Annotated in this window: 53 protein-coding genes (1 of these 53 running past the window's edge); 31 read left to right on the forward strand and 22 right to left on the reverse strand. The window is 70.7% G+C overall.

Translation table 11 applies throughout. The annotated features are described in order from the left end of the window. Positions 1-138: 138 nt before the first annotated feature. Positions 139-1,056: an ABC transporter substrate-binding protein gene (locus AC3RXY_RS06840; RefSeq protein ID WP_491510153.1), complete on the forward strand. Its 918-nt coding sequence runs from the start codon at positions 139-141 to the stop codon at positions 1,054-1,056. Between the two features lie 11 nt (positions 1,057-1,067). Here the strand turns inward: AC3RXY_RS06840 and AC3RXY_RS06845 are convergent, their stop codons facing one another. The 6 genes from AC3RXY_RS06845 to sdhC all read right to left on the reverse strand — a co-directional run bounded on the left by AC3RXY_RS06845 (position 1,068) and on the right by sdhC (position 7,393). After that, positions 1,068-2,384 carry an LLM class flavin-dependent oxidoreductase gene (locus AC3RXY_RS06845; protein ID WP_491510154.1) on the reverse strand — a complete coding sequence of 439 codons (1,317 nt, stop codon included), beginning with the start codon at positions 2,382-2,384 and terminating at the stop codon, positions 1,068-1,070. Further along, on the reverse strand, positions 2,381-3,670 hold the full coding sequence (locus AC3RXY_RS06850; protein ID WP_491510155.1) for an O-acetylhomoserine aminocarboxypropyltransferase/cysteine synthase family protein: 1,290 nt from the start codon (positions 3,668-3,670) through the stop codon (positions 2,381-2,383). The genes AC3RXY_RS06845 and AC3RXY_RS06850 overlap by 4 nt, the downstream gene beginning before the upstream one ends. A 196-nt stretch (positions 3,671-3,866) precedes the next feature. Then, positions 3,867-4,640 (reverse strand): succinate dehydrogenase iron-sulfur subunit, encoded by a 774-nt coding sequence (locus tag AC3RXY_RS06855; protein ID WP_491510156.1) that lies wholly within the window; start codon positions 4,638-4,640, stop codon positions 3,867-3,869. Next, positions 4,640-6,466, reverse strand: a complete 1,827-nt coding sequence (gene sdhA / locus AC3RXY_RS06860; RefSeq protein WP_491510157.1) for a succinate dehydrogenase flavoprotein subunit — start codon at positions 6,464-6,466, stop codon at positions 4,640-4,642. Before sdhA ends, AC3RXY_RS06855 begins: the two co-directional genes overlap by 1 nt. Positions 6,467-6,518: 52 nt before the next feature. After that, positions 6,519-6,974, reverse strand: a complete 456-nt coding sequence (locus AC3RXY_RS06865; RefSeq protein ID WP_491510158.1) for a succinate dehydrogenase hydrophobic membrane anchor subunit — start codon at positions 6,972-6,974, stop codon at positions 6,519-6,521. Further along, a complete protein-coding gene (gene sdhC, locus AC3RXY_RS06870) occupies positions 6,974-7,393 on the reverse strand; it encodes a succinate dehydrogenase, cytochrome b556 subunit (protein ID WP_491510159.1) in 420 nt (139 codons plus the stop codon). Before sdhC ends, AC3RXY_RS06865 begins: the two co-directional genes overlap by 1 nt. 193 nt (positions 7,394-7,586) lie before the next feature. Here sdhC and AC3RXY_RS06875 point away from each other — a divergent pair, with 193 nt between their 5' ends. The 8 genes from AC3RXY_RS06875 to AC3RXY_RS06910 all read left to right on the forward strand — a co-directional run bounded on the left by AC3RXY_RS06875 (position 7,587) and on the right by AC3RXY_RS06910 (position 17,130). Beyond that, positions 7,587-8,702: a mannose-1-phosphate guanylyltransferase gene (locus tag AC3RXY_RS06875; protein WP_491510160.1), complete on the forward strand. Its 1,116-nt coding sequence runs from the start codon at positions 7,587-7,589 to the stop codon at positions 8,700-8,702. 158 nt (positions 8,703-8,860) lie between these two features. After that, positions 8,861-9,994: a BMP family lipoprotein gene (locus AC3RXY_RS06880; protein ID WP_491510161.1), complete on the forward strand. Its 1,134-nt coding sequence runs from the start codon at positions 8,861-8,863 to the stop codon at positions 9,992-9,994. Between the two features lie 111 nt (positions 9,995-10,105). Beyond that, on the forward strand, positions 10,106-11,620 hold the full coding sequence (locus tag AC3RXY_RS06885; RefSeq protein ID WP_491510162.1) for an ABC transporter ATP-binding protein: 1,515 nt from the start codon (positions 10,106-10,108) through the stop codon (positions 11,618-11,620). Continuing rightward, on the forward strand, positions 11,617-12,891 hold the full coding sequence (locus AC3RXY_RS06890; RefSeq protein WP_491510163.1) for an ABC transporter permease: 1,275 nt from the start codon (positions 11,617-11,619) through the stop codon (positions 12,889-12,891). Before AC3RXY_RS06885 ends, AC3RXY_RS06890 begins: the two co-directional genes overlap by 4 nt. Next, complete coding sequence (locus tag AC3RXY_RS06895; RefSeq protein WP_491510164.1) at positions 12,888-14,174, forward strand: ABC transporter permease; 1,287 nt, start codon at positions 12,888-12,890, stop codon at positions 14,172-14,174. The genes AC3RXY_RS06890 and AC3RXY_RS06895 overlap by 4 nt, the downstream gene beginning before the upstream one ends. Before the next feature lie 2 nt (positions 14,175-14,176). Further along, positions 14,177-14,596 carry a cytidine deaminase gene (locus AC3RXY_RS06900; protein ID WP_491510165.1) on the forward strand — a complete coding sequence of 140 codons (420 nt, stop codon included), beginning with the start codon at positions 14,177-14,179 and terminating at the stop codon, positions 14,594-14,596. Next, positions 14,593-15,900: a thymidine phosphorylase gene (locus tag AC3RXY_RS06905; RefSeq protein ID WP_491510166.1), complete on the forward strand. Its 1,308-nt coding sequence runs from the start codon at positions 14,593-14,595 to the stop codon at positions 15,898-15,900. Before AC3RXY_RS06900 ends, AC3RXY_RS06905 begins: the two co-directional genes overlap by 4 nt. 114 nt (positions 15,901-16,014) lie before the next feature. Continuing rightward, positions 16,015-17,130 (forward strand): adenosine deaminase, encoded by a 1,116-nt coding sequence (locus tag AC3RXY_RS06910; RefSeq protein WP_491510167.1) that lies wholly within the window; start codon positions 16,015-16,017, stop codon positions 17,128-17,130. A gap of 18 nt (positions 17,131-17,148) precedes the next feature. On the opposite strand, the gene AC3RXY_RS06915 is transcribed toward AC3RXY_RS06910, so the two are convergent. Then, a complete protein-coding gene (locus tag AC3RXY_RS06915; RefSeq protein ID WP_491510168.1) occupies positions 17,149-18,363 on the reverse strand; it encodes a globin domain-containing protein in 1,215 nt (404 codons plus the stop codon). Positions 18,364-18,484: 121 nt separating this feature from the next. Between AC3RXY_RS06915 and AC3RXY_RS06920 the strand changes: the two genes are divergently transcribed. Continuing rightward, the gene (locus AC3RXY_RS06920; protein ID WP_491510169.1) at positions 18,485-19,096 is read left to right on the forward strand and encodes a helix-turn-helix domain-containing protein; all 612 of its coding nucleotides are present in this window, start codon (positions 18,485-18,487) and stop codon (positions 19,094-19,096) included. A gap of 43 nt (positions 19,097-19,139) precedes the next feature. Here the strand turns inward: AC3RXY_RS06920 and AC3RXY_RS06925 are convergent, their stop codons facing one another. The 6 genes from AC3RXY_RS06925 to AC3RXY_RS06950 form a co-directional block, all read right to left on the reverse strand. Next, the gene (locus AC3RXY_RS06925) at positions 19,140-20,294 is read right to left on the reverse strand and encodes a mannitol-1-phosphate 5-dehydrogenase (RefSeq protein WP_491510170.1); all 1,155 of its coding nucleotides are present in this window, start codon (positions 20,292-20,294) and stop codon (positions 19,140-19,142) included. Further along, complete coding sequence (locus AC3RXY_RS06930) at positions 20,291-20,725, reverse strand: PTS mannitol transporter subunit IIA (RefSeq protein ID WP_491510171.1); 435 nt, start codon at positions 20,723-20,725, stop codon at positions 20,291-20,293. The genes AC3RXY_RS06925 and AC3RXY_RS06930 overlap by 4 nt, the downstream gene beginning before the upstream one ends. An 83-nt stretch (positions 20,726-20,808) precedes the next feature. Next, complete coding sequence (locus AC3RXY_RS06935; protein WP_491510172.1) at positions 20,809-22,344, reverse strand: PTS mannitol transporter subunit IIBC; 1,536 nt, start codon at positions 22,342-22,344, stop codon at positions 20,809-20,811. Beyond that, positions 22,341-24,023: a phosphoenolpyruvate--protein phosphotransferase gene (gene ptsP, locus AC3RXY_RS06940; protein ID WP_491510173.1), complete on the reverse strand. Its 1,683-nt coding sequence runs from the start codon at positions 24,021-24,023 to the stop codon at positions 22,341-22,343. The genes AC3RXY_RS06935 and ptsP overlap by 4 nt, the downstream gene beginning before the upstream one ends. Beyond that, positions 24,020-24,304 (reverse strand): HPr family phosphocarrier protein, encoded by a 285-nt coding sequence (locus AC3RXY_RS06945; protein WP_491510174.1) that lies wholly within the window; start codon positions 24,302-24,304, stop codon positions 24,020-24,022. The genes ptsP and AC3RXY_RS06945 overlap by 4 nt, the downstream gene beginning before the upstream one ends. Then, a complete protein-coding gene (locus tag AC3RXY_RS06950) occupies positions 24,301-24,603 on the reverse strand; it encodes a PTS sugar transporter subunit IIB (protein WP_491510175.1) in 303 nt (100 codons plus the stop codon). Before AC3RXY_RS06950 ends, AC3RXY_RS06945 begins: the two co-directional genes overlap by 4 nt. A gap of 169 nt (positions 24,604-24,772) precedes the next feature. Between AC3RXY_RS06950 and AC3RXY_RS06955 the strand changes: the two genes are divergently transcribed. Beyond that, positions 24,773-26,695 (forward strand): BglG family transcription antiterminator, encoded by a 1,923-nt coding sequence (locus AC3RXY_RS06955; protein ID WP_491510176.1) that lies wholly within the window; start codon positions 24,773-24,775, stop codon positions 26,693-26,695. A gap of 72 nt (positions 26,696-26,767) precedes the next feature. On the opposite strand, the gene AC3RXY_RS06960 is transcribed toward AC3RXY_RS06955, so the two are convergent. The 3 genes from AC3RXY_RS06960 to AC3RXY_RS06970 are packed head-to-tail and all read right to left on the reverse strand — an operon-like array spanning position 26,768 to position 29,576. Further along, on the reverse strand, positions 26,768-27,049 hold the full coding sequence (locus AC3RXY_RS06960; RefSeq protein ID WP_491510177.1) for an HPr family phosphocarrier protein: 282 nt from the start codon (positions 27,047-27,049) through the stop codon (positions 26,768-26,770). 2 nt (positions 27,050-27,051) lie between these two features. Continuing rightward, positions 27,052-28,758, reverse strand: coding sequence for a phospho-sugar mutase (locus tag AC3RXY_RS06965; protein ID WP_491510178.1), 1,707 nt, complete (start codon positions 28,756-28,758; stop codon positions 27,052-27,054). Further along, positions 28,755-29,576, reverse strand: a complete 822-nt coding sequence (locus AC3RXY_RS06970; RefSeq protein WP_491510179.1) for a purine-nucleoside phosphorylase — start codon at positions 29,574-29,576, stop codon at positions 28,755-28,757. Before AC3RXY_RS06970 ends, AC3RXY_RS06965 begins: the two co-directional genes overlap by 4 nt. 169 nt (positions 29,577-29,745) lie before the next feature. Here AC3RXY_RS06970 and AC3RXY_RS06975 point away from each other — a divergent pair, with 169 nt between their 5' ends. Then, a complete protein-coding gene (locus AC3RXY_RS06975; RefSeq protein WP_491510180.1) occupies positions 29,746-31,188 on the forward strand; it encodes an NAD(P)H-quinone dehydrogenase in 1,443 nt (480 codons plus the stop codon). Positions 31,189-31,276: 88 nt separating this feature from the next. On the opposite strand, the gene AC3RXY_RS06980 is transcribed toward AC3RXY_RS06975, so the two are convergent. The 3 genes from AC3RXY_RS06980 to AC3RXY_RS06990 form a co-directional block, all read right to left on the reverse strand. Further along, positions 31,277-31,756: a hypothetical protein gene (locus AC3RXY_RS06980; RefSeq protein ID WP_491510181.1), complete on the reverse strand. Its 480-nt coding sequence runs from the start codon at positions 31,754-31,756 to the stop codon at positions 31,277-31,279. Positions 31,757-31,760: 4 nt separating this feature from the next. Continuing rightward, positions 31,761-33,527, reverse strand: coding sequence for an acetyl/propionyl/methylcrotonyl-CoA carboxylase subunit alpha (locus tag AC3RXY_RS06985; protein ID WP_491510182.1), 1,767 nt, complete (start codon positions 33,525-33,527; stop codon positions 31,761-31,763). A gap of 148 nt (positions 33,528-33,675) precedes the next feature. Next, positions 33,676-34,320, reverse strand: coding sequence for a Maf family protein (locus AC3RXY_RS06990; RefSeq protein ID WP_491510183.1), 645 nt, complete (start codon positions 34,318-34,320; stop codon positions 33,676-33,678). 94 nt (positions 34,321-34,414) lie between these two features. Here AC3RXY_RS06990 and AC3RXY_RS06995 point away from each other — a divergent pair, with 94 nt between their 5' ends. The 4 genes from AC3RXY_RS06995 (at position 34,415) to AC3RXY_RS07010 (ending at position 38,657) form a co-directional block, all read left to right on the forward strand. Continuing rightward, positions 34,415-35,602, forward strand: coding sequence for a class I SAM-dependent RNA methyltransferase (locus AC3RXY_RS06995; protein WP_491510184.1), 1,188 nt, complete (start codon positions 34,415-34,417; stop codon positions 35,600-35,602). A gap of 133 nt (positions 35,603-35,735) precedes the next feature. Next, positions 35,736-36,437, forward strand: coding sequence for a response regulator (locus tag AC3RXY_RS07000; protein WP_491510185.1), 702 nt, complete (start codon positions 35,736-35,738; stop codon positions 36,435-36,437). Further along, a complete protein-coding gene (locus AC3RXY_RS07005) occupies positions 36,427-37,665 on the forward strand; it encodes a sensor histidine kinase (protein WP_491510186.1) in 1,239 nt (412 codons plus the stop codon). Before AC3RXY_RS07000 ends, AC3RXY_RS07005 begins: the two co-directional genes overlap by 11 nt. Then, positions 37,662-38,657, forward strand: coding sequence for a hypothetical protein (locus AC3RXY_RS07010; RefSeq protein ID WP_491510187.1), 996 nt, complete (start codon positions 37,662-37,664; stop codon positions 38,655-38,657). The genes AC3RXY_RS07005 and AC3RXY_RS07010 overlap by 4 nt, the downstream gene beginning before the upstream one ends. Positions 38,658-38,899: 242 nt before the next feature. Here the strand turns inward: AC3RXY_RS07010 and AC3RXY_RS07015 are convergent, their stop codons facing one another. Next, positions 38,900-39,124, reverse strand: coding sequence for an acyl-CoA carboxylase subunit epsilon (locus AC3RXY_RS07015; protein WP_491510188.1), 225 nt, complete (start codon positions 39,122-39,124; stop codon positions 38,900-38,902). A gap of 2 nt (positions 39,125-39,126) precedes the next feature. Next, complete coding sequence (locus AC3RXY_RS07020; protein WP_491510189.1) at positions 39,127-40,725, reverse strand: acyl-CoA carboxylase subunit beta; 1,599 nt, start codon at positions 40,723-40,725, stop codon at positions 39,127-39,129. A gap of 144 nt (positions 40,726-40,869) precedes the next feature. Between AC3RXY_RS07020 and AC3RXY_RS07025 the strand changes: the two genes are divergently transcribed. The 12 genes from AC3RXY_RS07025 to AC3RXY_RS07080 all read left to right on the forward strand — a co-directional run bounded on the left by AC3RXY_RS07025 (position 40,870) and on the right by AC3RXY_RS07080 (position 53,000). Further along, a complete protein-coding gene (locus AC3RXY_RS07025; RefSeq protein ID WP_491510190.1) occupies positions 40,870-41,634 on the forward strand; it encodes a biotin--[acetyl-CoA-carboxylase] ligase in 765 nt (254 codons plus the stop codon). Between the two features lie 128 nt (positions 41,635-41,762). Then, positions 41,763-42,281 (forward strand): PH domain-containing protein, encoded by a 519-nt coding sequence (locus AC3RXY_RS07030; RefSeq protein WP_491510419.1) that lies wholly within the window; start codon positions 41,763-41,765, stop codon positions 42,279-42,281. A 41-nt stretch (positions 42,282-42,322) separates the two neighbouring features. Next, on the forward strand, positions 42,323-43,492 hold the full coding sequence (locus tag AC3RXY_RS07035) for a 5-(carboxyamino)imidazole ribonucleotide synthase (RefSeq protein WP_491510191.1): 1,170 nt from the start codon (positions 42,323-42,325) through the stop codon (positions 43,490-43,492). 173 nt (positions 43,493-43,665) lie between these two features. Beyond that, positions 43,666-44,133, forward strand: a complete 468-nt coding sequence (gene purE, locus AC3RXY_RS07040) for a 5-(carboxyamino)imidazole ribonucleotide mutase (RefSeq protein WP_491510420.1) — start codon at positions 43,666-43,668, stop codon at positions 44,131-44,133. Next, complete coding sequence (locus AC3RXY_RS07045; protein ID WP_491510192.1) at positions 44,130-45,599, forward strand: LCP family protein; 1,470 nt, start codon at positions 44,130-44,132, stop codon at positions 45,597-45,599. The genes purE and AC3RXY_RS07045 overlap by 4 nt, the downstream gene beginning before the upstream one ends. 84 nt (positions 45,600-45,683) lie before the next feature. Then, entirely contained in the window at positions 45,684-46,760 is a 1,077-nt protein-coding gene (locus AC3RXY_RS07050; RefSeq protein WP_491510193.1) for a glycosyltransferase, read from the forward strand. 93 nt (positions 46,761-46,853) lie between these two features. After that, complete coding sequence (locus AC3RXY_RS07055) at positions 46,854-47,789, forward strand: ABC transporter permease (RefSeq protein ID WP_491510194.1); 936 nt, start codon at positions 46,854-46,856, stop codon at positions 47,787-47,789. After that, a complete protein-coding gene (locus tag AC3RXY_RS07060) occupies positions 47,786-48,538 on the forward strand; it encodes an ABC transporter ATP-binding protein (RefSeq protein ID WP_491510195.1) in 753 nt (250 codons plus the stop codon). Before AC3RXY_RS07055 ends, AC3RXY_RS07060 begins: the two co-directional genes overlap by 4 nt. Positions 48,539-48,549: 11 nt before the next feature. After that, positions 48,550-50,496, forward strand: a complete 1,947-nt coding sequence (locus AC3RXY_RS07065; RefSeq protein WP_491510196.1) for a DUF6541 family protein — start codon at positions 48,550-48,552, stop codon at positions 50,494-50,496. Positions 50,497-50,644: 148 nt separating this feature from the next. Continuing rightward, positions 50,645-51,397 carry a glycosyltransferase family 2 protein gene (locus AC3RXY_RS07070; protein ID WP_491510197.1) on the forward strand — a complete coding sequence of 251 codons (753 nt, stop codon included), beginning with the start codon at positions 50,645-50,647 and terminating at the stop codon, positions 51,395-51,397. Next, on the forward strand, positions 51,394-51,828 hold the full coding sequence (locus AC3RXY_RS07075) for a DUF2304 domain-containing protein (protein WP_491510198.1): 435 nt from the start codon (positions 51,394-51,396) through the stop codon (positions 51,826-51,828). Before AC3RXY_RS07070 ends, AC3RXY_RS07075 begins: the two co-directional genes overlap by 4 nt. 8 nt (positions 51,829-51,836) lie before the next feature. Further along, positions 51,837-53,000, forward strand: coding sequence for a glycosyltransferase family 4 protein (locus AC3RXY_RS07080; RefSeq protein ID WP_491510199.1), 1,164 nt, complete (start codon positions 51,837-51,839; stop codon positions 52,998-53,000). Positions 53,001-53,079: 79 nt separating this feature from the next. Here the strand turns inward: AC3RXY_RS07080 and AC3RXY_RS07085 are convergent, their stop codons facing one another. After that, on the reverse strand, positions 53,080-54,174 hold the full coding sequence (locus AC3RXY_RS07085; RefSeq protein WP_491510200.1) for a hypothetical protein: 1,095 nt from the start codon (positions 54,172-54,174) through the stop codon (positions 53,080-53,082). A 193-nt stretch (positions 54,175-54,367) separates the two neighbouring features. Here AC3RXY_RS07085 and AC3RXY_RS07090 point away from each other — a divergent pair, with 193 nt between their 5' ends. The 3 genes in view from AC3RXY_RS07090 to AC3RXY_RS07100 are tightly spaced (each overlapping or abutting the next) and all read left to right on the forward strand, a layout consistent with a single transcriptional unit that may run on beyond the window. Continuing rightward, entirely contained in the window at positions 54,368-55,003 is a 636-nt protein-coding gene (locus AC3RXY_RS07090) for an acyltransferase (RefSeq protein ID WP_491510201.1), read from the forward strand. Continuing rightward, positions 55,000-56,097, forward strand: a complete 1,098-nt coding sequence (locus tag AC3RXY_RS07095; RefSeq protein WP_491510202.1) for a DegT/DnrJ/EryC1/StrS family aminotransferase — start codon at positions 55,000-55,002, stop codon at positions 56,095-56,097. Before AC3RXY_RS07090 ends, AC3RXY_RS07095 begins: the two co-directional genes overlap by 4 nt. Then, positions 56,097-56,684 carry the 5' portion of a Gfo/Idh/MocA family oxidoreductase gene (locus AC3RXY_RS07100; protein WP_491510203.1) on the forward strand. Its footprint extends 408 nt past the window's final position, so only the first 588 of its 996 coding nucleotides appear in the window; its start codon is at positions 56,097-56,099; its stop codon lies beyond the right edge, outside the window. The genes AC3RXY_RS07095 and AC3RXY_RS07100 overlap by 1 nt, the downstream gene beginning before the upstream one ends.

Genomic DNA, 56,684 nt, shown 5'->3' on the forward strand with positions numbered 1-56,684 from the left:
ATCCGCTGCCTCAAACGACTCATCGCCCGCGAGATCTACTACGTCCTCACCCGACCTTGACATCCATAGGAGCATCCTTCCGCTCCGCATCACCGAGAAGATCACAGCACCAACACAGCCCACGGAAAGGCCCGCACCATGTCTCGCATCCGCACCCGTCTCACCGCCCTGGCCGGTATCGCCACGGTCGCCGCGCTCGCCCTCACCGGCTGCGCATCGAGCGACCCGCTCGCCGAGGGAGGAGGCACCCCGGCCCCCGCAGACGCGACGGGCGCCATCGTCGTCGGGTCCCAGGCCTACTACTCAAACGAGATCATCGCCGAGATCTACGCGCAGGCACTCGAAGACGCCGGATTCGCCGTCACGCGCCAGTTCAACATCGGCCAGCGTGACGTCTACATCCCCTCTCTCGAGAGCGGCGCGATTCAGGTGCTGCCGGAGTACACCGGCAACCTGCTGCAGTTCTTCGACGCCGAGACCACGGCGACGACCGCCGACGACGTCTACGCCGCCCTCCAGGATGCGCTGCCGGACGACCTCGTCGTGCTCGATGCGTCGGCCGCCACCGATCAGGACTCCTACAACGTCACCGCAGCGTTCGCCGCGGAGCACGGACTCACGGAGATCGGCGACCTCGCCGGCATCCCCGGGCTCGTGCTCGGCGGTGCACTCGAGCTCGAGCAGCGTCCCTACGGTCCGACCGGTCTGAAGGAGGTCTACGGCGTTGACGTCACCTTCGACGCCACCGCGGACACGACCGTCGACGAGCTCGTCGCCGGTCGCATTCAGGTGGCGAACGTGTACAGCGCTGAGCCCCGCATCCAGACCGAGAACCTGGTGACCCTTGCGGATCCGAAGGGACTGTTCCTCGCGTCGAACGTCGTTCCGCTCGTGAACGCCGACGTCGCCGACGAGGTGGCGGCCGTGCTCAACCCGGTCAGCGCCAAGCTCACGGCGGAGGGGCTCGTGGCCCTGAACGTCGAGTCGAAGACCGACAAGCGCTCCTCGGCGGACATCGCCGCCGACTGGCTCGCGGCCAACGGGCTGGCCGGCTGAGCGACCGCGGCTCAGAACGCGTGCAGGGCGGCGTGCAGGCCGCCCTGCACGCGCTCCCGCCGCAGGATGCCGCGGCGGCGCAGCACCGGGACGAGATCGTCCAGCATGCGGTGCACGGTCACCGGGTGCAGATCCCCCCACAGCAGCACGCCGTCGTTGCCCCAGGTGCCGAGCTCTTCGATGAGATCGGCGAACTCCTCGGCCGTGCCGACGAATCCAGTGCGATCCGCCAGGCGCCCCTGACGCGCGAGGGCAGCGAGGTGCTCCCGCAGGGGTGTCGTGGCGGCGTCACGGTCGCCCGTGAGACGCCGGATGCTGCCGTGCGAGACATGGTCGCCGAAGATCCCCGCCGGGAGGGGGCTGTCCAGGTCGAGGCTGCTCAGGTCGGTCTCCAGGTCGCTCGACTGGCGCCGCGCGACCAGCCGCAGTGTCTGCTCGTCGGGTTCCGCTGACGCGGCGACGATGCGATCCGCCTCCTCGGCGCTTGCGACGATGGTGGGCTGGATGGCGAAGAGGATCGTCACGTCGGCGGGGCTGCGGCCCTGGGCGAGAGCCCCGGCGTGGACCGTGGCGCGATACTCCCGCACGCTCCGCTCGTCGAGCGGAGCCAGCGCCAGCTGCACATCGGAGTTCGCCCCGGCGAACGCCAGCCCGCGGGCAGAGCCGCCGGGGGAGACGATGAGGGGTTCGCCGTGCTCGAAGGGAACGGCGTTGAGCGGGCCGTCGAAGGAAAAGTGGGTGCCGCGGTGGTGCACCGGGTCCAGGTGCGCCCCGTCGGCATAGATGCCGCTCGTGACGTCCTGCACCAGCGCTCCGTCGCCCCAGCTGCGCCACAGCGCGCGCAGGGCGCCCAGCCACTCCTCGGCGCGGTCGTAGGCGCCGTCGTGGTCGAGCGGGGGAGCGTCGCCGAAGTGGCGGGCGCTCGCGGTGTCTGTCACGACATTGAGGCCCAGCCGATGACCGCTGAGATGGTGCAGCGTCGCGTACTGCCGTGCCGCGGTGTAGGGCAGCGCGGCGGCGGGGTTGACCGTCGGGATGACGCCGAGGTGCTGCGTCGCCTGGAACAGATAGGGGGCGAGCAGCAGGGGGTCCAGTTTGGGGCCCCCGAAGGCGTGGCGCACCCGCAGGTCGATCGTCGCTGCGGTGCCGAGCGAGGGGGCGTCCTCGATGATGAGCAGGTCGAAGCCGGCCTGATCGAGTTCGCGCGCTGCCTGCTGGTAGAGCTCGGGGCGCGTCCACATCCAGTCCCAATCGAGGGAGGGATGGCCCCACCCCTGCGGCCCGAAGCCGCGCGCCAGGAACCAGCCGAAGTGCTGCGGCCGGCTCACGCTGTCACCGCGCTCCGGGCGCGCACCGCTGCGAGGGCCTGGGCGAGGTCATCGATCAGATCGTCGGCGTCTTCGATGCCGATCGAGAGCCGGAGCGTGCCGTCGTGGACGCCGACGGCGGCGCGTTCCTCGGCGCTCAGGAGCGCGTGGCTCGTCGCGGCGGGCTGGAGGACGAGCGAGCGGACGTCGCCGAGGTGCGTCATATGGGTGAAGACGCCGAGCGTCTCGATCACCGTGCGCGCCGCTGCCGCGCCGCCGTGCAGCGTGGCGGTGAACACGGATCCGAATCCGTTCGGCAGGTAGCGCAGGGCGATGGCGTGGTCCGGGTGCGTCGGCAGCCCGGCGTAGTCGACCGATGCGACCTCCGGCTGCGTCGCGAGCCAGCGGGCGACGGCGAGCGCGTTCTGCGACTGCCGTTCGACCCGCAGGCTCAGGGTCTCGATGCCCTGCCCGATCAGGAATGCGTTGAGCGGGGAGATCGTGGGACCGAGCCGCGGCGCGACGCTCTCGCGGGCATAGGCGATGCGGGCATCGCCGCCGGCGCGTTCTGCCGTGCTCCGGCCGCCGCCGCCCGGGGCGATGAGATGGGGGTACCGCGCGCCGTCGCGGGCGGCATCGAAGCGGCCGCTATCGATGATCGCACCGCCGAGCACGCTGCCCTGACCGGCGAGGAACTTGCTCGCGGAGTGGATCACCACGTCAGCCCCGTGCTCGATGGGGCGCAGCAGGTAGGGCGTGGCAAAGGTGCTGTCGACCACGAGCACGATGCCGTGGCGGTGCGCGACGTCGGCGATCGTGGCCACGTCGAGCACCCGATTGGTGGCGTTGGAGATCGACTCGGCCACGAGCACACGGGTCTCCGGGCGGATGGCCGCCTCCCAGGCGGCCGGATCGTGGATGTCGGCGACGAAGGTGGCCGCGATGCCGAATCGGGACAGGTTGTCGCGGATGAGACCGCGCGTGCCCTCGTAGACATGGGTGGAGACGACCACGTGGTCGCCTGCGCCGGTCAGGCTCAGGAGCGCCACGGTGAGGGCGGCTTGGCCGCTGGCCAGCAGCAGCGCCTGCGAGCCCCCCTCAAGCGCTGTCAGAGCCCCCTCGACCGCCTCGATGGTGGGGTTGCCGATGCGGGTGTACGCGAAACCCTGCCCGTCGACGAAGTGCGCCGCCGCGTCGTCGTACGATCCGAACGCGAACCCGGCGGTGAGATGGATCGGGGTCGCGCGCGGCACGGCCTCACGGCTGTACGAGCCGGCATGCACCTGTCGTGTCGTGAACCCTCGCATATCCGCCCCTCCCGGTCCGATCGATCCATCGTCGCGCGGGAGGGGCGTCGCGCCGAAGCGCGTGTCGCCCGGTTACGCGCCGGGATGACAGCCGCGAGTCAACGCGAAAACAGGCAGACAGCACCAGAACAGGCAAGACTGCTGAGGAACTGCCTGGTGTGGTGCTGTCTGCCTGTTTTCGGCGGACGGGCGAGGGTCAGGGGCGGCCGCGCAGGACGGCCTGCTTCACCTCGGCGATGGCCTTCGTGATCTCGATGCCGCGCGGGCACGCCTCGGAGCAGTTGAAGGTCGTGCGGCAGCGCCACACGCCCTCCTTGTCGTTGAGGATGTCGAGGCGGACGTCGGCCGCGTCATCGCGCGAGTCGAAGATGAAGCGGTGCGCGTTGACGATCGCCGCCGGGCCGAAGTACTGCCCGTCTGTCCAGAACACCGGGCACGACGAGGTGCACGCGGCGCACAGGATGCACTTGGTGGTGTCGTCGAAGACCTCACGGTCCACGATCGACTGCAGACGCTCCTTGCCCTTCTCCGGCGCCGACTTGGCGATCAGGAACGGCTGCACCTCGCGATACGAGGCGAAGAAGGGCTCCATGTCGACCACGAGGTCCTTCTCCAGCGGCAGGCCCTTGATGGCCTCCACGTAGATGGGCTTCGAGATGTCGAGGTCCTTGATGAGCGTCTTGCACGCGAGGCGGTTGCGACCGTTGATGCGCATGGCGTCGGAGCCGCAGATCCCGTGCGCGCACGAACGGCGGAAGGTCAACGTACCGTCGAGCTCCCACTTGATCTTGTGCAGGGCGTCGAGGACGCGGTCGGTGGGGTACATCTCCACGTCGTAGTCGACCCAGCGCGGCTCCGCATCGCGCTCGGGGTCGAAGCGGCGGATGATGAAGGTGACCAGATACGACTGGATGGGTGCTTCGCCCCCGGTGGCGGCGGCGGTGTCCTGCTCGACGACGGCGGTCGACATCAGTACTTCCTCTCCAGCGGCGGGTAGTTCAACTCGCCATGCTCATTCTTGGTGAAGACCACCGGCTTCCAGTCGAGCTTGATGTGGTCCTCGGGGTTCGGCGAGTGCGGGTCGCCGACGAGGTAGGCCATCGTGTGCTGCATGAACTTCTCGTCGTCGCGGTCGGGGTAGTCCTCGCGCATGTGGCCACCGCGGCTCTCGCGACGGTTGCGGGCCGCGTAGGCGACGATCTCGGCGAGGTCGAGCAGGAAGCCCAGCTCGACGGCCTCCAGGAGGTCGGTGTTGAACCGCGTGCCCTTGTCGTCGACGTGGATGTTCTTGTAGCGCTCGCGCAGATCGTGGATCGTGCCGAGGACGTTGGTGAGCGTCTCCTCGGTGCGGAACACCTGGGCGTTGGCGTCCATCTCGTCCTGCAGCTTCTTGCGGAGAACGGCGATGCGCTCGGTCCCCGGGTTGTTGCGCAGGCCCTCGATCATCTCGCGGACCTCCTTGGCGGGGTCCTCGGGGAGGGGAACGAACTCGGCGGTCTTGACGTATTCGACCGCGTTGCGCCCGCTGCGCTTGCCGAACACGTTGATGTCGAGCAGCGAGTTGGTGCCGAGGCGGTTCGCGCCGTGCACGGAGACGCACGCGCACTCGCCCGCGGCGTACAGGCCCGGCACGATGGTGTCGTTGTCTGCGAGCACCTCGCCGGCGTTGTTGGTCGGGATGCCGCCCATCGCGTAGTGCGCCGTCGGCATCACCGGGACGGGCTCGACGACCGGGTCGACACCGAGGTAGGTGCGGGCGAACTCGGTGATGTCCGGCAGCTTGGTCTCGAGCACCTCTGCGCCCAGGTGGGTGCAGTCCAGGTAGACGTAGTCCTTGTGGGGGCCCGCGCCGCGGCCCTCCAGGACCTCCTTGACCATGCATCGCGCGACGATGTCGCGGGGGGCGAGGTCCTTGATGGTGGGGGCGTAGCGCTCCATGAAGCGCTCGCCGGAGGCGTTGCGCAGGATCGCGCCCTCACCGCGGGCGCCCTCGGTGAGGAGGATGCCGAGGCCGGCGAGGCCGGTCGGATGGAACTGGAAGAACTCGATGTCCTCCAGGGGGAGCCCCTTGCGCCAGACGATGCCGACACCGTCGCCGGTGAGGGTGTGCGCGTTGGAGGTGGTCTTGAACACCTTGCCGAAACCGCCGGTGGCGAAGATCACGGCCTTGGCGTGGAACACGTGCAGCTCGCCGGTGGCCAGGTCGTAGGCGACGACGCCGGCGACCCGGGTCTTGCCGTCGGCGTCCGTGACCGTGATGAGGTCGAGCGCGTAGTACTCGTTGAAGAAGTTGACACCCAGCTTGACGCAGTTCTGGAACAGCGTCTGCAGGATCATGTGGCCGGTGCGGTCGGCGGCGTAACACGCGCGCCGGACAGGGGCCTTGCCGTGCTCGGAGGTGTGACCGCCGAAGCGGCGCTGGTCGATCTTGCCCTCGGGGGTGCGGTTGAAGGGCAGCCCCATGTTCTCCAGGTCGATGACGGCGTCGATGGCCTCCTTCGCGAGGATCTCGGCCGCGTCCTGGTCGACCAGGTAGTCACCGCCCTTGATCGTGTCGAAGGTGTGCCACTCCCACGAGTCCTCCTCGACGTTGGCGAGCGCCGCGGCCATGCCGCCCTGCGCCGCACCGGTGTGCGAGCGCGTGGGGTACAGCTTGGTGATCACGGCGGTCTTCGCGCCGGGCGCGGCCTCGATGGCGGCGCGCATGCCTGCGCCGCCCGCGCCGACGATGACGATGTCGAACTCGTGGTAGTGCACGCCGTCGCGGACGACGGAGTCGTGGGTCTGGGTTGTCACTCTCGTTGCCTTCTTCTCTAAATCCTCGGTGCCGGCACGCTGCGTGTGCCGATCAGACCAGTTCCTGGCACGAACCCCACAGCACGCTGTCCGGGGTCACGCCGAGGCAGGGGTCGAAAGTGAACACCACCAGGGTGCCGAGCAGGATGAGCAGGGCGGCCGACAGGCCGATCGCCCAGATGAGCGCCTTGCGGGTGGCCTCGTGGGTGACGTAGTCGTTCACGATGGTGCGCATGCCGTTGGAGCCGTGGATCAGGGCGAGCCAGAGCATGATGACGTCCCACCACTGCCAGAACGGCGTGGCGAACTTTCCGGCGATGAACGCGAAGTCCAGCGCGTGGATCCCGTCGCCGACCATGAGGTTGACGAAGAGGTGGCCGAAGATCAGGACGACGAGGAGCACGCCGGACAGGCGCATGAAGAGCCAGCCCCACTTCTCCAGGTTGACGCCGCGGCGGCGGCGGCCGGCCGAGGCTGCGGGCGCGGCGGCGGTGATCTGGGTGCTCATCAGTGGCCTCCTGCGTTCCCGAAGACGTTCATCAGGTGGCGCGGCACGAAGCCGGCCATGACCACGGCCCACACGCCCAGCACGCCCCAGAAGAGCTGGCGCTGGTAGCGGGCGCCCTTGGACCAGAAGTCCACCAGGATGATCCGCAGGCCGTTGAAGGCGTGGAAGGCGATGCCCGCCACCAGGACGACCTCGCCGAGCCCCATGATGGGGTTCTTGTAGGTGCCGATCACGGCGTTGTAGGCCTCGGGGGAGACGCGGATCAGCGCGGTGTCGAGCACGTGCACAAGCAGGAAGAAGAAGATCGCGACCCCGGTGATACGGTGCAGGACCCAGGACCACATGCCCTCGCCGCCGCGGTAGAGGGTGCCACGAGGTGTCTTCGATGTCGTCTCGGATACTGACGGGGTAAGCCTCATGGTTGTGGGCACAGTCGTCCTCCCTGCTTGGTGCGAGGTCAGCGCACGCCAGATGTGCGCCCAGTCCTGCACATCATATTCCTGTGGACCGGCTGAGAGCGACGAAGGGTGCCCTTACCGAGGCGCCCCCGGAGGCGTGCCGGGACCGCTGCGCAGCGGGAAGCGGCGAGCGGGAACCGATAGCCTGTGAGCCATGACGGGACAGATTGACGACTTCTACGCGGTCATCCCGGCGGGGGGAGTGGGGAGCAGGCTCTGGCCGCTCTCACGGGCGGACGCACCGAAGTTCCTGCACGACCTCACCGGATCCGGCCACTCGCTGCTGCGTGACACCTGGGATCGGCTCGTGCCCCTCTCCGGTGCCGAGAACATCGCGGTGGTCACAGGACGCGCGCATCGCGCCGCCGTGGAGGCGCAGCTGCCGGGGATCCCGGACCACAATGTCTTCCTGGAATCGGAGCCGCGCGAGTCCGCGGCGGCGATCGGGCTGGCGGCCGCGATCCTGCATCGTCGCAACCCGGAGGTCGTCATCGGCTCGTTCAGCGCCGACCACGTCATCCGGGGTACCCGCGTTTTCGAGTTCGCGGTCCGCGATGCGGTCGAGGTCGCGCGGGAGGGGTATATCTGCACCATCGGCATCAGCCCGACGGAGTCGGCGGTCGGCTTCGGCTATATCAAGCGCGGCGAGGAGCTCATCGTCGACGGGGCCAGGGAGGCCGCGCTCGTCGAGCGCTTCGTGGAGAAGCCGGACCTGGACACCGCCAAGCAGTACCTGGCGGAACGGACCTACCTCTGGAACGCCGGGATGTTCATCGCGAAGGCGAGCGTTCTCCTTGACGAGCTCGCGGCGAACGAGCCGGAGCTCCATGCCGGCCTGCTCGAGCTGGCCGAGGCATGGGACGACCGCGATCGTCGCGGCCCCGCCGTGGATCGGATCTGGCCGCGGCTGAAGAAGATCGCGATCGACTATGCGGTTGCGGAGCCGGCCGCCGAGCGCGGCCGCCTCGCCGTGGTGCCCGGCCACTTCGACTGGGACGACGTCGGCGACTTCGCCTCGCTGACGAAGCTCGTCACCAACGGGCGTTCGAACGACCTCGCCGTGCTCGGGCCGAAGGCCCGCGTGCTCACCGACGCCGCCAGCGGCATCCTGGTCAGCCAGACCTCGCGGGTGATCAGCCTGGTCGGCGTGCGTGACATCGTCGTCGTCGATACCGAGGACGCGCTGCTGGTGACCACCACGGAGCATGCCCAGCGGGTCAAGAGCGTCGTGGAGTCGCTCAAGCTGACCGGTCGCGGCGACGTGCTCTGAGCACGCGGTGCGGCCGGCGGCGGTGCGCGGGCGGGGTGGAACCCGGTTTGTAACCATTGGGACGCGATCTCACGCATAGCCCCCTATCTATTCGTCACAATAGGTAACTTTGGGACGGAGCCTGCGAAATCCGCGGAGCCATCAATGTGGAGGCTGCATTGACCATCTCGACTACGAAGAAGGTGCTCACCGCGACCGGTGCCGCCGCGCTGCTCATCGGCGCGCTCGCTGGCTGTGGCGCCGCGCCCGAAGAGAGCAACACCCCCGGGGCGACGTCCGCCCCCGAGGTGACCGACGACTTCAAGCCCTGCTTGGTCTCGGATGCGGGCGGGTGGAACGACAAGTCGTTCAACCAGTCGGCCAAGGAAGGCATGGACCGCGCGGTCAGCGAGCTCGGCGTCAAGCCGCTCGAGTTCGAGTCGGCGAACGACAACGACTATGCCTCGAACCTCGAGACCGCGGTCGCCGAGGGCTGCACGCTGATCGTCTCGGTGGGCTACAAGCTCGCCGCTGCAACGGTGGCGTCCGCGCTGGCGAACCCGGAGCTGCACTACGCGATCATCGACGACTGGGCCGACGGCACCACCGGCGAGTTCGACGGGAAGCCCGACGCGCCGAACATCAAGCCCCTCGTGTTCGACACCGCGCAGGCGGCCTACCTCGGCGGCTACGCGTCCGCCGCATGGTCGGCGCAGTCCGGTGTGAACAAGGTCGGCACATTCGGCGGCATGCAGATCCCGTCCGTCGCCGTCTTCATGGACGGTTTCCAGCTCGGCGTGGAGAAGTACAACGAGGACAAGAAGGCCAATGTCGCGCTGACCGGCTGGGACGTCGCGAGCCAGCAGGGCTCGTTCACCGGTGGCTTCGACGCCAACGACACCGCCAAGCAGACCGCGCAGGGCATCCTCGACCAGGGCGTCGACGTGCTCCTCCCGGTCGGCGGACCGATCTACCAGAGCGCTGCTGCGGCGATCGCCGACGGCGGCAAGGACACCCTGCTCGTTGGCGTGGACAGCGACCTCGCCGTGGCGGACGCCTCGGTCGCCGACGTCACGCTGTTCTCGATCATGAAGGCCATCGACCAGTCGGTCTACGACGCCACCATGGCGGCCGCCGCGGGCGACTTCGACCCGGCGCCGTACGTGGGCACCCTGGAGAACGAGGGCGTGAAGCTGTCCAGCTTCCACGACTTCGAGGGTAAGCTGCCCGCCGGCCTGCTCGACGAGCTCGCCGACCTGCAGCAGCAGATCGTCGACGGCAAGATCACGGTGGACTCGGAGAACTCCCCCTGATCTGACCGGTCTCGTCTGCGCGGGGCGGACAGCGGCGATGCCGGTGTCCGCCCCGTTTCCTTCTCACACACAGCCCTCGGAGAACCCGAGGGCGATCGATAGGGTGCATCTATGAAGCTGGAGCTCCGCGGTATCACCAAGCGGTTCGGCAGCCTGGTCGCCAACAACGCCATCGACTTGACGGTCGAACCCGGGCAGATCCATGCCCTGCTCGGCGAGAACGGCGCGGGGAAGTCGACGCTCATGAACGTCCTCTACGGCCTCTATCAGGCCGACGAGGGCGAGATCCTCCTCGACGACGTCGTGCAGCACTTCCGCGGGCCCGGCGACGCGATGGCCGCGGGCATCGGCATGGTGCATCAGCACTTCATGCTGGTGCCGGTCTTCACCGTCGCCGAGAACGTGATGCTCGGTCACGAGAGCACCCGGGCGCTCGGGGCGCTCGATCTGCCCGCCGCCCGCGAGCATGTGCGCGCGGTCGCCGCGCGGTTCGGCTTCGACATCGACCCCGACGCGGTCGTCGGGGACCTCCCGGTGGGCGTGCAGCAGCGCGTGGAGATCATCAAAGCCCTCTCGCGCGACGCGCGCGTGCTCGTCTTCGATGAGCCAACGGCTGTGCTCACGCCGCAGGAGACCGACGAGCTCATGGGCATCATGCAGCAGCTGCGTGACGAGGGCACCGCGATCGTGTTCATCACGCACAAGCTCCGCGAGGTGCGCGCCGTCGCCGACCGCATCACGGTCATCCGCCTCGGCACGGTGGTGGGGGAGGCATCGCCGACGGCGACGAATGCCGAGCTCGCATCCCTCATGGTCGGCCGGGCCGTCGAGCTCACCGTGCAGAAGGATGCCCCGCAGCTGCGCGATGGCGGACTGCGGGTACGCGACCTGCGGGTGCTCACCCCGGCCGGGGCCGTCGTGGTGGACCAGGTCGGTTTCGACGTGCGACCGGGCGAGGTGCTGGCGATCGCCGGTGTGCAGGGCAACGGCCAGACCGAGCTCGTGGAGGCCCTGGTGGGCCTGGCGGCGCGGGTCGAGGGGACCATCTCCCTGGACGGCATCGACCTGGTCGGCAAGAGCGTCCGCGCGATCCTCGATGCCGGCGTGGGCTTCGTGCCGGAGGACCGCACGGAGGACGGCCTGGTGGGAACGTTCTCCGTGGCGGAGAACCTCATCCTCGACCGCTCGGACGACCCGCGCTTCACACGGCTGGGCACGATCCAGCGGCGCGTCCTGGATGGGTTTGCCCGCGAACGCATCCAGGAGTACGACATCCGCACGCGCGGCCCCTACACCGCCGCCGGTACGCTCTCCGGCGGCAACCAGCAGAAGGTCGTCATCGCGCGAGAGCTCAGCAGGGAGCTCCGCCTGTTCGTCGCCGCCCAGCCGACGCGCGGCGTCGACGTGGGGTCGATCGAGTTCATCCATAAGCGGATCGTGGAGACGCGCGACTCCGGCGTTCCGGTGATCGTGGTCTCGACAGAGCTCGACGAGGTCGCAGCGCTCGCCGACCGGATCGCGGTGATGTATCGCGGCCGGATCGTCGGGATCGTGCCGGGCGACACCCCGCGCGAGCAGCTGGGGCTGATGATGGCCGGAGCCGCAGAGCCGGAGGCCGCGGCATGACCGCAGAGCAGACAGGGAAGGACGCCGTGAGCGCCGACCGTACGACCACGCCCGCGCCGCCCCGCGCCAACCAGGTGATGAAGGAGATCCTCCGTGGCAACGCGGTGACGACCATCCTGGCGATCTTCGTCGCGATGGTCGTCGGCGGCATCCTCATCGCCGCGACGGACGACGACGTGCAGCAGGCGGCGGGGTACTTCTTCCGGCGCCCCGGCGATACCCTCAGCGCGATCTGGGGCGCGGTCGCCGGCGGGTACGAGGCGCTGTTCCGCGGGGCGGTGTTCAACGCCGGCGGCCGTGACTTCGCCGCGCAGATCCGCCCGCTGACCAACTCCCTCGGTTACGCGGCCCCCCTCGTGGCCGCGGGTCTCGGCGTGGCACTGGCCTTCCGGGTCGGGCTGTTCAACATCGGCGCCCGCGGGCAGATGCTGGTGGCCGTCGCGTTCACGGGCCTGCTGACCTTCTCGCTCGATCTGCCGATCTGGCTGCACCTGCCCCTGGCCCTCGTCGTCGGCATCGTCGGCGGGGCGCTGTGGGGCGGGCTGGTGGGGCTCATCAAGGCGCGCACCGGCGCGCACGAGGTGATCCTCACGATCATGCTCAACTACATCGCCTTTTACCTGGTGCTGTGGATGCTGCGCACCCCGTCGCTCCTGCAGGCGCCCGGCTCCAACCAGCCCAAGTCCGCGCCGACGCCGGCGTCCGCGCAGTTCCCCGAGCTGTTCCCGGACGGGCTCTTCCCGCGTCTGGACCTCGGCTTCGTTGTGGTGCTGCTGGCGACGCTTTTCGTGTGGTGGCTTATGGAGCGCTCTGCCCTGGGTCTGCGGATGCGCGCGGTGGGGGAGAACCCCCACGCTGCCCGCGCGGCCGGCATCAGCGTCCAGCGGGTCTACATCTACGCGATGCTCTTCGCCGGCGGTCTCGCCGGACTGGCGGGCATGAACCAGGTGCTCGGGACCGAGACCAGCGGCATCACCGAGGGCATCGACGCGGGCATCGGGTTCGATGCGATCACGGTGGCCCTGCTGGGACGGAGCCGTGCGTGGGGCACCCTCGCGGCCGGCATCCTGTTCGGCGCTCTCAAGGCGGGGTCGTTCTCCATGCAGGCGCAGGGCATCCCGGTCGACATCGTGCTGGTGGTGCAGTCGCTGATCGTGCTGTTCATCGCGGCGCCCCCGCTGCTGCGGGCGATGTTCTTCCTTCCTAAGACGGATGTCGAGAAGGCCGCCAAGGCACGAGCCAAGTCCGCGAAGAAGGCGGTGAAAGCATGACCTCCCTCGCACCCACCGAGGCCGCAGACGGCACCGTCCAGCTGGTGACGGTGCAGCAGCGCACGCTCAAGACCCCGATCTCACTGGCCGTGGTCACCGCGCTCCTGGCGCTGCTGTTCCTGTTCGCCCCGCGCGGCGGGACGAGCACGTTCCGGCTCTCCGATGCGTCTTCGGCGTTCGCGCTGCCGGATCTGAACCTCCCCACCGGTCCCACCAGCTGGGGCGTGCTGGTGGTGCTGGTGCTGCTGGTCGCGCTCGCCTTCGTGCAGGCGGCGGGATACCGCAAGCCCTCTCTGTGGCTCGTGGCGGTGTTCGGCTTCCTCGCCGTGTCCGCGTTCCTCGTCTGGGCCTCCGCCGGTGGTCTCGTGCCGGTGACCAGCCTGCTGTTCGGCGCGGTGTCGCTGTCTGTGCCGCTCGTGTTCGGCGCGATGGGCGGCGTCATCGGCGAGCGAGCCGGTGTGGTCAACGTCGCGATCGAGGCCCAGCTGCTGCTGGGCGCCTTCTCCGCGGCGATCCTGTCGAGCATCACGGACAACCCCTTCATCGGCCTCATCGGCGCGATGATCGGCGGCGTCCTGGTGGCCGCCGTGCTGGCAGCGTTCGCGATCAAGTACCTCGTCGAGCAGGTGATCGTCGGCGTCGTGCTCAACGTTCTCGTCACGGGTCTGACCGGCTTCCTCTACGGCGCGCTGCTGGTCGACAACGAGCAGACCCTGAACCGCACCACGCGCTTCACCCGCATCGAGATCCCGCTGCTCAGCGACATCCCGATCATCGGGCCGGTGCTGTTCAACCAGACCTTCATCGTGTATCTGATGTTCATCACGGTCGCGCTGGTGGCCTGGGGGCTGTACCGCACCAAGTGGGGTCTGCGTCTGCGCGCCGTTGGCGAGCACCCGCAGGCCGCGGACACGATGGGCATCAAGGTCAACGCCACGCGGTTCTGGAACGTGCTGCTCGCCGGCGCCATCGCGGGGATCGGCGGGGCGTACTTCACGCTCGTCTCGGTGCCGCAGTTCGGCAAGGAGATGACGGCCGGCCTGGGGTTCATCGCCCTGGCCGCGGTGATCTTCGGCCGTTGGGACCCGCTCCGCGCCGCGCTGGCCGCGCTGCTGTTCGGGTTCGCGACGAACCTGCAGAATCTCCTCACGGTGCTCAAGACCCCGGTTCCGAGCGAGTTCATGCTGATGCTGCCCTACCTGGTGACCCTGCTGGCCGTCGCCGGTTTCGCCGGGCAGATCACCGGCCCGGCGGCGGCCGGCAAGCCCTACGTCAAGGAGTGAGCGTGCCGGAGATCGACTGGGAGGCCCTGCGTGCGGCCGCCCGCGCTGCAGCCACGTGCGCGTACGTGCCCTACTCGCACTATCCGGTTGGCGCGGCGGCGCTGACCGCAGACGGCCGGGTGGTGACCGGATGCAACGTGGAGAACGCCTCCTACGGGCTCACGCTGTGCGCGGAGTGCGGCCTCGTCTCGGAGCTGCACCGCTCCGGCGGCGGGCAGCTGGCGGCGTTCGTGTGCGTGAACGCGCAGGGCACGACGATCATGCCGTGCGGCAGGTGCCGGCAGCTGCTGAACGAGCACGCGGCGCCGGGAATGATGCTGGAGACCGTCTCCGGCATCCGAACGATGGCCGAGGTGCTGCCCGACGCGTTCGGGCCGAGCGACCTTGCGGCCGTCGACGGGGGAGAGGTGAAGGAGAGATGATGCACGAGCAGTCCGACCGTGAGCCCTTCGACGCGGTGGATGTGATCCGCACCAAGCGTGACGGGGGTGTGGTCGCCGAGGATGCGTTGCGCTGGATGGTCGACGCCTACACGCGCGGCTACGTCTCCGATGCCCAGATGGCATCGTTCGCGATGGCGATCTTCCAGCGCGGGATGCAGCGGGACGAGATCCGGGTGCTCACCGACGCGATGATCGCATCCGGGTCGCGGATGAGCTTCGCCGGACTCGGCAAGCGCACGGTCGACAAGCACTCCACCGGAGGGGTGGGGGACAAGATCACCCTCCCGCTCGCGCCGCTGGTGGCCTCCTTCGGCGTCGCGGTCCCGCAGCTCTCCGGACGGGGCCTCGGGCACACCGGCGGAACCCTCGACAAGCTCGAGTCGATCCCCGGGTGGCGAGCCGCGCTGTCCAACGACGAGATCACCGCGCAGTTGCGCGGTGAGGCCGGAGCGGTGATCTGCGCAGCAGGCTCCGGTCTCGCGCCCGCGGACAAGAAGCTCTACGCGCTGCGCGACGTCACCGGGACGGTCGATGCGATCCCGCTGATCGCGTCGAGCATCATGTCCAAGAAGATCGCCGAGGGCACGGATGCCCTCGTCCTCGACGTGAAGTTCGGATCCGGCGCGTTCATGCAGGACATCGACCGCGCCAGGGAGCTGGCACAGACGATGGTCGAGCTGGGGACGGACTCCGGTGTGGCGACCACCGCACTCCTGACGGATATGAACGTGCCGCTCGGGCTGACCATCGGAAACGCCAACGAGGTCCGCGAATCCGTCGAGGTGCTCGCCGGCGGCGGACCCGCGGATGTCCGTGAGCTCACCCTGGCCCTGGCCAGCGAGATGCTGGCGCTCGCCGGACATCCCGACGCCGACGTCGAGCGCGCGCTCGACGGAGGGGCGGCGATGGACCACTGGCGGCGGATGATCCAGGACCAGGACGGCGATCCGGATGGCGCGCTGCCGACACCGCGCGAGACCCACGTGGTGACGGCCGACGCGTCCGGCTTCGTCACCCGGATGGCGGCGCTGCCGTTCGGCATCGCCGCGTGGCGGCTCGGTGCCGGTCGGGCCAGGGCGGACGACGCCGTGGTGCACGCCGCGGGCATCGACCTGCACGTCAAGCCGGGCGACGCCGTCACCGCGGGCCAGCCGCTGTTCACGCTCCTCGCCGATGACGCCGGTCGCTTCGACCGGGCGCTGGAGGCTGTCGCCGGCGCGTGGGAGATCGGCGCGGAGGCCCCGGAGGCCACACCGATCGTGCGGGAGCGCATCACGGCCTGACCACCAGGCGTCCGCCGTGTGCTAGGGCCTCCTCCGTTCGGGGGAATGCCCGGCACGCGGAGGCCAGGTCGCGTAGCCTGAAGCCATCCCTGCTTCCCTCACGAGAGGACCATCATGCCGATCGACAAGAACGGCGACTCCGTCGTCGACGGGGTCTCGCTGCGGAGCCTGCCCAAGGTGTCGCTGCACGACCATCTCGACGGCGCTGTGCGCCCGGCGACCATCATCGAGCTCGCCGATGCGATCGGCCTGGAGCTCCCGGCCGCCGAGCCGGGGCAGCTCGGTCGATGGATCGCTGAGAAGAGCGACTCGGGTTCACTGGTGGAGTACCTCAAGACCTTCGACCTCACCACCGCGGTCATGCAGACCCGGCAGGGGCTCACGCGCGTGGCCAGGGAGTTCGTCGAAGACCTCGCCGCCGACGGCGTGATCTATGGCGAGGTGCGGTGGGCGCCGGAGCAGCACCTGAGCCGCGGGCTGTCGCTCGACGAGGCCGTGGAGGCCGTCCAGCAGGGGATCGAGGAGGGGGAGGACGCGGTGGACGACGCGGGCGGGAGCATCCGCGTCGGCCAGCTGATCACCGCGATGCGTCACGCCGACCGCTCCCGGGAGATCGCAGAGCTCGCCGTCCGGCACCGCGACCGCGGCGCTGTGGGCTTCGACATCGCCGGGGCGGAAGACGGCTTCCCCGCGTCCGGCCACCGGGAAGCGTTCGACTACCTCGCAGAGCATTTCTTCCCGGTGACCGTGCACGCCGGTGAGGCGGCGGGGCTGGACTCCATCCGCTCCGCGCTCCTGGACGCCCGTGCGCTGCGTCTCGGACACGGCGTCCGCATCGCGGAGGACATCCACGTGCAGGAGCGCTCCGGCGAGGACGTGCACGTCAGCCTCGGCGAGCTGGCGCGCTGGGTGCGCGACCGTGAGATCCCGCTGGAGCTCTCGCCGTCGTCGAACCTGCAGACCGGCGCGATCGCCGCGTGGGGGACCGAGCTGGTCGACCATCCCTTCGACCTGCTGTACCAGCTCGGGTTCGCCGTGACGGTGAACGTCGACAACCGCACCATGAGCGCGACCTCGCTCACACGCGAGCTCGGTCTGCTCGTCGACGCCTTCGGTTACGACCTCGACGACCTCGAGGCCTTCCAGTTCAACGCCGCAGCCGCCGCGTTCCTCCCGGTGGAGGAACGCGAAGAGCTGGTGGAGATGATCGCCGAGGGCTTCGAGCGCTGACCAGGCCGGGGCCCTGGGTCACGCAGACCCCGGGTCCCTGGCCCACAGGTCGGGGCCGAACACCTCGTAGTTGATGCGTTCAGCCGCCACTCCGCGGGCGATCAGCGTGCGGCGCATGGCCTGCATGAACGGCAGCGGTCCGCACATGAACACCGTCGGGTCCTCCGGCAGCTCCACCGCGGAGAGGTCCATCATCCCCTCCCTGGCCGGGTGCAGGGTGGGCGCCTGGGAGGCGCCGCGCTCGTACCAGTTCTGGGCTCGCGCGTCCGGCATGGCGAGAACCTGGCGGCGCAGCGACGCATACAGGGCATGGGTGTCGTGGGCGCCGTCCGCGTGGAACAGGCGCACCGTCCTGGCCGGCTGGCGCCGGGACAGATCCTCCATGATCGCGGCGACCGGGGTGATGCCGATCCCCGCCGAGACGAGCACGAGAGGGCGGTCCGCCTCGTCCAGCACCACGTCGCCCGCGGGCTGCGACACGTCGAGCACCGTGCCGGGCTGCGCATGCGCCCAGAGCCAGGTCGACACCCGTCCGTCCGGGGCGCCATCCGCCCCGCGGACCCGCTTGATCGTGACGCGGATCGAGTCGCCGCGCGGGCCGGACGAGATGGTGTACTGCCGGGGCTGGCGGGTGCCGTCCGGCAGGTCAACGGCGATCGCGACGTACTGCCCGGTGCGGTGGGCGGGGATCAGGCCGCTGACGGGCGCGAGCAGCAGCGAGAAGGCCTCGTCCGATTCCTCGAACCGTTCCACCACCCGGTAGGGGCGCCACGGATGCTCCGGATCGGTTCCGGCATGGGCGTACAGCATCGCCTCCTCGGCGATCAGGGACGTGGCGAACAGCCAGTAGACCTCGTCCCACGCCGCGCGTACCTCGGGCGTCACCGCGTCGCCCAGCACGGTGCCCACCGCGTCCAGCAGATGGCGTCCGACGATCGTGTACTCCTGCGCCCGAACGCCCAGGGAGACGTGCTTGTGCGCGATCCGGCGCATCACCGGGCCGAAGTCGGGGGCGTCCTGGTCGATCAGCTGCACGGCGAACGCGACGACGGACGCAGCCAGCGCCTTGGCCTGCTCTCCGGCAGCCTGGTTGGCGACGTTGAAGATGCGCAGCAGCTCCGGATGCGCGGCGAACATCGCGGGGTAGAACACCCGGGTGATCTCTTCCGCGTGGGCGGCGACGACACCGGCGGTGGCGGAGACGACGGCCTCGGACTCTGGTGAGAGCTTCATGGGATTCCCTTCGACGGCTCTGGGGGTCCTCCGAGTGTCGGTGTGCCCGGGGGTGGGCCGCCGGGTTTTTCACCGGTTCAATAGCGGGCGGACCAGCGGCGCCCGCCCGTATGGTCGGCGTGTGCCCCGCCGTGCCGAGGACTTTCGCGGTCTCACCCAGCCCCGCCGGATGCGCCTGCTGCGCGCGATCCAGCGGGAGCCTGGTCGTTGCGCCCAGGAGCTCGCCGCGGACTGCGGGATCGCGCTGAACACGGTGCGCGATCACCTGCGCGTGCTCGAAGACGAGGGGCTGATCCGCCGGGAACCGGTGCGGACGGGCGCACGCGGTCGTCCGCGGATCGCCTACCACCCCGTCGGCAGCAGCGAACAGAACGCCGCGGCCCAGCGGCGGGTCGCACAGGCACGGCGGCGTGGCGCGCTGCTGCGGAGCGTGCTGGGGCGCCCGCCGGCCGGCGACGGCGCTGCGACGGTGCAGCTGGACGTGCTCTACGAGCACCTGGACGACGCCGGTCTCGAGCCGGTCCTCGACGAGGACGCATTGCTCTTCGAGGTCGCGCCGTGCCGCTACCACCACCTGATCGAGCAGGACGGGTCGACGGTCTGCGCCGCCCATGCCCGCCTCATCCGCGACACCCTGGATCAGGTCGACGGGCCGCTGGTCGTGCAGACGCTGGAGCCGTTCGTCACGCCGCACTCCTGTCGGCTGATCCTGCGCAGGACGACGGAGGGATGATCCTCCCACGCCGCGCCCGGCATCGGAGGATCACCCGTCGGCGTCAGGCGCGCAGCTGCGCGATCCGCTCGGCGAAGGTCTCCCGTGCGGCGGGGAACAGCGGGTGGTCGGCGTCGAGCCCTGTCACCTCGACGGCCAGGGTCTCGGCGTCGTCTGTGCGCAGCCGGCGCTGCAACTCGACCGCCTGCTGGTCCTCCCGGTCCTCGAATGCGAGGGCGGCGCCCACCGCTGTCAGCAGCGCAGCGGTCGGCAGGCCGCGTTCGCAGGCCGCCGCGGCGGGACCGATGAACCGCTCGTGCCGGGAGAGCTTGCGCAGCGGCTGACGCCCGACGCGCCACACCGTGTCCGGCAGTGCCGGATTCGCGAAGCGGCGCAGGATCGTCGCGCGGTAGTCTGCCAGCTCCCGGGGGTCGAGGCCGTGCTGCGCGACGAGCAGGGCCGAGGTCTCCGCGAGCGCCGCGGCGACGGCGGCGGCGATCTCCGGATCCGCGAGCGCATCGGAGATGCGCTCGATGCCGGCGCGCGCGCCGAGGTAGGCGGTGGCGGCGTGGCCGGTGTTCACCGTGTAGAGCTTGCGTTCGATGTAGGGCGCGAGGTCGTCGACGAAGTGCGCGCCGGGGATGTGCGGCGGCCGGTCGCCGAACGGACCCCGTTCGATCGCCCACTCGAAGAACGGCTCGACCGTGACGTCGACGCCGGCATCGGCGGGCTGACCAGGAACGATCCGGTCCACGGCGGTGTTCGCGAAGACCGCGCGCTCGGCGATCCGATCCCATGCATCGCCGGCGTTGGCGATCACCTCGGCGCGGAGGGTGTCTGTGGCCCCGATCGCGTTCTCGCACGCCATCACCTGCAGCGGAGGGAGCGCGGGATCACGTCGGTCGAGCGCGGCGGCGATCGGCGGGGCGACGAAGCGCAGCACCGTCGGTCCCACGGCGGTGGTGACCACATCGGCTGTCGCGATCTCGTCGATCAGCGCGTCGGGATCTGCCGCGCTGTCGATCGCCCGGAACCCGGTGACAACGGTGTCGCGGCCGCCATCGCCCACCTCGTGAACGGTGTAGCTGTCCGCGGCGTTGATCGCGTCGACCAGCGCAGCGGAGACGTCGGAGAAGACCAGCTCGTAACCGCCCTCGTGCAGCAGCTGCCCGACGAAACCTCGTCCGATGTTGCCGGCGCCGAAGTGGACGGCCTTCATGCCTCGTTCACCGCCGCGAGCATCTCGTAGAGCTCCTCCGGGGTGCGCGCCGCTGCGAGCCGGGCGACCTCGTCCTCGTCGGAGAACAGCACGGCGATCTGGGCGAGGATCTCGAGATGCTCGTCGTTGCGGCCGGCGATGCCGACGACGAAGGTCACCGGATCACCGTCCCAGTCGACGCCGCCGTCGTAACGCACGACGGAGAGGGCGGAGGCCAGGATGGCGTCCTTGGCGTCATTGGTGCCGTGCGGGATCGCCAGGCCGTTGCCCATGTAGGTCGATACGGTCTGCTCGCGCTGCCGCATCGCATCGAGGTAGGCCGGGGTGACCGCTCCGGCGGTCTGCAGGATGCTCGCAGCCTCCTGCAGTGCCTCGTCCTGGGTGGCGGCGGCGGGGTGGATCCGGACCTGGCCGGGAGTGAGAACGCTCATGCGTGTTGTCCTTCGAACGGGGTGCGGGCGAGCGGAGTACGGGCGGTGCGGGACGGACATCGGGCCCGTCCCGCACCGCGGGGTCAGGACGTGCTTCTGGTGCGCACGAGGTCGACGACCTCGTCATACTCTGGCGCATTCATGAAGTTGTCCACGGAGACGTGCATCGACGCCGGCGAGTGGTTCTTGGCGCGCTCGGTGAGCTGTTGCTGCGTGATGACCACGTCGGCCGCGCCGTCGAGGTTGGCGATCGCCTGGTTGGTGACCGTGACCCCCTCGATGCCGGCCTTCTTGAACTTGTTGCGCAGCACGCTTGCGCCCATCGCGGAGGATCCCATGCCGGCGTCGCAGGCGAACACCACGGTGCGGATCGGGCCGGCGGCCACCGTGGTGGTGGCTGCCGCTCCGGCAAGACCGGACAGCGCCGCGGACGACTTGCCCTTGTTCGCCTCGGTGCGGGCCACGGCATCGGCGAACTCGCCGCCGCCGGCGGCCTCGGCTGCGAGGTCGCGCTTGCGGGTGGCGCGCAGGATCACCGCGGCCACGACGAAGGTCACGGCGGCGGACAGCACCACCGAGAGGATCACGGCGAAGTACGCCCCCGGCGCGGTCTGGAACAGCACCGCGATGATGCTGCCGGGAGCAGCGGGGGCGCGCAGCGCGCCGCCCAGGAGCATGTTCGTGGTGACACCGGTCATACCGCCGGCGATCAGGGCGAGGATCAGCACCGGCTTCATCAGCGCGTAGGGGAAGTACACCTCGTGGATGCCGCCGAAGAACTGGATGATCGCCGCGCCCGGCGCCGAGGCGCGGGCGGCGCCGATGCCGAACAGAGCGAAGGCGAGCAGCAGCCCGAGACCGGGGCCGGGGTTGGCCTCGAGGAGGAAGAGGATGGACGACCCGGACGAGTCGGCCTGGGCGGTGCCCAGCGGGGTCAGCACACCGTGGTTGATGGCGTTGTTGAGGAAGAAGACCTTCGCCGGCTCGATGATGATGCTCGTGAGCGGCAGCAGGTTCATCGACACCAGCCAGTCGACGGCGTTGCTGAGCACGTTCATCACGCCGTTGACCACCCAGGCGACCGGGTAGAAGCCCACGATCGCCATCACGAAGCCCCAGATCCCGGCCGAGAACATGTTCACGAGCATCTCGAAGCCGGCTCGGATCTTGCCCTCCCACAGGCCATCAAGCCATTTCATCGTGGCAGCGGCGAGGGGGCCGAGGATCATCGCGCCGATGAACATGTGCACCTGACCGAGCGTGTTCGCGTTCGGGTCCGCGGCGAGCAGCGTCTCGTTGAACTGCGCGATCAGCAGGTCGGATCCGGCGATGGCGCCCATCGTGGCGATCGAGCCCACCACGCCACCGCGCTGCTTGTACACGATGTATCCGCCGGTGTAGCCCACGATGATGGGCAGCAGGTAGTGGATCATCGGGCCGACGATCGTGGCCAGGCCCGCGTTCGGGGTCCAGCCGACGTCGATGAAGAACGCCGTGAAGATGCCCCACGCGACCAGCGCGGGGATGTTCGGCATGATCATGCCGGAGAGGAAGTTGCCGAACTTCTGCACGGCGACTCTGCCTGTGCTCCGGCCGGTGGTCGGTGACGTGGTCGTCATGATCTGGTCTCTTTCTGCGGGGAGAAGCGGGCCGCGGCGTTGACCGCGGCGGTGCGAGCGCCGTCGGCGTCATCCGCCGCCAGCGCGGCCTCGGCGAGCAGACGTGCCTCGTCGAGGGTGCGTTCGGAGAGCGCCTGCCGGACGTCGGCGAGCGCAGCGGGGGCCATCGACAGGCTGGTCGCGCCCAGGCCCACCAGGACGACGGCGAGGAGGGGATCTGCGGCCGCCTCGCCGCAGATCCCCACCGGGCGGCCCTGCCGGGCCCCCGCGGCGCCGACCTCGGCGACCAGCCGCAGCACGGCGGGATGCCAGGGATCCTGCAGGGCGGCCACGGAACCCAGCAGCCGGTCGGCTGCCATCGTGTACTGGGTGAGGTCGTTCGTGCCGATCGATGCGAAGTCCGCGTGCTGCAGCACCCGGTCGGCCAGCAGCGCGCAGGCGGGGACCTCCACCATCACCCCGGCGGTGCGCAGCCCGTAGTCGTGCGCGAGGCCGGTGAAGTACGCAGCCTCCTCGACGGTGGTCACCATCGGTGCCATCACCCACAGCTCGGCATCGGTCTCGGCATCGGCCTCGGCGAGCGCGGTGAGCTGCTCGTGGAGGATGTCGGCGCTCGCGCGGAGCGCGCGGAGCCCGCGCACGCCGAGGGCGGGGTTGTCCTCGTGCGCGTCGTTGAGGAAGGCCAGTGGCTTGTCCGCGCCGGCGTCGAGCATCCGCACCACGACCTTCTGCCCCGGGAAGGCCGCGAGCAGCTCCCGATACGCGGTGCGCTGCTCTCCGACGGTCGGCGCCTGCGCGGCGGAGAGGAACAGGAACTCGGTGCGGAACAGGCCGACGCCCTCCGCACCGCGCGCCACGGCCTCTGCGGCGTCGGCGGGGGAGCCGAGGTTCGCCAGCAGGGCGATCGGCGTGCCGTCTGCCAGCGCCCCCGGTGCGGGCGGTGCCGACTGCGCGGCGGCGCGTTCGTGTGCGCGTGCGTCGGCGCGAGCGAGGTCCTCCTGGCTCGGCTCGGTGATGACCGTGCCGGCGGCGGCGTCGACGACCACGGTCTCGCCGTCGCTGAGCTGCGCCGCCTCTGCTGCCCCGACGACGGCGACGATGCCCTTCTCGCGGGCCAGGATCGCCGTGTGCGATGTGGGCCCGCCATCGGTGGTGACCAGGGCCAGCACCTGTTCGAGATCGAGCAGGGCCGTGTCGGCGGGCGCGAGATCCCGGGCGACGAGCACGAAGGGGTGGCCGGGATCCGGCACGCCCGGCGCTGCGACGCCACGGAGCCGGGCGAGCACCCGCTGGGCGATGTCGTCGAGATCAGCGGCGCGCTCGCCGAGGTATCCTCCGGCAGCGCGGAGGGTGGCCTGAAAACCGGCGAAGGCGTCGTGCACGGCCCACTCCGCGGTCGCGCCCGCGTCGATCCGGGTGTCCAGCTCATCCTGCAGCAGGGGGTCCTCGGCGATCATCGCCTGCGCTTCCAGCACCTCCTGTGCTGCGCCCCCGGCCTTCTCGCCGCGGGCCATCAGCTCGGCGGCGACGGCCGAGACCGCCGCGCGCACCGCCGCACGCTCCGCTTCGGCGCCCCGCGTGCTCGGGCGGTCGTCCGGGGCGGGCTGCGGCTCGGACATGCGGGCGACCGGTCCGCGGGCGACGCCCTGGCCGATGCCGACCCCGCGCAGGGTGCTCATCCGGCGGACTCCTGGTCGTGGTCGGCCGTGAGCAGCTCGGTCAGGGCATCCAGGGCTGCTGCTGCGCCGTCGCCGTCCGCCGTGAGGGTAACGTCATCTCCGTGCTCGATGGCGAGCGCGATGACGCCGAGGATGCTCGCGGCGTTGACCGGCGTGCCGGATCCCTTCGCGATCGTGACGGGGATGCCGGCATCCTTGGCGGCCTGCGCGAACAGCTTCGCCGGGCGGGCGTGCAGGCCGTGCGAGGATCCGATCCGGACGGTGCGGGTGACAGCGGTCATGGCTTTCCTTTCTGCGGGAGTGCGCTCTCGCGCACCCAGGCGAGCGTTCGCGCGCCGTCGTGGTCTGCGAAGACCTCGTCCGGCAGCACGGCGACGGGGCAGACCGCGGCGACGCGGGCGGCGTGATCGGCGTAGTGCGGTCCGAGCAGGACCAGGTCGACGGCGGGGTCTGCGGCGAGGGTGTGCTCCGTGCCGGCCGTCACGGTCCAGTCGAAGCCGGCCTGGGCGGCCGCGGTGCGCAGCCGTCTGGCCACGAACGTGCTCGACGCCCCAGCACCGCACATCACGAGGATCCTCATCGATGCCCCTTTCCTGCAGCTATTGTGGGAACTCCGGGAGGCACAGCGCCACCAGCGTCGTTTCCGCCCCGGAGGAACGCACTTTCCGGGTCCTCTGGTGCGTGGCGCTGAGATCATAGAGGCAACCATCCGCGCATCCGACGCGGGGCACGGCCAACGGAGGCGGAGCATGTCGCGGGAGCGTCAGGATCGGCTGCTCGCCGTGCTGCTGCGCGATCAGGGCTGGGCCACGGCGGCGGCGCTGGCCGACCGCCTCGGCGTGACGCCGCGCAGCATCCGGTCGTATGTCGCGGCCCTCAATGCGCGGGTTCCCGGGGGAGACGCCGTGGAGTCCGGGCCCGCCGGCTATCACGCCGGTCCGTCCGCCGGAGCCGCGGTGCGGACCAGGGCGGAGGCGGAGGAGGCGACGCCCCGCGGCCGGCTGCACGCGCTCGTCCGCGCGCTCGTCGAGGACGCGGCCGGCGTGGACGTCTACGCGATGGCCGAGCGTCTGTACGTCAGCGAGGCGACGCTGGAGGCGGACCTCGCCCGGGTCCGCGGGCTGCTGGCTGGAACGGGTCTCGTGCTCGAGCGCGAGCGCGAGACGGTGCGCCTGCGCGGCGCCGAAGGCGCTCAGCGGCGGCTGCTCGCACGCCTGGCGCACGACGAGACGGACGACGGTCTGCTGCAGCCGGAGGCGATCCGCCGGGTGATCACCAGCACCGCCGTGCCCGCGCATGCCGTCGGTCCGTTCAAGGCCGACCTGGTCGGTGAGCTCGGGGGCATGGGCTACTACGTCAACGAGCTGGCGATCGCCGACGTGCTGCTGCACATCGCCATCGCCGCAGACCGCGTCGCCACGGGGCGGCCGCTGGACGATGGTCAGGGGCGCCCTGGCGAGACGATCGCGCGTGTCGGTGCCATGATCGCCGCCCTCGTGCACCGGCACTTCGACGTCGCTCTCGGCGACGAGGACAGCGGGCATCTGGCGAGCCTGGTGCTGACCAGGGTCGTCGCGCCCGGCGAGCTGGGCACCGCGGAGGCCGCCAGGTCGGGGCTCGACCCCGCTGTCGAGTCCGCGGTGCGCGCCGTGGTCGACGAGGCCGCCACCGACTACCGGGTCGACCTCGTCGACGACGCCTTCGTGCTCCGCCTCGCCCTGCACGTGCAGAACCTCCTGCGCCGGGCATCGGAGCAGGCCTGGAGCCGCAACCCGCTCACGTGGTCGCTGAAGTCGTCGTACCCGATGATCTTCGAGATCGCCGTGTCGATCGCGAGCGGCCTGCGTGACCGTCTCGGCGTGCCGCTGCACGACGACGAGATCGCCTACATCGCCATGCATGTCGGCGGCCGCCTGGAGCGCAGCCGCCGCGCCGACGACGTCCTGACGGCCACCATCGTGTGCCCCGGGTACTACGAGCTGCACGAGCTGCTGCGCTCGAGCGTTGACCGTTCGCTCGGCTCGGCCATCGAGGTCGTCCGCGTGATCACCAGCGTCGACCCGGACTGGGAGTCTCTGGAGACCGACCTCGTGCTGAGCACCATCGAGCCGCCCGCGCGCGACGGGGCGGTGCGGATCCAGCCCTTCCTCTCCGATGCCGACATCGAGCGCGTGCACCAGGCCGCGGCGCGGCTGCGGCGGGCGCGGCGCCTCACGCGGTTGCGCGAAGAGCTGTCGCGGTACTTCTCGGCCGCCGCCTTCGTGCACCCGCTGCGCGATGAGGGGGAAGAGGGTGTCATCCGCCGTCTCGGCGCGATGCTCGTGGCGCAGGGCATCATCGGCGAGGACTACGTGGAGAACACGATCGCGCGGGAGCGGATGTCCTCGACCGCCTTCACCGAGGCGCTCGCCGTGCCGCACGCTCTGCAGATGACAGCGCGGCGCACGGCGATCGCGATCGGCATCGCCGATGGCTCCGTCGCCTGGGGCACCGGGCGTGTGCAGGTCGTGGCTCTCGCCGCGTTCGCCGAGGACGATCGTGCGGCGTTCCAGACGGTCTTCGAGCAGCTCGTCGAGGTGTTCGGCGAGTGGGAGAGCGTGCAGGCCATCGTCCGCCGCGGGCAGACCTTCGAGGGTTTCCTCGATGAGCTGGTCGCCGTGATCGACGGCTGACGCGCGTCTGCCGGATCGACCGGATCCGGCCGGCGCGCGCTCAGTCCTCGGAGCGCGCGCCCCGCCGTCGGATCAGCGTGCCCCGCCCGCGCCGTGCTCCGGGCTGAGCACGGCGGCCAGCGCGTCGAGGAGGTCATCGGCGCCGGGGCCGTCGGGGGTCGACAGCGTCACCTCATCGCCCGCGACGATGATGAGGTTCATCACCGCGAGCACGGAGGTCAGGTCGGCCGTCGCCCCCGCCGTCGTGGTGAGGGCAGCGTGGCGCCCCGACGCGGCGACCAGCTGCACGATCTCCGCCACCGGGCGGGCGTGCGCCCCGCCCGCGACGCGCACCACCACCCGCCGCGACGCCACGCTCAGCCGTCCGCGTTCAGCAGTCCGCGCACGGCCGTCTCCCGTGCCGCGAGACGGTCGGCCGCGTCCGGGGCGGAGTCGCCGCGCACGTCGATATAGGCCTTGAGCTTGGGCTCGGTTCCGCTGGGACGCACGATCACCCGCGAACCGTCCTCCAGGCGGTATCGCAGCACGTCGCCGCCCGGTGCGCCGTCTGGTGCGTTGAGCAGGTCGTCCGCCGCCACGACGGCCACGCCGCCGATCTCCGCCGGCGGATTCGCGCGCAGGCCCGCCATGATCTCGCCGATCACCGTGATGCGCTCGACGCGCAGCGCGACCTGGCCGCTCGCGAAATGCCCGATCTCCGCGGCGAGATCGGCCAGCAGGGTGGCGATCGAGCCGCCCTCCGCGCGCGCCTGGGAAGCGAGCTCCAGCAACGCCACGAGGGCGGAGATGCCGTCCTTGTCGCGCACGGTGTCCGGGTTCACGAGGTATCCGAGCGCCTCCTCGTATCCGAACACCAGCCCGGGAGCGCGGGAGATCCATTTGAACCCGGTGAGGGTCTCGAAGGAGGCCAGCCCCGCGCGCTCCGCGATGGCGGCCAGGCCAGGGGATGACACCAGCGAGCAGGCCAGCGCCGGCTCCTCCGGCAGGCCGGAGAGATCGCCGGCGTCGCGGGCGGCGCTGACCGCACGCGCGGCGCGGTAGCCGAGCAGCAGGCCGGTCTCGTTGCCGGTCAGGCGGCGCCAGCCCTTCTCCGCCGTCGGATCGGGGATGGCGACGGCCAGCCGGTCGGCATCCGGGTCGTTGGCCAGGATCAGCTCCGCGCCGACCTGGCGGGCCCGGGCGAAGGCCAGGTCCATCGCCCCCGGCTCCTCCGGGTTGGGGAAGGACACCGTGTGGAAGGTGGGATCCGGGTCCTGCTGCTCGCGGACGTTGACCGGGATCGGGTAGCCCGCTTTGAGCAGCACCCGGCGCACCGTCTCCCAGCCGACGCCGTGCATCGCGGTGTAGACCCAGACCAGGCCCTGCGCGCTCGACGGCGCCGGCCCGACCGCGGCCGTCGCGGCGACGTAGGCGGCGACGACCTCCTCCGGCGCGATCTCGTAGGCGTCCGAACGGGGCAGCTCTCCCACGTCGCCGGCCTGGGCGACCTCCTCGATGCGCGCGGCGATCTCGGCGTCCGCCGGCGAGACGATCTGCGCGCCCTGGTCGTCTCCGCCCAGATAGACCTTGTAACCGTTGTCGTTCGGCGGGTTGTGGCTGGCGGTGACCATCACCCCGGCGTCCGCACCGAGGTGGCGCACCGCGAAAGCGAGGACGGGGGTCGGCAGGGCGCGCGGCAGCAGGATCGCGCGCAGCCCGGCGCCCGCGAACAGCTCGGCGGAGTCGACGGCGAACACACGCGAGTTGCGCCGTCCGTCGTAGCCGATCACCACCACCGGCCGCTCGGACCGGCCGCGCAGGTAGGCCGCGAACCCGGCGGCGGCCTGGGCGACGAGCACGCGGTTCATCCGGTTGCTCCCGGCCCCCAGAGCGCCGCGCAGCCCGGCCGTGCCGAACGCGAGGCGGGCGGAGAAGCGGTCCTCCAGGTCGGCGATGGCCGTCTGCTCGCCGGCGGCTGCCCTGGTCACGAGACCCGCGAGCTCATCGCGGGTCTCTGCATCAGGGTCCTGGCGGAGCCAGGCCCTGGCGCGGGCGAGCAGGGCGTCTGCGGGCTGCGCACTCACAGCTGCGCCATCACATCGGCGAGGAGGCGGGCGATCACCGGACCGGCCTGCTCGCCGGCCTCGATCACCTCGGCGTGGCTGAGCGGGGTGGCCTTGATGCCCGCCGCCAGGTTGGTGATGAGCGACAGCCCGAGCACCTCCATGCCGGCCTGCCGCGCGGCGATCGCCTCGAGGGCCGTCGACATGCCGACGATCTGGCCGCCGATCGTCTTGGCCATCTGCACCTCGGCCGGGGTCTCGTACTGCGGTCCGCGGAACTGGCAGTACACGCCCTCTTCGAGCGACGGGTCCACCGAGTGCGCGATATCGCGCAGGCGCAGGCTGTACAGATCGGTCAGGTCGATGAAGTTCGCGCCCTCGAGCGGGGAGTCGCCGGTGAGGTTGATGTGGTCGCTGATCAGCACGGGCTGACCGGGACGCCAGGTGTGGCGGATGCCGCCGGCGCCGTTGGTGAGGACCATGATCTTCGCTCCGGTCGCCGCTGCCGTGCGCACGCTGTGCACGACGCGGCGCACCCCGTGGCCCTCGTAGTAGTGGGTGCGCGCGCCGATCACGAGGACATGCTTGCCGCGGGGCGTGCGGATGCTGCGCAGGGTGCCCACATGCCCCTCGAGGGCGGGCGCGGAGAACCCGGTCACCTCGGTGGCGGGGATCGTCGCGACGGTCTCGCCGAGGAGATCCGCGGCTCCGCCCCAACCGCTGCCGAGCGTGACGGCGATGTCGTGCTGCTCGACGCCGGTGAGCCGGGCGATGTCGGCGGCCGCCTGTGCCGCGACGGCGAACGGATCGGTGCTGGGGTCGTCAAGAGGATGTGCCATGCGACCACTCTAGGAAGCCGGGGCGCTCGCCGCCACGCCACGCCAGCCCGAGAACAGGCAATCAGCACCAGAACAGGCAGAAGTGGTGGCAAATGGCCTGTTCTGGTGCTGCCTGCCTGCATTCGTGTGCGGCACAGGGCACCCGACAACGTGCGGGAGAATAGAGATCATGTCGATCACCTTCGAGCAGTCCCAGCGGGTCGCCGTCATCGGCGGCGGTCCCGGAGGTTACGAGGCGGCGCTGGCTGCGGCGCAGCTGGGCGCAGAGGTCACGCTCGTCGAGCGCAAGGGGGTCGGCGGGTCCGCCGTGCTGACCGATGTGGTGCCCTCGAAGAGCCTGATCGCCACGGCCGACGCCGCTGTGGCGATCGCGGGCGCCGCAGACCTCGGCGTGCAGCTGTTCGCCCGCGGCGGCGACGGCAAGCCGCTGCGGCCGGAGGTCGCCATCAACCTGCGCGCGGTGAACAAGCGGCTGCTGTCGCTGGCCCGTCAGCAGTCCGACGACATGCGGGCGGCGCTGGTCGACGCGGGGGTGCGCATCATCGACGGCCACGGCCGGATCGAGGGACGCGACGCCGTCGTGGTCTCGACCAGCCGCTCCGGCGGAACCGACTTCGACCGGATCGAGGCCGACACGCTCGTCGTCGCGGTCGGGGCGTCGCCCCGCAAGCTCGCCTCGGCGATGCCGGACGGCGAGCGCATCCTGACCTGGACCCAGCTGTACGAGATGACCGAGCTGCCCGAGCACCTCATCGTGGTCGGCTCCGGCGTGACCGGAGCCGAGTTCGCGTCGGCCTACATGAACCTGGGCTCCAAGGTCACCCTGGTCTCGAGCCGCGACCGCGTGCTCCCCGGGGAGGACGAGGACGCCGCGCGGGTGCTCGAGGACGTCTTCACCCGCGGCGGCATGACCCTGCTCGCCAAGGCCAGGGCGGAGCGCGTCGAGCGCACCGATGGCGGCGTGCGGGTGACGCTCGCCGACGGCAGCGTCATCGACGGCAGCCACTGCCTCATGGCGGTCGGGTCGATCCCCAACACCGCCGGTCTCGGTCTCGAGGAGGCGGGGGTGGAGCTGACCCCCTCCGGTCACATCCACGTCAACCGGGTGGCCCGCAGCTCCGTCCCCAACATCTACGCGGTGGGGGACTGCACCGACTTCTTCCCGCTCGCCTCCGTGGCGGCCATGCAGGGGCGCACCGCGGTGTTCCACGCGCTCGGCGACACCGTCATCCCGCTGAAGGTGCGCCGCATCACCGCGAACATCTTCACCGCCCCGGAGATCGCCACCGTCGGCTACCAGGAGCGCGACATCCTCGACGGCTCGGTCGACGGCATCGTGCACAAGCTCCCGCTCGCGGCGAACCCGCGCGCAAAGATGCAGGGCGTGGTCGACGGCTTCGTCAAGATCCTCGCGTATCGCGCGAGCGGCACGGTGATCGGCGGAGTGATCGTCGCCCCCAAGGCGTCGGAGCTGATCTACCCGATCGCGATCGCGGTGGAGCGCCGGCTCACCGTCGACCAGCTCTCCCGCATCTTCGCCGCGTACCCGTCGCTCACCGGCAGCATCACGGATGCCACCCGCGCGATGCACCAGGACTACGTCGACCGCTGAGCGCGCCGGGTGCGGTCCTCGCGGCCGACCGGTATCGCGCCCCCGGCCCTGGCTTACGACGAGCCGGAACCGGGGGCGCCGTCGTCGGTCAGCGCGCGCCGCCGCGTACCTCGGCGCTGTACGTCGTCCAGGCCCCGTCGTGCCAGGCGCTCACCCCGACGGCGATCGTGCCGTCGCCGACGTGATCCACGGGGAGCACCACGGGATCGTCGCCGCACGGCACGTCCGCATCGGTGCCGTTCGTCAGCGTCACGGCACCGCCATCGGTCGCTGAGGACACGGTCACCCTCGCCCGGATCGAGACGTCTCCGAAGCAGGTGATCACGACAGCGTCCACGGACCGCGGCTGTGCGAAGTCGACGCGGATCGCGGACCCATCGGCGCCCGGATCCTGCGCGGATGTGCCTCCGCTCAGCACCGCGAGGGTGTTCTCATCGCCTGTGTCGCTGGCGCGCTGCTCAAGCCACTCCTGGGCCGCACCCTGGTCGACAGCCGCCGGGGCGCAGCCGGTCAGCGCGACGGCGGCCAGGGCGATCGCCGCGCTGATGAGCGATCCCGAGCGGTGCACGGCCTCAGGAGATCGTCAGAAGCCGGTGACCGGCCGACACGGTCGTCCCCGGCGTGGCGTCGATGCCGCTCACGACGCCGTCCTTGTGCGCGGAGAGCGGCTGCTCCATCTTCATCGCCTCCAGCACGACGACGAGGTCTCCCTTGACGACCTGCTGGCCTTCCTCCACGGCCACCTTGACGATGGTCGCCTGCATCGGCGACGACACGGCGTCGCCCGAGGCGCCCGCGTTGGCGCTGGAGGTGTGGCTGCGGCGCGACGGGGGAGCGGCAGCGGGCTTGGCGCCCACGGTGGCTGCGGTGGCCACGCGGTCCGGCAGGCTCACCTCCAGGCGCTTGCCGGCGACCTCCACCACGACCGTGTGGCGTGCGTCGGCGTCCGCCGGTGCCGTGATCTCGCCGTCCCACGGGTCGATGCCGCCCGAGAACTCCGTCTCGATCCAGCGCGTGAAGACGCCGAACTCGCCGTCCGCTGCGACGAAGGCGGGGTCGTGCACGAGCCTGCGGTGGAAGGGAAGCACCGTGGGGAGACCGACGACCTCGAACTCGTCGAGCGCACGACGGGACCGTTCGATGGCCTCCGCGCGGTCACGGCCGGTGATGATGATCTTCGCCAGCAGGGAGTCGAAGGCGCCGGAGACGGTGTCGCCCGCGGTGACGCCGGAATCGAGGCGGACGCCCGGCCCGCCGAACGTCTTGAACACGTGCACCGGCCCCGGCTGGGGCAGGAAGCCGCGGCCAGGGTCCTCGCCGTTGATGCGGAACTCGATCGAGTGCCCCTGCGGCTCCGGGTCGGCGTAGTCGATGGTCCCCCCGGCCGCGATTCGGAACTGCTCGCGGACGAGATCGATCCCGGTGACCTCTTCCGAGACGGGATGCTCCACCTGCAGGCGGGTGTTGACCTCGAGGAAGGAGATCGTGCCGTCCGCGCCGACGAGGAACTCGCACGTCCCGGCACCCACATAACCGACCTCGCGGAGGATCGCCTTGGACGCCTCGTAGAGGATGCGGTTCTGCTCTTCGGTGAGGAAGGGCGCCGGCGCCTCCTCGACGAGCTTCTGGTGGCGGCGCTGCAGCGAGCAGTCTCGCGTGGAGATCACCACGACGTTGCCCGCGGCGTCTGCGAGGCACTGGGTCTCGACGTGACGCGGCCTGTCGAGGTACTTCTCGACGAAGCACTCGCCGCGTCCGAACGCGGTGACGGCCTCACGGGTGGCGGACTCGAAAAGCTCCGCGACCTCGTCGAGCTCGCGGGCGACTTTCAGGCCGCGTCCGCCGCCGCCGTACGCGGCCTTGATGGCGATCGGGAGGCCGACCTCCTGCGCGAAGGCCACGACCTCCTCGGCGGTCTCGACGGGGCCTGGTGTGCCGGGCGCGAGCGGCGCGCCGACCTTCTCCGCCACGTGCCGGGCCGTGACCTTGTCTCCGAGGGCTTCGATGGCTGCGGGGGACGGGCCGATCCACACCAGGCCGGCGTCGATCACGGCGCGGGCGAAGTCGGCGTTCTCGGCGAGGAACCCGTAGCCGGGGTGCACGGCGTCCGCGCCGGAGCGACGGGCGATGGAGAGGATCTTGTCGATCTGCAGATAGGTCTCGGCGCTCGTCGTTCCGCCGAGCGCATAGGCCTCGTCGGCCAGCCGGGCGTGCATGGCATCCCGATCCTGATCGGCGTAGACGGCGACGGAGGACAAACCGGAGTCTCGTGCTGCACGAATGATGCGTACGGCGATTTCGCCGCGGTTCGCGATAAGGACCTTGGCGATTTCAGGCATGGATGTCAGCCTAGCGACGCAGACAGCGATATCTGTGGCGAACCTCCACAAGAATGCCGAAAATCCCTGTCACCATCCTCTAAGCCACGCCGGTGTCGGGCGGTGCGACGATGCGGGCGCCCGCGGGTGGCTCCGGGGCCGGGGCCTCTCAGCGGTTCCAGAGGTCGGTCCAGCGCACGCCGAGCTGCGCAGCCAGGCGACGCACGGTGGACAGCGACATCCCCACCACCGTCGAGGGGTCGCCAGCCACGCGCTCGATGAACGCGCCGCCGAGACTGTCGACCGTGAACGCGCCGGCGACGTGCAGCGGCTCGCCAGACGCGACGTAGGCATCGATCTCGGCGTCGGTCACGTCCGCGGCGAAGGTCACCGAGGCCGCGGCGACCGCCTCGGCGCTGTGCGGCTCCGCCCCCGGGGTGAGGCGGATCACGCAGTGTCCGGAGTGGAGGACGCCGGTGGCGCCGCGCATCTCCTGCCAGCGCCGGGTGGCCTCCGCCGCCGTGTACGGCTTGCCGTAGACGCGGCCGCCGATCTCGAACATCGAGTCGCCGCCGATCACGATCCCGTCGAAGCCCGGATCCTCCGAGCGCAGACGCGCGGCGACGTCTTCTGCCTTCGCGGCGGCCAGCAGCGCCACGAGCTCGGGAGCGGGCACCGCAGCGCCGCGCTCGGCCGACCAGCCGGCGGTCAGTGCGTCCTCGTCGACCGCGGGGGAGAGGGTCACCGGCTCGATCCCGGCCTGGCGCAGCAGGGCGAGTCGGGCGGGGGATGTCGATGCCAGGCACACGCGCATGCCGTCAACGCTATCCCCTCGGGTCGAACGCGAGCCGTACCGCGGCCCGCCACGGCGGCAGATCCTGCGGCGACGGCTGTGGGATGCTCGGATGATGAGCGATCTGCCCCTTCTCGAGCTCGATGTCACCGGTATCGCCCACGGCGGGGTCGGGGTGGGCCGTCATGAGGGACGGGTGATCTTCGTCGCCGACGCCATTCCCGGCGAGCGCGTGCTGGCGCAGGTGACCGACGACGCCAAGCCGTCGTTCTGGCGGGCGGACACCGTCTCGGTGATCGATGCCTCACCGCACCGGGTCGCGCACGTCTGGCCGGAGGCCGACGTCGCGCGGGACCCGGCGGACCGGCCGGGGGGTGCGGACTTCGGTCATATCGCCCCGGAGCACCAGCGCGCCCTCAAGCACGAGGTGCTGACGGATGCGCTGCGGCGGTTCGGGCCGCCGGTGCCGGTGTCGGTGCCGGAGGTGGAGGCGATCGGCGACGACGGCGGCTATCGCACCAGGGTGCGGCTGCACACCGATCAGGGCCGCGTGGGACCATATGCCGCCCGATCTCACCGCGTGGTGCCGGTGCGCTCCCATCCGCTGCTGCGCCCGGAGCTCGCCGAGGCGGCCATCGCGGTGGAACCGGAGAGTGGCGAGCGTATCGATCTGGTCCTGCCCGCCGACGGGCGCGTCCGGCTGCTGCGCGGCGATCGGCGGTCGGCGCAGAAGCCGGTCGAGGAGATCGTGGCGGGGCGCCGTTTCCGCCTCGACGCGGGAGGGTTCTGGCAGGTGCATCACCGCGCGGCCGAAACCCTGCACACCGCGGTCGCGTCGCTGCTCGACGGGCGCGTCGACGCCGACGCCACCCATCTCGATCTGTATGGCGGTGTCGGGCTGTTCGCGGCGACGCTGCGCGGCCTGGGCGCGCGCGACATCGTCACCGTCGAGTCGGACCGGCGTGCGAGCGCGCACGCGCAGCACAACCTGGGCTCCGACGTCACCGCGATCGCCGACCGTGCCGACCGGTATCTGCGGCGCCGCCGGACGGACGGCGCGGGGCTGGAAGGCTCGACGGTGGTGCTCGATCCGCCGCGCTCCGGCGCCGGGCGGGCTGTCGTGGAAGACCTCGCGGCCCTCGCGCCGTCCTCGGTCGTGTACGTGGCGTGCGATCCGGTGGCGCTCGCACGCGACATGGGAACCTTCCACGCGCAGGGTTATCAGCCGGTGTCGCTGCGGGCGTTCGATCTCTTCCCGCATTCCCACCATGTCGAGACCGTCGCGCTGCTCGAACGCGCCTGACCCGGCCGGGGTCCCCGTGCGGCCACCGGCACGGGCCTCGGTGAAGCGCGGCGTCGCTGCGCCGACCACGACCCTCGTCCCGCGTGGTGGACCAGGGCCGTTGTCGGCCCGGCGGCGAAGGTAGGCTCATGACATGCCCAGGGTCGCGCTCATCGACGATCACGAATCTGTTCGGCTCGGCCTGGCTGCCGTCCTCACCCGAGCAGGGTGGAACGTGGTGTTCTCCGGGTCGACGGTCACGGAGTACCTCCGCGCGGATCACGGTCGCGAGGGCGGAGAGGTCGTGCTGCTCGACCTCACGCTCGGCGACGGCACGACGCCCCGCGAGAACGTCACAGCGCTCATGGCCGTCGGCGCACGGGTCATCATTCACAGCGTCGCCGATCGGCCGGCGGCGGTGCGCGAAGCCCTCTCCGCCGGGGCCGCGGGGGTCGTCAGCAAGTCTTCGCCGTTGACCGAGGTGATCGACGCCGTACGGGTCGTCGCAGCCGGCTCCCCGCTGGACAACCTGGAGTGGGCCAGCGCCGTCGAGGGCGACCAGGCCTTCGCCGATGCGCAGCTCTCCGCGCGGGAGCGCGAGATGCTGCGCCTGTACGCGGCGGGCCTTCCGCTCAAGGCCGTGGCGGAACGCCTGGGCGTGGCCTATTCGACGGCGAAGGAGAACATCAGCCGCGTCCGCAGCAAGTATGTCGAGGTGGGGCGGCCTGCGCCCACCAAGATCGATCTGCTGCACCGGGCGATCGAGGACGGCATCCTCGATCCGCCCCAGGCGGATGCCGCTGCGGTGGAGGGCGCTGCCGTCGACGCCCCGGACGGAGATCCGGTTGCCCGCTGAGGCCGCCGCTGAGACGGAGGCCCTGCGCGACGCGTGGGGGCGCATCGTGCGCTCTGGCGACATCCGCCGGGTGCCGGAGCAGTTCGCGCTGCCGCGGATCAACCGTGTCGTCGAGCTGCTGGTTGGCATCGGCTCGCTCGTGCTGGGGGTGCAGGCCGTCTTCGCCGCCATCGCGACCTCCGTCCCGAGCCCGGGCGGAGCCGCGCTGGCCGTGCTCGTTTTCGTCTCGCTCGCACTGATGGTGGTCTGCGCGATCACCCATTGGACGGTGCGCACCAGCGCCGGTGTGTTCGCCGTGGTCTACCCGATCGCTCTCGTGGTGTGGTCGGCGATCGGCCGGGGCCAGGTCGAGGAGGCGCAGCCCTGGATCTTCTACCTCGTGAACATCGCCGGACTGGCCGCGGTGCTCGCGTTCCCGGTGCGGGTGCAGCTGCTGTGGGCGATCGGAATGCCGCTGGTCTACGGCGCCGTGCGCATGTTCCGAACGGAAGGCTCCCTCAACGACTGGTACACGGTTGCCTTCGACGTGTCGTTCACGTTCGTGCTCGGGGTGCTGCTGGTGGGTCTCGGCTGGATGGTCCGCACGGTCGCGGCGGGCGTCGATGCGGCGCGCGCGCAGGCCGTCGCGTCCTACGCGGATGCGGCAGCATCCGATGCCAGGGAACAGGAACGCGTGGCGGTCGCCGCTCTCATGCACGACAGTGTTCTGGGTGCCCTGCTCGCGGCAGAGCGCGCGTGCTCACCGCGGGAGTACGACCTCGCCGTGGTGATGGCCCGTGAGGCGCTGATCCGCCTGGCGAGCACGGACGAGCCGGACGCGCGGGAGGGCGGCGATGCCGAGGTGGCCCTCGCGGCGGTCGCGGCCGACCTGCGGGGCGCCCTCGCCGACCGCCGGGTCGAGGCGGCGGTGGAGGAGCAGATCACAGACGTCTCCACCGTGCCGGATCGCGTGGCCAGGGCTCTGACGCTGGCGGCGCGGCAGGCGATCGACAATGCGATCGCCCACGCGGGCGCACGCGGGCTCCGGGTGTGCGTGCAAGCGGGGCAGGGCGTCGCTGCGGTGATCGTCTCGGATTCCGGTGGCGGCTTCCGGCCGGAGGGCGTGGCCGCGGACCGGCTCGGGATCCGGGCATCGATCTTCGCCCGCATGGCGGCGGTGGGCGGGTCCGCCGCGATCGACGCGGCGGACGGCGGTACGACGGTCGAGATGCGCTGGGAACGCCGATGACCATGAGCGTGCGGCTGGTCGCCACCCTGCTGGGCCTGATCTTCGCGGGGACGATGGTCTTCCGGGGGCTGGGATGGTGGTGGGGACCGCCGCCGAACCCGCCGCTCATGCTGGCGGGGCTGGGGCTGTACGCGCTGACGGTGGCGACGGCGATCCTGGCCGGAGCGCGTCGTGCGCTGCGGATGCCGCTGCCGGCCGCGGTGCTCGTGGGCGTCACGGCGGCGGTGGTTCCGGTGGCGGTGAGCTGCGCCCTCGACGAGCGCACCCTGCGCCTGCCCTATGGCACGTGGTACATCGGGGGCTTCGGGCTGCTGGGGGTCGTATGCATCGTGCGCCGCCGACCGGTGCTGGGGTGGCTCACGCTGTTGCCGACCGCGATCGTGGCCGCCCTCTGGCTGGGACCGGTCGACGCGCTCGCGCTGGGCATGGTGGGCTCCCTCGTGTGGCTGCTGATCGCCCAGCTGCTCGCGATCCTGTGGGCCAAGGCGGTGCGCGACACGCAGCGTCTCGCGGAGATCGAGCAGACCGCTTCCGCGTGGCGCGCGGCGCAGGAGATGCGACGAAGGGAACGCCGCCTCCGGGTGCAGTACGCCCTGGACATCGCCGGGCCGGTGCTCTCGCGGGTGATCGAGCAGTCCGGCGACCTCGATGAGGACGACCGCGGCATGGCACGTCGCGCGGAGGCGCGGCTGCGCGATGAGATCCGCGGCGGCGGGCTGCTCGATGCCGAGGTGCGCGCGGCGATCGGGCGCTTGCGCGAGCGCGGGTGCGTCGTGGCGGTCTCCGATGACGGCGGTCTGGCCGGGCTGGCGCCCGCGGCCATCGCAGAGGTGCGCGCCCGGCTCGCGGCGGTGCTCGCGTCGGCCGACAGCGCGCGGATCATCGTGCGATCGGTCCCGCATCCGGACGTCGCCGTGACGATCGTCGGACGGTCGTCGGACCCCGGCGATGAGGAGGTCGAGCTCTGGCAGGAGATTCAGCGGGGCGGCTGAGCATCCCGGTGCGAGGCCCGGAGAGGTGGGCGGAGGGCGGCGATAACGCTCGCCCTCCGCCATGCGGACCAGCTACCCGAATGCCGTCCGCGGATGCCGAGTCGAGAGGTCCACCGATACGAGGGCGGGGGACTCGGCAAGACGCAGCTGAGTGCTCTCCCAGTCTGCACGGCGTCCAGCATTCCGTCTGTAGGTATTTCGGGGGACAAAACCCCGGGGCCCGGCGCGGCGTGGCCGTCCGGTCAGCCGGCGAAGCGCCCCCAGGGGATGTCGCGCCGCAACGGCCGCCGCAGCGGACGCTGGGTGCGGACCCACGCCGATCGCGGTGCGGGGTCGTCTGCTGCTTCCGCCGACTCCTGTTCCCAGGCCTCGCTGAGCACGGCGACGAGGGCGGCGAGCTCCTCCTCCGTGGGGTTTCCGCTGACCAGCTGCACCCGCGGAACGCCCTGGTCCTGAGGCTCCGGCATGGTCACAGCGGAATGTTCCCGTGCTTCTTGGCGGGAAGCTCCGCGCGCTTGCCGCGCAGTGCCCGCAGCGCCTTGGCGATGTACACCCGCGTCTGCGCCGGCTCGATGATCGTGTCGATCTCGCCGCGCTCTGCCGCGAGGAACGGCGAGGTCACGTTGTACGTGTACTCCTTGGCGAGCCGCGTGCGCACAGCCGCGACGTCTTCGCCCGCCTCCGCTGCCTTCTTGAGCTCATTGCGATACAGGATGTTGACCGCGCCCTGTCCGCCCATGACGGCGATCTCCGCGGTCGGCCAGGCGAGGTTGACGTCAGCGCCGAGCTGCTTCGAGCCCATCACGATGTACGCCCCGCCGTAGGCCTTGCGCAGAATCACGGTCACCAGCGGAACCGTGGCCTCGGCATAGGCGTAGATCAGCTTGGCGCCGCGACGGATCACACCCGTCCACTCCTGGTCGGTGCCGGGCAGATAGCCCGGCACATCCACCAGGGTGACGATCGGGATCGAGAACGCATCGCAGAACCGCACGAAGCGCGCGGCCTTCTCACCGGCCTCGATGTTCAGGGTGCCGGCCATCTGCGACGGCTGGTTGGCGATGATGCCGACGGAGCGGCCCTCGACGCGGCCCAGACCCACCACGATGTTGGGCGCGAACAGCGGCTGCGTCTCGAGGAACTCACCGTCGTCCACGATGTGCTCGATCACCTCGTGGATGTCGTACGGCTGGTTCGGGGAGTCGGGGATGACGGTGTTCAGCCGGCCGTCTGCGTCGGTGGTCTCCCAGTCGAAGCCCGACGTGTAGCTGGGCAGCTCGGCCATGTTGTTGTCCGGCAGGTAGCTCAGCAGCGTGCGCGCATAATCGAGCGCGTCATCCTCGTCTTCGGCGAGGTAGTGTGCGACGCCGGACCGGGTGTTGTGCGTGTAGGCGCCGCCCAGCTCCTCCATGCCGACGTCCTCGCCGGTGACCGTCTTGATGACATCAGGGCCGGTGACGAACATCTGGCTGGTCTTGTCGACCATGATCACGAAGTCGGTGAGGGCAGGGCCGTAGACGGCGCCGCCCGCGGCGGGTCCCATGATGATCGAGATCTGGGGGATGACGCCGGAGGCCGCCGTGTTCAGGCGGAAGATCTCGCCGTACTTGCCGAGCGCGACGACGCCCTCCTGGATCCGTGCCCCGCCGGAGTCGAGGATGCCGATGATCGGCACGCCGTTGCGGAGCGCGAACTCCATGCTCTTGATGATCTTCTCGCCGGCGACCTCGCCCAGCGACCCGCCGAAGGTCGTGAAGTCCTGCGAGTACACGCAGACCACGCGCCCGTGGATGCGCCCCACGCCGGTGACCACGGAGTCGCCATAGGGGCGTGAACGGTCCATCCCGAAGGAGGTGGTGCGGTGACGGACGTACTCGTCCAGCTCGACGAAGGACCCCGGGTCCACGAGCATCTCGATGCGTTCGCGGGCGGTGAGCTTGCCCTTGGCGTGCTGCTTCTCCTGGGAGGCCTGCTCTGCGTCGAGGACGGCCTCGGCGTAGCGGGCGCGGAGGTCGGCGATCTTGCCGGCGGTGGTCGAGAGATCGGGCTGGTCGGTCACGGGTTCCACCCTAGCGGCGGGCCATCCGGCGACGCTGGAGGTTCTCGACAACAGGAACGGGGGATCGCTGTAGGACGTGCCTCTGCTCGGCCCGGCAGCGCCCGGCCGGTGGCGGGCAGGACCGGTCGCCGGGCGGGGGAATAGGGTGACGGGATGCACCTGCCTCTCACCGAAGCCGCGGCCGCCCGCCTGGATGTCGTCGCCTCGACCGGCTCGACGAACGCCGACCTGCTCGCCGTCGCCGCCGACGCGGTGGCCTGGCCCCACCTCTCGGTGCTCGTGACCGAAGACCAGCGTTCCGGGCGCGGCCGGCTCGATCGCCGATGGACGGCTCCGGCCGGGTCTGCGCTCGCCGTGTCCGTGCTTCTGCGTGATCTCGACGTCCCGGTCGCCGAGCGCGGCTGGATCCCGCTCGCGGCGGGTCTGGCGATGGCCGAGGCCGTCGCCGCACAGATCGACGGGCGGACGGTCGGTGTGAAATGGCCGAACGACGTCCTGGTCGACGACCGCAAGATCTGCGGTGTCCTGGTGGAGGCCGCAGACGCCGCGGTGGTGGTGGGCACCGGAGTGAACACCGCGATGGCCGCGGCGGATCTGCCGGTTCCCACCGCCACGTCCTTCGCGGTCGAGGGCGTGCAGCCCGATCTGGATCTGCTGCTCTCCGGCTACCTCGCGCGTCTGGACGGTCTGCTCTCCGGCATCGCCGAGCACGGCTCCGCGCTGGCGAGCGGCCTGCATCAGCGGCTTTCCGCGCGCTGCGTCACCCTCGGCCGGAACGTGCGTGTCTCGCTCCCCGGCGGCGCGGCCATCACCGGGCAGGCGGTGCGGCTGGCCGAGGACGGACGGCTCGTGGTCGCGGCCGCCGGCTCTGAGCATCCGGTCGCGGCGGGTGACGTCGTGCACGTACGCCCGGCCTGATCACGGCGACGCGGCCTGTCGCGGTGCCGGACTCGCTGCGACACGCCCCGCGTGCGGACGGTGAAGCCCGCCGGGGCCGCCACAATGAAGGGGTGAGCGAGACCGCCGCGCTGACCGGGCGCCCCCTGATGCCGGGATCCGGCGCGCCAGAGCGAGAGCTGCTCATCGTGCGTCTGCGCGGCCACGCCCGCCGGCTGTTCTGGTCGGCGCTCGTGCTGATCGCCGTCGCCGGGGCCGTGGGGTATCTGTTCGGGAACCTGCCCGCGGGGTTCGAGGACTGGATGCTGCTGGCTGCCGCTGGCGGCGCGGTCGTGCTGCTGGTGGTGGTGCCTTCCCTGGTGTGGGCATCCCGCACCTACACGATCACCACGCGGCGCGTCATCGTCAGCAACGGCCTGCGCGGTCGGCGGCGGGAGATGTCCCATGCCCGCGGGTACACCATCGCGGTGCGTCGCGGCGTCCTGCAACGACTGTGGGGAGCCGGGACGATCGTCCTCACGAACGGGTTGGACGAACCGCTGCGTCTGGTGAACGTGCCCAGCGTGACGCTGGTGCACGAGACCCTGGCCGACCAGATCGAGGTCGGCCAGATCATGGCCCACCGTGACGCGCAGGCCACCGCGTCCGTCGCGGTGCAGGACGGCTGAGCGGCCGGGCTGCTTCTCGGACGGGCGACGCGGCCGGCCGGGTGCGCGAGAATAGGCGCACCACCCCACGACGAACGGAGACTCGGATGGCGTTGCGCATCGGCGTGATCGGCGGAGGCCAGCTGGCCCGCATGATGATCGCCCCCGCGGTCGAGCTCGGCATCGAGCTGCGCGTGCTCGCCGAGAACGAGGGGATGTCGGCATCGCTGGCGGCCACGGCCGTGGGGGACTACCGCGACCTGGACACCGTGCGCCGCTTCGCCGCGGAGGTCGACGCGATCACCTTCGACCACGAGCACGTGCCGCAGGAGGTGCTGCGAGCGCTCGTCGCCGACGGGGTCGCCGTGCATCCGGGGCCGGACGCCCTGCTGTACGCCCAGGACAAGCTGGCCATGCGGGCCCGTCTCGCCGAGCTCGGCGTTCCGCAACCGGACTGGGCTGCGGTGTGCGACGAGGACGAGCTCCAGGTGTTCCTGGACGATCACGGTGGGCGCGCGGTGGTCAAGACCCCGCGCGGAGGATACGACGGCAAGGGGGTGCGGGTCGTCGGCGCGGCTTCCGGGGCCGCCGACTGGTTCGCCGCCCAGGCGGAGGGCGGGGCGCTGCTGGTCGAGGAGCTCGTGCCGTTCCAGCGCGAGCTCGCCCAGCAGATCGCCAGACGCCCGAGCGGCGAGACCGCGGTGTATCCGCTCACCGAGACGGTGCAGCGGGACGGGGTGTGCGCCGAGGTCATCGCCCCGGCACCGCAGTCGGGACAGCGGACGGCGGACGCCGCAGCGCAGATCGCCGAACGGATCGCGACCGGCCTGGGCGTGACCGGCATGCTCGCTGTCGAGCTCTTCGAGACCCCCGATGAGCGCATCCTGGTGAACGAGCTCGCGATGCGACCGCACAACAGCGGCCACTGGAGTCAGGACGGTGCGGTGACCTCGCAGTTCGAGCAGCATCTGCGTGCCGTGGCCGATCTGCCCCTGGGGGATGTGCGGATGCGCGAGCCCTGGGCTGTCATGATCAACATCCTCGGCGGACCGCAGGGCGTCTCGATCGACGAGCGCTTCGCCGTCGCGATGAAGACGCACCCGGACGCCAAGATCCACACCTATGGGAAGGCATCCCGGCTCGGTCGCAAGGTCGGCCATGTCAACGCCACGGGGTCCGAACTCGACGAGGTCGTCTACCTCGCGCGCGCGACTGCGTCCTGCTTCGACTGATCCGCCGCGCCCGGCGCGTGACGGGCGCGGCGCGTCCCGCCGCAGCCGGATCCGACCGCGGTCGGCCCTGCTGTTGCGCCGCGTGCCGCCGGGAAGCTCACAGCACCCGCCCTTAGCCTGGACGGGTGACCGAGCCGTTGCACTCCTCCCCGTCCCCCCTCGTCAGCGTCATCATGGGTTCCGACTCCGACTGGCGCGTGATGAGCGACGCTTCTGCGGCGCTCACCGAGTTCGGTGTTCCGCACGAGGTCGAGGTCGTCTCGGCTCACCGCACCCCGGACAAGCTCGTGCGTTTCGGCCGAGAGGCCCGCGCACGCGGCGTCCGCGTGATCATCGCCGGGGCAGGAGGGGCAGCGCACCTGCCCGGGATGATCGCGTCGGTGACCGCGCTCCCGGTCATCGGCGTCCCCGTTCCGCTGGCCTACCTCGACGGCATGGATTCGCTCCTGTCGATCGTGCAGATGCCGGCCGGCATCCCCGTCGCGACGGTGTCGATCGGCGGCGCCCGCAACGCCGGCATCCTCGCGGCGCGCATCCTCGGCACCGGCGACGCCGCCCTGGCCGACCGCGTCGAGGCCGCCGCGCGCGACCTGGAGGGCCAGGTCGAGGAGAAGAACCGCCGGCTGAAGGACTCTCTGTGACCGTTGCCGACGCCCCCCGCACGCGGGCGCGCCAAGAGGCGCGGCCGCGTGCGGTGGAGCAGCGCCCGCTCCGGCACCCCGATGCATCATCGCCGCCGGTGATGACCCGTCGCGGCTGGTGGCTGATCGCGCTGAACGTGCTCGTTCCCGGATCGGCCCAGGTGCTCGCCGGGAACCGCCGCCTCGGGCGGTTCGGGCTGCGCACGACGCTCGTGCTCTGGTTCGCCGCGGCCCTGCTGGTCGCCGGGCTGCTGTTCCTGCGTCAGAGCATGCTGTGGCTGTTCGCGGGCGGCGGGTGGATCTCCTGGCTCGCCCTCACGCTGCTGCAGGTTGCACTGGTCGGTTACGCCGTCGTCTGGCTGGTGCTCACCCTCGACACCATCCGGCTGATCCGCCTGGTGAAGGTCAAGCCCTATGCGCGCATCGCGATGCCGGTCGTCGCGGCTCTGATCGGCTCCCTGCTGGTCGGGACGGCGGGTTACGCGGCGACCGTGATCGGCAGCGCTCGCGGCGCGATCACCACGGTGTTCGCCAGCAGCGGGCCGAGCCTGCCGCCCTCGGAGGGCTACTACAACATCCTGCTGCTCGGTGCCGACAGCGGCGAAGGCCGGGACTCGATGCGCTTCGACAGCATCTCGGTGGTCTCGGTCAACGCCGAGACCGGCGCGGTGACGATCACCGGTGTGCCCCGTGATCTGCCGCACTTCCCGTTCGCGGACGGACCGATGCAGGATCTCTACCCGGACGGCCATGAGGGCTACGGCGACTCCGAGTGCGGGTGGAGCAGCGGCGTCAACCAGCTCACCACCGAGGTCGACGTCTGCCGCAACGACTATTGGGAGCAGGGCCTCTACCCCGATGCGGAGGCCCAGGGGTCCACGCCGGGAGTCGAGGCGACCAAGGATGCCGTCGAGGGCATCATGGGCATCGAGATCCCGTACTACGTGTTCATCGACATGGACGGCTTCGCCCAGCTGATCGACGCGCTCGGCGGGATCGAGATCGAGGTCTCCGAGCGGCTGCCCAAGGGGGGCGTGCCGGACGACTGGGACGGCATCGACCCGGACGACTGGGCGATCGGCTGGATCGAGCCGGGGCTGCAGCACATGGACGGCGACACGGCGCAGTGGTATGCCCGCTCGCGCTACACCACCAGCGACTGGGACCGGATGCTGCGTCAGCGACAGCTGCAGGCCGCGATCCTGGCGCAGTTCACCCCGCAGAACGTGTTCACGCGCTTCAACGAGATGGTCTCCGCCGGAACCGCGATCGTGCAGACCGATCTGCCGCAGGACAAGATCCCCGAGTTCTTCGAGCTGATGCTGAAGGCGAAGCAGCTGCCGTTGGCGACCATCGAGCTGACCCCCGCCAACGGCGTCGACGAGGAGTATCCGGACTGGGAGCACGTGCGCAGCCTCGTGCACGACGCCCTGCATCCGCCGGCGGAGGAGACCCCGGAGCCCTGAGCGCCGCCCGCGGCGGGGGTGCGCGCGCTCGACCTCGGGGCGTCCTGTCAGGAACAGATGTCCCGGACGGATAATGTCTGTACCGTGGGTCCCCAGCTGCGCGTCGTCCTGGATCAGGTCGTGAGTCCCCTCGAGCAGGAACATGCCGAGGCATCGCTCGCGCTTGCCTACGCGCTCGTCGAAACGGCCCCGCCCGGATGCGGGGTGCAGGCGATCGTGCCGGCAGGGGGCGAAGAGCTCACGATTCCCGGCATCGCCGACGTGCGCCGCATGCCGCTCGGCCGCCGCGAGCTGGCCGCGGCGTGGCAGCTGGGAGTGGCGCCGGGCGTCGGGGGCGGACTGATCCACGCGCCGACGCTTCTCGCCCCGCTCGTGCGTCACGATCGGGTCAACGACCACGACCAGACCGTCGTGACCGTGTGGGATTTGCGCGCGTGGGAGAATCCGGAGCTGCTGCCCAAACCCATCGTGATGTGGCAGCGGGGGATGCTGCGCCGCGCCGTCAAGCACGCAGACGCGATCGTGGTGCCGACGCACGGCATCGCCGGACGCATCGCGGAGATCGCGCCCGTCGGCGGCCGGGTCCGCGTGATCGCCGGCGCCCCGCCGCGCGGGTTCGCCGTGCCGGCCGACGCGGCGGAGCGGCAGGCGCAGGCCCAGCTCACGGCCCCCTACGCGGTGGTGTCCGGGCGCGGTGAGGAACTGGCGCGCGGCTTCGCGGCCGCGGCCGCGGCCGACGTCGACGCCGTCGTCGTCGACGCCCCGGACGGCGCGGAACCCGAGATCATCGACCGTGCATCGGCGGCGGGGCTGCCGGAGCGGCGCGTGCACGTTCGTGGGGCATACGACCAGGACACCCGTGCGGCCGTGCTCGCCGGCGCATCGGCGTTCGTGATGGTCGACACCGTGTCGTCCTGGCCGTGGCGAACGGTCGAGGCGATGGCGCTGGGCGTGCCGACGGTGGCGCTCGACAACGACGTCTACCGGGACGTGATCGCCGACGGCGGCCTCCTGGTCGCACCGGATGAGCTGGCGGATGCCGTGGTCGCGGCGGTCGGGGACGACGCCGCGCGCCTGCGCGTGCTCGCCGCAGACCGTGCCAGGGCGTTCAGCTGGCTGGGCGCAGCCGAGCAGGTCTGGGGCCTGCACGCCGACCTGTGATGCGTTTCCCTGTGCGAGGCGCGCGTCCGCATAGGATGTTCTGAGCCCTGGCGGCGGACCCGACCGGACCGCCATGATCGAGTGAGAGAGCCCGTGACCGATTCCCGTGCGCTTTTCGAGGCGGTGCCGCGCAGCGAGTTCGACGTGCCGGGCCGCGCTCGCGGCCTCAGTGACGTCATCCGCTGGCGCTATCTGCTGTACCTGCTGATCCGCACCGGCGTCACCACCAGATACCGCAACTCGATTCTGGGCTGGACCTGGTCGTACGTGCGGCCGGCTGCGCAGTTCGCGGTGTTCTTCGTGGTGCTCGGCCTCTTCCTCGACCTCAACCGGGGCATCCCGAACTACGCCGTCTACCTGTTCAGCGGCATCGTGGTCATCAACCTGTTCTCCGAGGCCTACAAGAACGCAACCACGTCGATCGTCGGCAACGCACCGCTGATCCGGAAGGTGTTCCTGCCGCGCCAGTTGTTCGCCGTCTCGGCGGTGATGGTGGCCTTCGTGCACTTCCTGCCGCAGGTCGCGCTGCTGCTGCTCGTCTGCCTGTTCATGGGGTGGATCGTGCACGTCTCCGTGCTGTCGGTTCTCGCCATCCTCGCCGGCATGATCATCGTGATGGTCTTCGCCCTGGGCCTCGGGCTCTTCTTCGGGGCGGTCAACGTGCGGTTCCGCGACGCGGAGAACATCGTCGAGCTCCTGCTGCTGCTGGCCACCTGGGCATCGCCGGTGCTCTACGCCTGGACCCAGGTGCAGTCGGCCCTCACGGTTCTGGCCTGGCCGGACTGGATCCTGCAGATCTACCTGCTCAACCCCATCACCCAGGGTGTCGAGCTGTTCCACTACGCCTTCTGGTACCCGGTGAGCGAGGATCTGGTCGCTCTGGCAGCGGGCCCGGAGGGAACACCCTGGACGCTGCCGCCGAACCTCGGGTGGAACACGCTGTGGGCGTTCCTGATCTCGGTCGCCACGCTGCTGATCGGGCAGGCGGTCTTCCGCCGCCTCGAGGGAAGGTTCGCGCAAGACCTATGAGCACTCCTTCCCCCGCACCCGCTGCGCCCTCGCGCCCGAGCGTCATCGTCGACGGCGTGAAGAAGACCTTCACCCTCAACCACGCCTTCTCGTTCAAGGACACCGTGGTGGCCTGGATCCGGCGCAGAAAGACCACGAGCACCTTCGAGGCGCTCAAGGGGGTCGACCTGGTGATCAACGAGGGCGAGTCCGTGGCGATCCTGGGTCTGAACGGCTCCGGCAAGTCGACCCTGCTCAAACTCGTCTCCGGCGTCATGGAGCCCGATGCCGGTCAGGTGCTGACCCGCGGTCGGGTGGCCGGCCTCATCGAGGTCGGCGCCGGCTTCCACCCGGAGCTGTCCGGGCGGGAGAACGTCTTCCTCAACGCGGCGATCCTCGGCATGAAGCGCAAGGAGATCGAGGAGCGCTACGACGAGATCGTGGCGTTCAGCGAGATCGAGCAGTTCATCGACCAGGAGGTCAAGCATTACTCCTCCGGCATGTTCATGCGCCTGGCGTTCTCGGTCGCGATCCATGTCGAGCTGGATGTGCTGCTCGTCGACGAGATCCTCTCGGTGGGCGACGCGCCCTTCCGGGAGAAGTGCCGTCTGAAGTTCGAGGAGCTCATCGCCCAGGGCAAGACCCTCGTCGTGGTCAGCCACGACATGGAGATGGTCGCAGAGCTGTGCACGCGCGGCATCGTGATCAACAAGGGGGACGTGATCTACGACGGACCCGTGGCCGGGGCCATCGAGCTGGTGGACGCCTAGTGGATCCGGCGGTGCAGGGCGTCGAGATGGTCGGCGCCTGGCTGGGCGCCACCCCGGTCGTCTGCATCACGGCGTTGCTGATCTTCGCCCCGGGCATGCTCGCCCTGGCAGGGCTGGGCTTCCGCGGGATCGCGCTCGCCGCCTTCGCCCCGGTCGCCGGGGTGGGGATGATCGGACTCTCCGCGCTGGGGCTGGGCGTCGCGGGCATCGCGTGGACGTCGGTGAGCCTCGGGGCCGCGCTCGGCGGGCTCGTGCTGGCGGCCTGGGTGCTCGGTCTCGTGCTGGGACGCTGGGACCCACCGTCGTTCCGTGGCCGCGCCACCGGCCTGCTGTGGACGGCGCTGGCCATGGGGGCCGTCGTCGGGGCCTGGCGTCTGGGAGCCTATGTCGAGGACCCCGCGGCGATCTCGCAGACGAATGACGCGGTGTTCCATATGAACGCCGTCCGTCATATCCTCGAGACGTCATCGGCCTCGCCGCTGGCCGTGTCGAGCTTCATCGGCGGAACCGGCTTCTATCCCGCCGCCTGGCATGCGGTGGTCTCGGCGGTCGTGCTCATCACCGGGGTCGAGATCGCACTCGCGGCGAACGCCTTCACGATCGTGATCGCCGCCCTCGTCTGGCCGCTCGGCATCGCCTGGCTCGCGCTGGTGACAACGCGTTCCCGGGTGATCGCGGCGTATGCCGCGGTGCTCTCCGGCTCGCTGCATCTGTTCCCGTTGCTGATGTTCCAGTGGGGCGTGCTGTTCCCCAACGCGCTCTCCACGGCGCTGGTGCCGGCCGCCCTGGCCGTGGTGATCACCCTGTGCGCGCCGCGGGAACCGGAGGAGGCCGCGATGGGGTGGCGCGGAGCGGTGCGTGCTGTCGTGCTGGCCGGCCTCGCTGCCGGCACTCTCGTTCTCTGCCAGCCGGCAGCGCTGCTGGCGTGGGGGCTGCTGTGCGCGATCTGGCTGACGGCGCGGATGCTGCGCGCCCCGACCCCGGTGGTGGTGCGGCTGGGCGGATGCGTGCTCGTCTGGGCCGTTCTCGCCGGCGTGTGGCTGATGTTCTCGAGGACGACCAGCGGCTCGCACTGGCCGCCGTTCCGGGGCAAAGCCGAGGTGTTCATCGACATCCTGCTCAACGGCCAGATGCGCATCCCCTTCCACATCGGGGTGAGTGTGCTGATGCTCATCGGTCTCGTCACCGCCGCGCGCCGCCGCTCCTGGCGCTGGCTGGTGGTGGCCTGGCTCGCGGTCTCCGCCCTCTATGTGCTGGTCGCCGCGGTGGGAGCGCCGATCGTGCGCGTCGACATCCTGGGCGCGTGGTACGCGGATCCGTATCGCCTGGCGTCCCTCGCGCCGATCGTGATCATCCCGCTCGCGGCCATCGGTGTCGACGCGATCGTGCGTGGTATCCGACGGGTGCGCGGTGCGCGCGACGAGGCGGACGATCGCGGTTCCGCGGTCGCTCTGGTCGTGGTCGCCGTGTTCGTTGTCGCCGGAGCCGTGCTGCGCCCGGTCGCGATGCCCGCCTTCCTGGAGAACACCTTCGACGCCGAGTCGCGCTACACCTCGAACGAAGACAGCTACCTCTCGCCCGATGAGCGGGAGCTGCTCGAACAGCTCCCCGCGCACGTCGATGACGGCGAGCGGGTGATCGGCAACCCCTCCACCGGGATGGCCTTCGGATACATGCTCAGCGGCGAGGACGTCTTCCCCCGGACCTGGTCTCCGCCGCGCACCGCGGAATGGGAGCTGCTGGCGCAGCGTCTGAACCAGGCGGCGGACGATCCCGCGGTGTGCGACGCGCTGGCGGTGTTCGGCGATCCGCGGTATGTGCTCGACTTCGGCCCCGGGGAGGAGGGTCCTGGCCGGTACGTGATGCCCGGCATGACGGACTTCGACGACCGCGCCGGCTTCGAGGAGGTCGACCGGGTCGGGGAAGCCTCGCTGTGGCGCATCACCGCGTGCGGATGACACGGCCGGGTAGCGCTTCCCCCGCACGCCTCGCCCGCCGAGTCACCAGGGTTTTCTGGTCCCCGGCCGCCGGCCGGGGACCAGAAAACCCTGGTGACTCGGCGAGGCCGCGCAGCGGCCTCCGGTGCGGTCGCTAGGATCGGAGACGATGCGTCCGGTCTCCCCGTCCGTCCTCGTCGTGATCCCGGCCTGGAACGAAGAAGACTCCGTCGCGGATGTCGTCCAGGGCGTCCGCGACGCCGTTCCCGACGCGTATTGCCTCGTCGTCGACGACGGCTCGCGCGACGGCACCCGCCGGGCAGCCGAGGCTGCGGGCGCTGAGGTGCTTCGTCTGCCGTTCAACCTCGGCGTGGGCGGCGCGATGCGCGCTGGATTCCGTTTTGCGGTGCGGGGCGGTTTCGATGTGGTCGTGCAGGTCGACGCCGACGGGCAGCATGATCCCGCCTGTATCCCAGCGCTCATCGACGGTCTTGCGGAGCAGGGGGCAGACATTCTGATCGGCGCCCGGTTCGCGGGCGTGGGCAGCTACGGCGTCCGCGGTCCGCGCAAGTGGGCCATGCGCTTCCTCGCGCGATCGGTGAGCGCGGTGGCCAGAGAGCGTCTGACCGACGTCACCAGCGGTTTCAAGGCCGCGGGCCCGCGGGCCACGCGCCTGTTCGCCCAGACGTACCCGGCCGAGTACCTCGGCGACACGATCGAAGCCCTCGTCATCGCGGCGCGGGCGGGGCTGATCATCCGGCAGATCCCCGTCGAGATGCGGCCGCGACAGGCGGGGGAGCCATCGCACAGCCCGGTCAAGGCGGCGGTGTACCTCCTGCGCGCGGGTATCGCCTTCCTGCTTGCGCTGATGCGCCCGCGCACGAGCGTGCCGCAGGAGAGCCGGGAGGGAGTCGCATCGTGAACACCGTGACCTATGTCTTCGGCATCGTCGCCGCGCTGCTGGCGCTGTGGACGATCATCGAGCTGATGCGTCGGTCCACGCTGCGCGAACGCCACGCGATCTGGTGGCTCGTGGGCGGTGTCCTGGCGCTGGTGGTCGCCGTCTTCCCGCAGACGCTGGGCTGGGCGGCGCGCGCGCTGGGCATCAACGTCCCCACCAACCTGGTGTTCTTCGTCGCCATCGTGCTGCTGTTCCTGGTCAGCCTGCAATACGGTGCAGAGCTCACCCGGGTGGAGGAGAAGCTGCGTACGCTCGCCGAGGACTCCGCCCTGCACGAGCAGCGCATCGAGCGCATCGAGCGGGGCAGCCGCGCGATCGGGGACTCCGTCGAGGCCTCCGGCGGGCCCGCGGAAGCAGATGCCGCCGACGGACCGGCGGAGGGCGGCCGATGAGCGGCGGCGTGCGCACCGTCATCGCCTCCCGGCTCTTTCCGCCGGAGGTGAGCGCTGGGGCGTTCCGTCTCGGCGCTCTCGCACGCGCGCTGGACGCGCGTGGTTCCGATGTGCGGGTGCTCACCACCCGGCCGCCAGAGCACGCGCCCGCCGTCGCGGACGCCCCGGGCGTTGCTGTGCGGCGGTGGCCGGTGCTGCGCGATGCGGGCGGGAACGTGCGGGGCTATGTGCAGTACATGAGTTTCGACCTGCCGCTGCTCGTGCGCCTGCTCGGCAGCCGCTTCGATGTCGCGGTCGCAGAGTCGCCGCCCACGACGGGACTGGTGACGGCCTTCGCAGCGGTCCTCAAGCGTCGTCCGCTGGCGTACTACGCGGCAGATGTGTGGACCGACGGCGTGATCTCGATGGGCGCACCGGGCCCGGTGGTGGGTGTGATGCGCTTCATGGAGCGCGCGGTGCTGCGCAGGGCCAGGGTGATCATCTCGGTCTCCGACGAGGTGACGGAGAGGCTCGTCGCCCTCGATGCGTCACCGCGCAAGATCGTCACGGTGGGCAACGGCATCGACACCGACGTCTTCCGCCCCGATGTGGAGCCCGCCGCGTCGGAGGCGCCCTTCTTCGTCTACACCGGCACGATGTCGGAGTGGCAGCAGCCGGAGGTGTTCATCCGTGCGCTCGCTCTCATCGGCGACGAGCACCCGGACGTGCGGGTGAAGTTCTTCGGGCAGGGTGTCGTGGAGGGGGAGCTGCGTCGGGTCGCGGCGGAGATCGCTCCGGGACGTGTTGATTTCGGCGGCGTGGTGAGCCCGCACGAGTCAGCGCGCCAGATCCGCGGGGCGGTCGCCTCCCTGGTGAGCATCGCGCCGGGCATCGGCTACGACTTCGCCCGCCCGACCAAGACCTACGCGGCTGCAGCGGTGGGAACCCCTGTGCTGTTCGCCGGGCCGGAGACGGGCGCACGGCTGGTCGCGGACAACGGGCTCGGCCGTGCGACGGCGTTCACCCCGCACGCCGTGGCAGACGCCATGCGCACGCTGATCGCGGAGGCGGCGGACGGCACGACAGAGCGGCTGCGAGCCCAGCGCTCCGGATGGGCGCGCGAGAACGTCTCTCTCGTCGCCGTCGCCGGCCGCGCTGCCGACGCCGTGCTGCGCGCGACGCGCTCCCGCTAGGTTTCCGTCCTGCGCGATTCCCACCGGGACGCCTCGCTGCGGTCGGCTGCCGGCCGACCGGGGAGGCCGGTCCGGACGGTCACTTGTCGCGCGGCATCCGACCCTCCGGGTCGAAACGCACCCAGAACGACTGGAACTGCATGAAGAGCTCGTCCTGCGCGCTGCCCGCGAGGGGATAGGACTCGGGGTGCAACCACCCGTAGTGGTGGCCGTGCGCACCGAGACGCTGGCCGTTTCCGAACGCCTGGCGGGCGGCCGCAGCGCTGACGAACCGCGAGAACGCGGTGTTCCTGTCGCGATAGCAGGTGGCGCCGAGCTGCGGCCCCACACCGAAATCCGTGTGCCACAGTGCGGCGTGCAGCGCCAGGTGGTCGGGGTGCGGGTAGGAGAAGCACTCGGTGCCGTCGTTGGCGAACGCGCCGATCAGGGTCGAGACATCGTCGGCGGGTGCGAGCCCCCACTCCCGGCGGTGATCCAGCACGACGCGGATCGCCCACGACACCTCGTCCGGTGTCACGTCGCCATCGCCGAGGTCGGCGAAGACCACGGCGCCGCGGTCGTGCCGGTCGGCGTAGACGCGCATCAGACGGTGGTCTCCGCTGCAGTCGACGCGCCCGCCCTCGCCGCGGCAGATGTCGACGCCGTCGGCGTCGAAGGGGCCGACGCGGCGCAGGGGGGCGAAATCGCCAGGGATGGTGGGGTCTTGCTCGGACATCTCGCCGAGGAACCCGAGAAGCGAGGAGACGCGCGCCTCCTCGCACGAGGGCGTCCCGCGGCCATCGGGGAGGGGGGACGGCTCGATCTCGCCCTTCGCCGTGTCGAGCGATCCGGCAAGCACGGCGGGCTCACAGTACCCGCTGTCTTCGCCGAGGGTGAGCGAGACGAGGATCTTGTAGCTGTCCGGGGTGTCTTCGATGAGCGACCAGAACTGGAACTCGTCGTCGGGATGGGGAATGACGGCCACCTGCACCGAACGGGACGGAATCTCGTCCTCGCTCATGGAGACCTTCGCCCCGGTGTCGGGGAGCGCCGCACCGGTCACCGTGTTCGCCGACGCCTGCAGCCCCCAGATCGAGGCCCCCACGATCGCTCCGGTGATCGGCCAGAGGGCCAGCAGACGGAGAGTGCGGCGGTACCGGGGGGAGCGGGCTCGGGAGCCCCGGAGATCGGGCACCACGGAAGTCTAAGAGGTCCTGCCACCGAATCCGGTGAGCGTGCCGGGCGGTGTCGCGCCGTCGGAGACCCCGGAGTCTGGATATCTCCTGGGGCGATCTCCCGGGTGGGCGGGAGGGCGCGCACTACAATGCTGGGAGGGACGGGTCCGGTCTGACGGACCGGATCCACCATCAGCACTCAGGAGATCCCGCGTGACAGAACAGCCCTCTCCGTCGAGCCCGGCGTCGGATGCCGTGCGCATCGTGGAATCTGCAGACGTCTCGCCGGATGCCGCGATCGGCGCCGGGTCGTCCATCTGGCACCTCGCCCAGGTGCGCGAGGGTGCGCAGCTCGGTCGCAACTGCATCGTGGGGCGCGGTGCCTATGTCGGCACCGGCGTCGTAATGGGCGACAACTGCAAGGTGCAGAACTACGCTCTCGTCTACGAGCCGGCCCGCCTCGCCGACGGCGTCTTCATCGGGCCAGCCGTCGTGCTCACCAACGACACCTACCCGCGGGCGATCAACCCGGACGGGAGCCTCAAGAGCGCGCACGACTGGGAGCCGGTCGGGGTGACGATCGGCCAGGGTGCGTCGATCGGCGCACGCGCGACGTGCGTCGCCCCGGTCACCATCGGGGCGTGGGCGACGGTCGCGGCCGGCGCGGTCGTGGTGAAGGATGTGCCCCCCTACGCGCTCGTCGCGGGCGTCCCCGCCCGGCGCATCGCGTGGGTCGGGGAAGCAGGCGTCCCGCTGACCGCGGGCGAAGCCGAAGGCATCTGGGTGTGCCCGACGACGGGAACCCGGTATCTCGAAACCGACGGCTGCTTGACGAAGGAGAACCAGTGAGCGATTTCATCCCCCCCGCGAAGCCCATCATCGGCGACGAAGAGCGGGAGGCGGTCGACCGAGTGCTGCGCAGCGGCATGGTCGCACAGGGCCCGGAGGTCGCGGCGTTCGAGAAGGAGTTCTCCGAGCACTTCGTGCAGGGTCGCCCGGCGGTGGCCCTGAACTCCGGCACAGCGGGCCTGCACCTCGGGCTCCTCGCGGCCGGCGTCGGCGCAGGCGATGAGGTCATCGTGCCCTCCTTCACGTTCGCGGCGAGCGGGAACTCCGTCGCGCTCACCGGCGGGACCCCGGTGTTCGTCGACATCGAGCCGGACACGTTCACGCTCGATCCCGCCGCGGTCGAGGCGGCGATCACGCCCCGGACGAAGGGCATCCTGCCGGTGCACCTCTACGGCCACCCTGCACGGATGCGGGAGCTCGCCGCGATTGCCGAGAAGCACGGCATCGCGCTCTACGAGGACGCGGCGCAGGCGCACGGCGCTGCCCTGGACGGCCGTCCGGTCGGCACGTTCGGCGAGTTCGCGATGTTCTCCCTCTACCCGACGAAGAACATGACCTCGGGCGAGGGCGGCATGGTGTCCGCCGTCGACGACGCGTTCGCTCGTCGTGTCCGGCTGCTGCGCAACCAGGGGATGGAGCGCCAGTACGAGAACGAGGTCGTCGGCTTCAACGCCCGCATGACCGACATCCACGCCGCGATCGGCCGCGTGCAGCTGACCAAGGTCGACGCGTGGACGAAGACCCGGCAGCAGAACGCGGCGTTCCTCGACGCGAACCTGCGCGGGGTCGTCACCCCGCCGGTCGCGGAGGGCGCTGAGCACGTGTATCACCAGTACACGATCCGCGTCGCGGATGACCGCGACGGTTTCGTGCGCGCGCTCAAGGAGGAGCACGGCGTCGGGTCCGGTGTGTATTACCCGATCCCGAACCACCGCCTGCCCTCGCTCGCCCCGTACGCCCCCGGCCTCGACCTGCCCGAGACCGAGAAGGCGGCCAGCGAGGTCGTCTCCCTCCCGGTGCATCCCTCGCTGTCCTCGGGTGATCTGGATCGCATCGTCGCCGCGGTCAACGCGGTCGCGGGGGCGGGCGCCTGATGGCCGATCTGCGGGCCGGTCTGCTCGGCGTCGGGATGATGGGCCGCCATCATGCTCGCGTGCTGCGCGAGCTCGACGGCGTCGACCTGGTCGGGATCGCCGATCCGGGCGGAGACCCGCACGGTGTCGCCGGTGACCTCGGGGTGCTCCCCGACATCGACGCGCTGATCGACCAGGGGCTCGACATCGCGGTCGTCGCCGTTCCCACGCGATTCCACGAGGACGCCGCGCTCAAGCTCGCCGCCGCCGGCGTGCACACGCTGGTGGAGAAGCCGATCGCGCACTCGCTCGATGCGGGGCAGCGGATGGTGGACGCGTTCGCCGCGGCGGGCCTGGTGGGCGCCGTGGGGCACATCGAACGGTTCAACCCGGCGCTGCAGGAGCTGCGCCGCCGGGTCGCGTCCGGTGAGCTCGGCGACGTCTACCAGGTCGCGACGCGCCGGCAGGGGCCGTTCCCCTCGCGGATCGCCGACGTCGGCGTGGCCAAGGACCTCGCGTCGCACGACGTCGACCTCACCGCCTGGGTCGTGCAGTCCGACTACGAGACGGTGTTCGCGCAGACCCAGTTCCAGTCGGGGCGCGAGCAT

It is taken from the genome of Microbacterium longlingense (assembly GCF_058349825.2).

Excerpts from the sequence above, each read along its gene's own strand:
- AC3RXY_RS07010 (WP_491510187.1), top strand. The coding sequence starts at position 37,662 with ATGACCATGAGCGTGCGGCTGGTCGCCACCCTGCTGGGCCTGATCTTC.
- AC3RXY_RS06990 (WP_491510183.1), bottom strand. The coding sequence starts at position 34,320 with ATGCGCGTGTGCCTGGCATCGACATCCCCCGCCCGACTCGCCCTGCTG.
- AC3RXY_RS06855 (WP_491510156.1), bottom strand. The coding sequence starts at position 4,640 with ATGTCGACCGCCGTCGTCGAGCAGGACACCGCCGCCGCCACCGGGGGC.
- AC3RXY_RS06930 (WP_491510171.1), bottom strand. The coding sequence starts at position 20,725 with ATGAGCGTTCTCACTCCCGGCCAGGTCCGGATCCACCCCGCCGCCGCC.
- AC3RXY_RS07015 (WP_491510188.1), bottom strand. The coding sequence starts at position 39,124 with ATGCCGGAGCCTCAGGACCAGGGCGTTCCGCGGGTGCAGCTGGTCAGC.
- AC3RXY_RS06925 (WP_491510170.1), bottom strand. The coding sequence starts at position 20,294 with ATGAAGGCCGTCCACTTCGGCGCCGGCAACATCGGACGAGGTTTCGTC.
- AC3RXY_RS07070 (WP_491510197.1), top strand. The coding sequence starts at position 50,645 with ATGCGTCCGGTCTCCCCGTCCGTCCTCGTCGTGATCCCGGCCTGGAAC.
- AC3RXY_RS07030 (WP_491510419.1), top strand. The coding sequence starts at position 41,763 with ATGCCGGGATCCGGCGCGCCAGAGCGAGAGCTGCTCATCGTGCGTCTG.
- AC3RXY_RS06995 (WP_491510184.1), top strand. The coding sequence starts at position 34,415 with ATGAGCGATCTGCCCCTTCTCGAGCTCGATGTCACCGGTATCGCCCAC.
- AC3RXY_RS06955 (WP_491510176.1), top strand. The coding sequence starts at position 24,773 with ATGTCGCGGGAGCGTCAGGATCGGCTGCTCGCCGTGCTGCTGCGCGAT.
- AC3RXY_RS06975 (WP_491510180.1), top strand. The coding sequence starts at position 29,746 with ATGTCGATCACCTTCGAGCAGTCCCAGCGGGTCGCCGTCATCGGCGGC.
- AC3RXY_RS06985 (WP_491510182.1), bottom strand. The coding sequence starts at position 33,527 with ATGCCTGAAATCGCCAAGGTCCTTATCGCGAACCGCGGCGAAATCGCC.
- AC3RXY_RS06910 (WP_491510167.1), top strand. The coding sequence starts at position 16,015 with ATGCCGATCGACAAGAACGGCGACTCCGTCGTCGACGGGGTCTCGCTG.
- AC3RXY_RS07025 (WP_491510190.1), top strand. The coding sequence starts at position 40,870 with ATGCACCTGCCTCTCACCGAAGCCGCGGCCGCCCGCCTGGATGTCGTC.
- AC3RXY_RS06915 (WP_491510168.1), bottom strand. The coding sequence starts at position 18,363 with ATGAAGCTCTCACCAGAGTCCGAGGCCGTCGTCTCCGCCACCGCCGGT.
- purE (WP_491510420.1), top strand. The coding sequence starts at position 43,666 with ATGGGTTCCGACTCCGACTGGCGCGTGATGAGCGACGCTTCTGCGGCG.
- AC3RXY_RS06865 (WP_491510158.1), bottom strand. The coding sequence starts at position 6,974 with ATGAGCACCCAGATCACCGCCGCCGCGCCCGCAGCCTCGGCCGGCCGC.
- AC3RXY_RS06970 (WP_491510179.1), bottom strand. The coding sequence starts at position 29,576 with ATGGCACATCCTCTTGACGACCCCAGCACCGATCCGTTCGCCGTCGCG.
- AC3RXY_RS07060 (WP_491510195.1), top strand. The coding sequence starts at position 47,786 with ATGAGCACTCCTTCCCCCGCACCCGCTGCGCCCTCGCGCCCGAGCGTC.
- ptsP (WP_491510173.1), bottom strand. The coding sequence starts at position 24,023 with ATGAGCACCCTGCGCGGGGTCGGCATCGGCCAGGGCGTCGCCCGCGGA.
- AC3RXY_RS06905 (WP_491510166.1), top strand. The coding sequence starts at position 14,593 with ATGATGCACGAGCAGTCCGACCGTGAGCCCTTCGACGCGGTGGATGTG.
- AC3RXY_RS06885 (WP_491510162.1), top strand. The coding sequence starts at position 10,106 with ATGAAGCTGGAGCTCCGCGGTATCACCAAGCGGTTCGGCAGCCTGGTC.
- AC3RXY_RS06890 (WP_491510163.1), top strand. The coding sequence starts at position 11,617 with ATGACCGCAGAGCAGACAGGGAAGGACGCCGTGAGCGCCGACCGTACG.
- AC3RXY_RS06945 (WP_491510174.1), bottom strand. The coding sequence starts at position 24,304 with ATGACCGCTGTCACCCGCACCGTCCGGATCGGATCCTCGCACGGCCTG.
- AC3RXY_RS06850 (WP_491510155.1), bottom strand. The coding sequence starts at position 3,670 with ATGCGAGGGTTCACGACACGACAGGTGCATGCCGGCTCGTACAGCCGT.
- AC3RXY_RS06895 (WP_491510164.1), top strand. The coding sequence starts at position 12,888 with ATGACCTCCCTCGCACCCACCGAGGCCGCAGACGGCACCGTCCAGCTG.
- sdhC (WP_491510159.1), bottom strand. The coding sequence starts at position 7,393 with ATGAGGCTTACCCCGTCAGTATCCGAGACGACATCGAAGACACCTCGT.
- AC3RXY_RS06950 (WP_491510175.1), bottom strand. The coding sequence starts at position 24,603 with ATGAGGATCCTCGTGATGTGCGGTGCTGGGGCGTCGAGCACGTTCGTG.
- AC3RXY_RS06875 (WP_491510160.1), top strand. The coding sequence starts at position 7,587 with ATGACGGGACAGATTGACGACTTCTACGCGGTCATCCCGGCGGGGGGA.
- AC3RXY_RS06840 (WP_491510153.1), top strand. The coding sequence starts at position 139 with ATGTCTCGCATCCGCACCCGTCTCACCGCCCTGGCCGGTATCGCCACG.
- AC3RXY_RS06935 (WP_491510172.1), bottom strand. The coding sequence starts at position 22,344 with ATGACGACCACGTCACCGACCACCGGCCGGAGCACAGGCAGAGTCGCC.
- AC3RXY_RS07000 (WP_491510185.1), top strand. The coding sequence starts at position 35,736 with ATGCCCAGGGTCGCGCTCATCGACGATCACGAATCTGTTCGGCTCGGC.